This window comes from Aeromonas sp. QDB31 (assembly GCF_027707605.1).
GTDB lineage: Bacteria > Pseudomonadota > Gammaproteobacteria > Enterobacterales > Aeromonadaceae > Aeromonas > Aeromonas media.
Genome location: NZ_JAPCIX010000020.1, coordinates 1 through 57671, shown reverse-complemented (window position 1 = coordinate 57671; position 57671 = coordinate 1). Strand labels below are relative to the sequence as shown.

Below are 57671 nucleotides of genomic sequence, written 5' to 3'. Positions count from 1 at the left end.
CCGGCATCTTCGGCGAACTGCGGCCCGCGCACGGTACGCACGTTGTTGATGCGGTTGACGCCGCGTGAGCCCAGATCAGAGGAGAACTCCTGATCCCGGAACACCGTCAGCCCCTCTTTGAGACTGAGTTGGAACCAGTCGCGGCAGGTGACGCGGTTGCCGGTCCAGTTGTGGAAGTATTCGTGGGCGATCACCCGCTCGATGCCGTGGTAGTCGCTGTCGGTGGCGGTCGCCGGGTTGGCCAGCACGAACTTGGAGTTGAAGATGTTCAGCCCCTTGTTCTCCATGGCGCCCATGTTGAAGAAGTCCACCGCGACGATCATGTAGATGTCGAGGTCATACTCGAGGCCGAAACGCTGCTCGTCCCAGCGCATAGCGTTGATCAGGCTCTCCATGGCGAAACCGGCGCGATCTAGGTTCCCCTTGTCGACGAAGATCTCCAGAGCCACCTTGCGGCCACTACGGGTAGCGTAGCTACCCCGCTCCACGTCGAAATCACCGGCCACCAGGGCAAACAGGTAGCTGGGTTTGGGGAAGGGATCCTGCCACTGCACAAAGTGACGGCCGTCACCCAGATCGCCGCTGTCGACCTTGTTGCCGTTGGAGAGCAAGAAAGGGAACTGGGATTTGTCGGCGGTGATGCGGGTGCTGTAACGGGCCAGAATGTCGGGCCGGTCCAGGTAATAGGTGATACGCCGGAATCCTTCTGCCTCGCACTGGGTGCAGTAGGCGTCGCCGGACTTGTAGAGCCCTTCCAGCGCCGTGTTGGCGGCGGGATCCAGATCCGTGACTATGGTAAGCACACATTCGGCAGGCAGGTTGAACAGGGTCAGACTGCTCTCCCCCTGCTCGAACTGGGTGAAGGGGACACCGTCCACGCTGACGCTGTGCAAGACCAATCCTTCCCCATCCAGCACCAGCGGCTCGTTGTGCTCGCCGTTGCGGCGCAGGCGGGAGATGGCGGTGACCCGGGTCAGGGGCTCCTGCAGTTGAAAATCGAGATCGATGCTGTCGATCCAGTAGAGGGGCGCCCGGTAATCCTGGCGATACTTGGCCGTCATGGCCTGGGAGTGATCGGTCATTATTGTGTGCTTCCACGCTTTGTTATTGACGTGTCAGAGGCTGTCACAACGATTCGGCAGGGTCAAATAGTTTGCATTCCGCCAAAAGAGAGGGCGACCGAAGTCGCCCTTGTATTCATGCGATGCACCCTGGATTCTCAGCCCTTGCTGAGCCTTGCCAGATCCGCCGTGATGTTCGCGGCTTCAATCTGATACTCGTCAGGGGCCTCGAAATCGGTCGGCAGTTCATCCAGGCTCTTCACCGTCGGCTTGCCAAGACGGGTCAGTCGCTCGTTGGCTCGCGCCAGCGCCTTCTCGTCCTGCTTGGCCTGATCCGCCAGTCGCTCGGCTTCGTTCAGAGAGACCGACTTCTTGTCCTGATCCGCCTGATACTCCTTGATGTCCTGCAGCACGTAGGCAAATTCAGGATCCTTGGCGATCCGCGCATCGTGAGCCGACTTCAACCTGGGCAGCAGACTGGAGAAGTCCCCCAGCTTGTCGTAACTGGCCGAAGCTATCTTGTCCCAGGGCAAGGCGTTGAACTCCCGGCTCTCCCCGGTCTCGTCCGGCGAAACCGCGGTCGGGAAGCCGATGTCCGGTGCCACCCCCTTGTTCTGGGTGCTGCCACCATCGATCCGGTAGAACTTGGCGATGGTGTACTGCACGTGACCCAGCGGCTGCTCGTAGAAGTCGTAGACCTTGGCGAGGCTGCGATGCTGCTGCACCGTGCCCTTGCCGAACGAGTTCTCACCGAGGATCAGGGCGCGGCCGTAATCCTGCATGGCGGCGGCGAAGATCTCAGAGGCCGAGGCGCTGTAACGGTCGATCATCACCGACATGGGGCCGCCGTAGTAGACGTTGCCGTCGTCGTCACCATTGACCGTGATACGGCCCATATGATCACGAATTTGCACTACGGGACCGCTGGCGAAGAACAAACCACTCAGGGCCGAGGCTTCGGTCAGGGCACCGCCGCCGTTGCCACGCAGATCGACGATGAGACCATCGATCTTCTGCTTGTTGAGGCTGGAGAGCTCCTTGATGACGTCGTCATGGAGATTGACGTAGAAGCTCGGGACCTCGAGCACCCCTATCTTCTTGCCTTCGGCGGTGATCACCTTGGACTTGGCGGCCCTGTCTTCCAGACGCACCTTGTCACGGGTCAGCTCAACCAGCTCGGTCTTGGCGGTCGCGCCCTTGCCGCGCTGGATCTCCAGCTTCACCTTGCTGCCTTTCGGGCCCTTGATGAGTTCGACCACGTCATCGAGACGCCAGCCGATCACATCGACAATCTTGCCGTCGTCCTGCCCCACCCCGGTGATCTTGTCATCGGGCTTGAGGTGGTTGGACTTGGCTGCCGGGCCGCCGGGCACCAGGGAGCGGATGACGGTGAAGTCATCTTCCGCCTGCAGCACGGCCCCAATACCTTCCAGCGAGAGATTCATCTCGGTGTTGAAGCGATCGGCGCTGCGCGGCGAGAGGTAACTGGTGTGGGGCTCGATGGCACGGGCGAAGGAGTTCATGAAGAGCTGGAACACATCCTCGCTCTCGGTCTGGGACATCCGCTTGATGGCGTTGTTGTAACGCTTGCCAAGCAGCTCCTTGATCTCGGGCCACTCCTTGCCGCTGAGCTTGAGGCTCAGGGCATCGAACTTGACCCGTTGACGCCACAGCTCGTTGAGCTCGGCCTCGTCTTTGGGCCAGGGAGCCCCTTCCCGATCGAAGATGTAATTGTCAGGCTGGGTGAAATCCAGGGGAGTGTCGAGCAGTTTGAGGGCGTATTCGAACCGCTCGTAACGCCGCTGCTGACTCAGGTTGAACATCTCGTAGGCCGGAGCCAGACGCCCTCTCTCGAGGTCGGTGTCAAAACCGGTACGGTACTTTTCAAAACGGCTGATGTCAGAGGCCAGAAACAGGTTGCGGCTGTAGTCCAGATTCTCCAGATATTTGTCAAATATCACGGAGGAAAAGGCATCGTCCAACTTGAACTGTTTGTAGTGAGAGCGGGTAAACAGATTGGCAATTCGCTTGCTGGCCGTAGCATGTTGGCTCTCCTGAGCCAACACAGGCAAATCACTTTCCTTGAGCACCGGCTCGATGGCCTGTGCGAGCCCGGCGAGCGCCAGGCTACAGGCAACGAGGGAAAAACGAATCACGCCATGCTTCAACATTCGTCTCCTTAGAGAACCAGATGCTCGAACTTGACCCGCAACATCATGCCGGTCTGCAATTGAACCTGTACGTCATCCTTGGTCACTTCCTTGATGGTCGCAGGCACAGGAGACTTGCCCAGCACGACGCGCACGCCTTGATCCACTTTCAGGGTGGCGGCATCCACTTTGACCAGAGGAGCATCGGCTACAGGCGCGGCCTTGGGAGCGGACTTGGGCTTGTCGGAGCGAGGAGCATCGGCCTTGCGCGGCGCGTTGCGGCGCGGCTGCTTGGGCTTGTCTTCCTTCTCCTTGGTGTTGGTGCGGCGGCTGGCAAAGACACGCTCTTTGCTCTCCTTGAGGGCCTGTTTGGCATGTTCGATGTGCTCTTCGGTCAGCAGCTCACCGGGGTTGCCATCCAGATCGACACGGGCCTGGCCAGCCTTGAGGCCATGCAGGTAACGCCAGCTGGAGGTGTATTGACGCAGAGCAGAGCGCAGCATGGTCTTGGAGACTCTCTCGTCATCAGCAAGACGCGCGGCCAGATCCTGGAAGATGCCAATCTTGAGTGGCTTGGCCTCTCCTTCAGCGATGAAGCAGGCCGGGAATTTCTCGACCAGGTAGGCAACGATCTCTTTACTGTTCTTCAGCTTTTCAGTGTTTTCCATGTATAACCTTGGCTTTCATATAGACGCACGGGCATGCCCGAACACAACAAAGGCCCTATTATAGAGAGCTTGGGACCTTTTGCGAACCATCTAGCAATGACTTAGAGCATGCTTTCCAAAATTTGCACCGTTTCTTCGAGGCCAATCCGGTCCTCCTGGTCGAAACGGTTAAAAATCGGACTATCCACGTCCAGCACCCCGATGATCTCACCACCGCGACGCAGCGGAATCACGATTTCAGAATTGCTGGCGCCGTCGCAGGCGATGTGACCCGTGAACTGGTGTACGTCGTCCACCAGCTGGGTCTTGCCCTCGGCCACCGCCGTGCCGCAGACGCCGCGGCCCACCGGAATGCGCACGCAGGCCGGCTTGCCCTGGAAGGGGCCGAGCACCAGGGTTTCCCCTTGCAACAGATAAAAACCGACCCAGTTGATGTCAGCCAGCTCCTGATTGAGCAGGGCAGACAGGTTCGCCAGGTTGGCAATCAGGTCGGGTTCACCCTCCAGCAGTGCCTGGGCCTGCTGGTTGAGGGTGCGATAAAATGCTTGTTTTTCAATCATGATTAAATGAACTTCACTCCTTGATAATGAATGCAAGGTACCGACCTGCCTGAAAAATTCAAATCAAATTTCACTTCGCCCCCCTCCTGGGCCGCAAACAGCGGCCTCCTGTCAGTGAGAAACCCCCAGCGCCAGTTGCTGGCGCTGGCCATTGCTCCACTCGATATTGAGCAGCCACTCCATGGCCTCAGTGGTGCAGCTCCCAACCTGAGCGGCCCCCTGCCAGCCCCCCTCCTTCGCCTCGAGTTGCACCGGAATGAGCCCCATGAACATGGTCTTGCCCTCCAGCCAGGCCTTGATGGGGGTGATGGCGGGGGATCCCCCCTGAAGGCGCAACACAAAGTCATGTTCAGGGCGGATCGGCAAGCCGTCTATGCTGGCCGTCAGGGGCTTGCCACCGACGAGAAGGGGACAACTGCTGTGGGACAGATCACAAATCTGATCATTTGTTGCCGTCGCCTCCCCCCTCGGCGGGCCCGAAAACCAGGTCCGATAGGCCATCAAGGAGAGCAAAATGGCCAAAACGATCGTCAAGTGCACGATTTTGCGTGAAGTGAGTCTCTCTTTCATGAAAAAACAGCCCTGTAAGGTACTTTAAAAATGCGATTTTCGTGATCTTGCGCAAGGTAAAAACTGGCGGGCACCAGACCCGCTGGAGCCAAATATATCACTGTTTGTACTGTTATTTTACCGGTCAGTTCAGTATCATTCTCAATGAATTTTCATTTAACCACCTTTTGCTTTTCCTTTTATTAACAGATGTTAACGAGAGGATTTTGCAAATCAGGGGTGAAAATGGCCCCGATTACCGGGCGAAAAACAAACAACAGCATCGGAAGCGGAATACAACGATGAGCCATACAACAAACCACCCTGAGTACAACTACACCGTTGTGCGCCAGTTCACCGTCATGACGATTGTCTGGGGAATTGTCGGTATGTCGGTTGGTGTACTGATCGCAGCCCAGTTGATCTGGCCTGCCCTCAACTTTGATACCCCCTGGCTGACCTACAGTCGCCTGCGTCCCCTGCATACCAACGCGGTCATCTTTGCGTTTGGTTGCAGTGCCCTGATGGCCACCTCCTTCTACGTGGTACAGCGCACCTGCCAGGCAAGATTGTTTGGCGGCCCGCTCGCCTCCTTCGTGTTCTGGGGCTGGCAGGCGATCATCCTCGCCGCCGCCATCAGTCTGCCACTGGGATACACCACCTCCAAGGAGTATGCCGAGCTGGAATGGCCCATCGACATCGCCATCGCCGTGGTCTGGGTGAGCTATGCCATTGTCTTCTTCGGCACCCTGGTCAAGCGCACCACCTCCCACATCTATGTGGCGAACTGGTTCTTCGGTGCCTTCATCATCACCGTGGCCGTGCTGCACATCGTCAACAACATGGAAGTGCCACTCTCCGGCATGAAGTCCTACTCCATGTACTCCGGCGCCATGGATGCCATGGTGCAGTGGTGGTATGGCCACAACGCGGTCGGCTTCCTGCTCACCGCCGGCTTCCTGGGGATGATGTACTATTTCGTGCCCAAGCAGGCGGGGCGTCCGGTTTACTCCTACCGTCTCTCCATCGTGCACTTCTGGGCGCTGATCTCCCTCTATATCTGGGCCGGTCCGCACCATCTGCATTACACCGCGCTGCCCGACTGGGCGCAGTCCCTGGGCATGGTGATGTCCCTCATCCTGTTTGTCCCCTCCTGGGGCGGCATGATCAACGGCATCATGACCCTCTCCGGTGCCTGGCACAAGCTGCGCTATGACCCCATCCTGCGCTTCCTGATCGTGTCCCTGTCGTTCTACGGCATGTCCACTTTCGAAGGCCCCATGATGGCGATCAAGACGGTCAACGCCCTCTCCCACTACACAGACTGGACCATAGGTCACGTCCACTCCGGTGCCCTGGGCTGGGTTGCCATGGTATCCATCGGCGCCGTGTATCACTTGATCCCGAACCTGTTCGATCAGGGCCGCATGTACAGCATCCGCCTGATCAACGTCCACTTCTGGCTGGCGACCGTGGGCACCGTGCTCTACATCGTCTCCATGTGGATTTCCGGGGTGATGCAGGGTCTGATGTGGCGTGCGGTCAATGATGACGGCACCCTGACCTACAGCTTCGTGGAGGCGCTGCAAGCTTCCTATCCCTTCTACTTCGTGCGCTTCCTGGGTGGCTGCTTCTTCGTCACCGGCATGCTGCTGATGGCTTACAACGCCTATCGCACCGTCACTGCGCCCAAGGGTTCCCTGGAACCCGTCGCACAGCCAGCCTGATCTGAAGGGGTTTAAAGCATGAGCAACAATAACCGTCACGAAATTTTTGAAAAGAGCGTCCCCATGCTGGTGATAGGCATCATCTTTGCCATCAGCCTGGGGGGCCTGGTGGAGATCACGCCGCTCTTCTTCCAGAAGCAGACCAACGAGCCGGTGGAGGGCCTCAAGGCCTACACCGCCCTGCAGATGGAAGGACGCGACATCTACATCCGCGAGGGCTGCACCGTCTGCCACAGCCAGATGATCCGCCCGTTCCGTGCCGAGACCGAGCGCTATGGCCACTACTCGGTCGCCGGTGAGAGCGTGTGGGAGCACCCCTTCCTGTGGGGCTCCAAGCGTACCGGTCCGGATCTGGCCCGGGTCGGCGGCCGCTACTCCGACGACTGGCATCGCGCCCACCTCATCAACCCGCGGGACGTGGTACCGGAATCCAACATGCCCGCCTTCCCCTGGCTCGAGACCAACGTCCTGACCGGTGAGCTGACCGGCAAGAAGCTGGCGCTGTTCCGGGATCACTTCGGGGTGCCCTATACCGATGCCGACATCGAGGGTGCGTCTGAGGCAGTCAAGGGCAAGACCGAGCTGGATGCCCTGGTGGCCTATCTGCAATCACTGGGTCATGCCCTGAAATAAGGAGTCGGGATATGGATTACGGCACATTTCGCGGCCTGTACACCCTGCTGCTGATGATCATCATGATCGGCATCATCGTCTGGGCATACAGCAAACGCCGCAAGGCCTCCTTCGATGAGGCTGCCAACCTGGTTTTTGCCGATGACGAGCAACCCAGTGCTGATAACAAGAACGCAGGAGCGAAGCAATAATGAGCACTTTGTTTAGCATTTTTGTGACCGTCATAAGTCTGGGCACCATACTCGGCTGCTTCCTGCTGCTGATGTGGTGCATGAAGGACAAGATGGGGACCGAAGAGGGCAAGCCCATGGGGCACACCTTCGACGGCATAGAGGAGATCAACAACCCCCTGCCGAAGTGGTGGTCCTATATGTTCCTCTTCTTCATCGTCACCGGTCTCATCTACCTACTCGCCTTCCCGGGTCTGGGCAACTGGAAGGGTCTGCTGGGCTGGCAGAGCTCCAACCAGGACGTTCGCTCCCTGGCCGAATCCAAGGCAGCGGCTGCCTCTGCCAAGGACGAAGGGCGCGCGGTGGAGTACGATCGGGAACTGGCCAAGGCCGACGAGGTCTATGGCGCCAAGTTCCGTGAGCTGACCTACCAGGCCGACGGCAAGAACTACAAGGAAATCACCGAGATCGCCAAGGACCCGGAAGCCCTGAAAGTGGGTCAGCGTCTGTTCCTGCAGAACTGCTCCCAGTGCCACGGCTCCGATGCCCGCGGTGGTCGCGGTTTCCCGAACCTGACCGACAGCGAATGGCAGTGGGGCGGAGCGCCGGATCAGATCAAGACCACCATCATGGGCGGTCGTCAGGGGATCATGGCCGCCTGGGGCGAGATCCTGGGTCAGGACGGGGTCAAGGAAGTGGCCTCCTACGTGCTGAGCCTCTCCGGCCGCAAGGTGGATCTGGTGGAAGCCAAGAAGGGGGAAGCCCGTTTCGCCATGTGCGCCGCCTGTCACGGCCCGGATGCCAAGGGCGGCATCGCCTTCGGCGCGCCGGATCTCACCAACAACACCTGGTTGTATGGCGGCTCCCGTCAGGTGGTTGAGCAGACCATCACCCATGGGCGTCACGGCGTGATGCCAGCCTGGAAGGATATCCTGGGAGAAGACAAGGTCCACCTGCTGGCGTCCTATGTCTACAGTTTGTCCCACCAGGCGCAGTAAAATAAGCAGTAACATGTGATAACCACGTGATTACGCAGCAAAAAGCCTCGACTCTTCGAGGCTTTTTGTTATCTTGTGTTGGCTAGAATCCCTCCATTTCGTTAACCATTTGTTTCGGTAGCACCATGACTCAACCTTGGTATCGCCAATTCTGGCCCTGGTTCATCATCGCCCTCCCCTGCGCCGCCGTGGTAGGCAGCATCGCCACCGCCATCATCGCCAGCAAGGATGGGGTCAACCTGGTGGCGGAAGACTATTACAAGCAGGGCAAGGAGATTAATCAGGATCTCAGCAAGTTCGATCGCGCCGAGGCCCTCGGCATCCGCGTCGAGCTCTCGGTCAGCGACAAGGAGCTGACCCTGAAGCCCCTGTCGGGTGAGATCCCCGCCGGTCAGGCGCTGCACCTCTCCCTGTTCCACCCGACCCTGGCGGGTCTGGACAGCGATCATCTGCTCACTGCCGATGGCAAGGGAGTCTATCGCCTGATGCTGGACAAGCCACTCAACGGCAAGTGGCACATCCGGGTCGATGCCTTCAACCACGAGTGGCGCCTGCAAGAGACGGCGCAGTTGCCGACCAAGGCCCCGGTGGAACTCGATCCCAGGGGACGCTGAACCCTGGATGAGCGGCAGCGTTCATCCAGGCATGACGGCGTCCTCCCTTTTCTTGCCCACGCGGGCAGCTTCCAAGAGGGATAATGACCATGACCGGCTGTTTTCACTGTGGTGAACCGGTTCCCACTGGCAGTGACTTTACCCTGGAGATCAAGGGGATAGTGCAACCCATGTGCTGCCCTGGTTGCCAGGCCGTGGCACAGACCATTCTCGAATGCGGCCTTGCCAGTTACTACGAGCACCGCACCGCCCCCGGCATCAAGGGGGAATTGGTGCCGAGCGAGCTGGCGGCCCTCACCCACTACGATCTGGCCGAAGTGCAGCAGGAGTTTGTCACCGAAACAGGCACGCTGCGGGAGAGCCAGCTCAGCGTGGAAGGGCTGACCTGCGCCGCCTGCGCCTGGCTCATCGAGCGCCACCTAATGGGGTTGCCAGGCCTGCACTATGTCAACGTCAACACCACCACCCACCGCGCCCGCATCAAGTGGGATCCGGACAGGCTCTCGTTAAGCGACATCCTCAAGGGATTCGCCAAGATAGGCTACCGCGCCTACCCCTTCCAGACTCATCAGCAAGAAGCCCTCTACGCCCGCGAGGTGCGCAGCTACATGTTCCGCATGGCGCTGGCTGGTCTGGGCTCCATGCAGGTGATGATGTGCGCCGTGGCGCTCTACATGGATCTCTTCATCAGCGTGGAAGAGGAGTTCATGATCTACTTCAAGTGGATAAGCCTGCTGCTCTCCACCCCCATCATGATCTACTCGGCCCAGCCATTTTACGTGGGCGCCTGGCGCAGCCTGAAACAGGGCCACCTCTCCATGGATGTCTCGGTGTCGCTGGCCCTCATCGGTGCCTTCGTCGCCTCCATCTGGGCTACCGTCTTCAACACGGGTGAGGTCTATTACGACTCCATCACCATGTTCGTCTTCTTCCTGCTGCTGGGGCGCCTGCTCGAGCTGAGGGCGAGGCGCAAGGCGTCCGAGTCCAGCTCCAACCTGGCGCGTCTGGTGCCCATCATGGCCACCCGCATCGATGCAGATGGCGAACACGAGGTGCCCGCCAAGACGCTGCGGGTGGGGGACAGGGTCCGGGTGCTGGCGGGTGCCACCCTGCCAGCAGACGGCATCATCACCCTGGGGCAGGCCAGCCTCAACGAAGCCATGCTGACCGGCGAGCAACTGCCCCTGCTCAAGCAGGCGGGAGATCCCGTCTTCGCCGGCACCATCAGCACGGATGCGCCGCTGGAGATCCGGGTCAACCACCCCATCGAAGAGTCGCGCCTCGCCCAGATCATGCGGTTGCAGGACAGTGCGCTGGATGACAAACCCGCCATCGCCCAGCTGGCTGATGTGCTCTCCCGCCATTTCATCCTGGTGCTGCTGCTCATCGCCGCTGCGGTCTGGACCTTCTGGCACTTCCATGCCCCGGAGCGGGCCTTCTGGGTCACCCTGTCAGTGCTGGTGGCCACCTGCCCCTGCGCCCTGTCACTGGCGACCCCGACGGCGCTCACCTCGGCCACCGCCCACCTGACCCGCAGCGGCATCCTGCTGCGCCGCGGCCACGTGCTGGATGTGCTGACCCGGGCCAACCGGATCGTGATGGACAAGACAGGTACCCTGACCACCGGCAATATCAGCCTGGTGGGCGTCCAGCCCCTGGCGGAGCTTGGCGAAGACGAGTGCCTGGCCATCGCCCGCGCGCTGGAAGCCTACTCCGAACACCCCATAGCCCGCGCGTTTCGCAGCAAGGGGGCAGACGATGCCGTGCTGCTGGCCGCCAGCGAGGTGACGCCCGTCATCGGCCACGGCATCCAGGGCAGGATCGCAGGCAAGCATTACCGCATCGGCAGTGCCCGCTGGCTCGGGCTGAGTGACAAACAGAATGCCGCTCAGGGGCTGGCCATCTATCTGGCCGACGAGACCAGGCCGCTGGCCCGCTTCACCCTGGCCGATACCGTGCGTGCGGATGCAGGGGCCTTGATCCAGGCCTTCAAGGCGGCCGGCCTGCAAACCACCATTCTCACCGGCGACAGCTCCCCTCAGGCCGACACTGTTGCCCGTGAACTCGGGGTCGATGAGCTGGTGAAAGGGGTCACCCCAGATGGCAAGCTGGCCTACCTCAAGGCCCGGGAAGCGGCGGGAGACATCAGCATCATGGTGGGGGATGGCATCAACGACGCTCCCGTGCTGGCCGGTGCCCATGCCTCCTTCGCCATGGCAGGTGGCACGGATCTGGCGAAAAACAGCGCCGACGCCATCCTGCTGGCCGATGACCTCTCCCGCCTGCTGACGGCGCGCGCCCTGGCGCTGCGCACCCGCCGGATCATCCAGGAGAACTTTGCCTGGTCCATCGGTTACAACCTGCTGGTGCTGCCACTCGCGGCAAGCGGCTGGCTACCCCCCTATCTGGCGGCAGCAGGCATGTCCCTGAGCTCCCTCATAGTCGTCACCAACTCCATGCGTCTCAATCGATGAGCAAGCAGGGAAAACGCTGAACATGTGGCCTGCCTCCGATGCAGGCCACATTTCTCACTGATAGCGGCTGGCCCCCTGCCCGAACAGGGTTACCATGGGGGTCGATTGCCACGGATAAATGCCAAGGTAGTTTCCATGAACATCATTTTTGTCCTCATCCCCATCGCCATCCTGTTCGTCATCATCGCGGGGGCCGTCTTCTTCTGGGCCATTCGCTCGGAGCAGTTCGAGGATCTCGACCGCCAGGGCTCCAACATCCTGTTTGACGAGGAGCAACCCGCCACCAAGAGCAAGGATAAGCCGCGCGATGACCAGCAGCCTTGACCTGATGGGGGCCCTGCTGGTGGGGCTGGCAGGCTCAGGCCACTGCATCGCCATGTGCGGTGGCGTCTCCGCCGCCCTCTCCATGGCCATCCCCGCCGAGAAGCAGCATTTTTGGGGCAGGCTGGGTTACCTGCTCAACTACAACCTTGGCCGGATCCTGAGTTATGTGATTGCCGGTGCCCTGGTGGGGGGATTGCTCGCCACCACCAGTGAGCTAGGGGCCGGCAAGCATGCCATCGCCGGCTTGCGTCTCATTGCGGCCCTGCTGATGATAGCGCTCGGCCTCTATCTGGCGGGTTGGTGGCAGGGGATCCTGCTGCTGGAGCGGCTCGGCGCCAAGATGTGGCCCTTCATCAAGCCGCTGGCGAGCAAGTTCATTCCCTTTACGTCGGCCTGGCAAGCGCTCCCCTTTGGCATGGTGTGGGGCTGGCTGCCCTGCGGCCTGGTCTACTCCATGCTGACCTGGAGCGCGGCAGCGGGCTCCGCTGGCGGCGGGGCGCTCATCATGCTGAGTTTTGGTTTTGGGACCCTGCCGACCCTGTTTGCCCTGGGCGGGCTGGCAGACAGATTGCGTTACTGGCTGACCCTGCGCAGCCTGCGTCTGGGTGGAGCCTTGCTGCTCATTGCCTATGGGCTGCATACCCTCTGGATCGGGCTGGCGTCCTTTTGAAACCCTATCCAAAACGGATGAGTTGGTGGTAAACTTGTTTGATATAAATCAATTATTCATATGAGCCTATGATCCCGGACAAGAAACCTGGCAGACGTGTTCAGAGCGGTGGCTGTGCAATTCATTGCCAGGATTGCAGCATCAGCCAGCTCTGCATCCCCTTCACCCTGAACGACAGTGAGCTCGATCAGTTGGACAGCATCATCGAGCGCAAGAAGCCGATCCAGAAGGGTGAGGAACTGTTCAAGGCTGGCGATGAACTGAAATCGCTCTACGCCATCCGCTCCGGGACCATCAAGTCATACACCATCACCGAGCAGGGCGATGAGCAGATCACCGCCTTCCACCTTGCAGGGGATCTGGTCGGTTTCGATGCCATCCACAAGCAGGCGCACCCCTCCTTCGCCCAGGCGTTGGAAACCGCCATGGTGTGCGAGATCCCGTTCGATGTACTCGACGATCTCTCCGGCAAGATGCCCAAGCTTCGCCAGCAGATCATGCGACTGATGAGCAACGAGATCATGGGGGATCAGGAGATGATCTTGCTGCTCTCCAAGAAGAATGCGGAAGAGCGCCTCGCCGCCTTCCTGCACAACCTTTCGGTACGTTTCTCCGAGCGCGGTTTCTCCGCCAAGGAGTTCCGTCTCTCCATGACCCGTGGCGACATCGGCAACTATCTCGGCCTCACCGTCGAGACCATCAGCCGTCTGCTCGGTCGTTTCCAGAAGTCCGGCCTCATCAGTGTCAAGGGCAAATACATTACCGTGCTGGATCACGTGGCCCTCGGCGTCATGGCAGGCGCCACTCGCCCAGCCTGCGGCTGATCACCCCTTTCCCCTCTGTTGCCGGATCGGTTCACCCTGAAATTTGATCCGGCACACCTTCCCGTCTCCCCCCTTGGGCTAAGCTGTAATGGCTAAAGAGTTGCCATCATTGGCGTTTTTGCCAAGGAGGAGAACATGGTCAAGTACCGAAACATTCTGGTGGTGATCAACCCCGAAGAGGAGCGCCAGATCGCGCTCGAGCGCGCGGTCAAGGTCGCCGAGCTGGACGAGGGCGCCCAGCTGACCCTGCTCCTGACGATTTACGATTTCTCGTACGAGATGACAGCCATGCTGTCGGTGGATGAGCGGGAAGAGATGCGCCACGGCGTCATTGCCCAGCGTCGGGAGTGGCTGGACGAGATACTCCAACCCTATCGCGCCAGAGGCCTGGAGTGCGAGATCAACGTGTTGTGGCACAATCGTCCCTTCGAGTGTGTTATCCAGGAAGTGCTGGAGCATCGCCACGATCTGGTGGTCAAGGCGACCCACAAGCACTCCTTCCTGCAAACCTTCATCTTCACCCCGACCGACTGGCACCTGCTGCGCAAGTGCCCCTGTCCCGTCCTGCTGGTCAAAGAGGGTCACTGGCAGCGGGGCGGCAACATCATCGCAGCCATCAACTGCTCGAGCGATGACCTGGAGCAGAAAGTCCTCAATGAGCGCATCACCCGCGAAGGCGTCGCCATCGCCGATCTGCTCGGCTCCAACCTCTATCTGGTCAACACCTATCCCGGCACGCCGGTGAATGTGGCCATCGAGCTGCCCGAGTTCGATCCCAACGCTTACAACGATGCCATCCGCAAGCATCACGAAGATCTGCTGCGAGAACATGCCGATCACTTCGACATCAATCACATGTGGACCAAGGTGGCGGAAGGATTACCGGAGGAGGTGCTGCCTGACATGGCGGACGAGCTCAAGGCCACTTTGATGATCATGGGTTGCGTCGGCCGTACCGGCCTCTCCGCCGCCCTGCTCGGCAACACGGCAGAGCATGTGGTTGATCGGCTCAACTGCGACATCCTGATCCTCAAACCGGACGATTACAGCTGCCCGGTGGATGACAAGCGTCATCCTGCATAAGCGTTTCTTGCCCTCCCCCGGGACATGGCTATAATAAGCCGCTTATTTTTGTCCCGGGTTTGAGGCCATGCTAGAAGAGCTTAACGCCAAAGAGAAATACAGTTTCAACAAGCTGCAGAAACGCCTGCGGCGCAACGTGGGTCAGGCCATCGCCGACTTCAACATGATTGAAGAGGGTGACAAGATCATGGTGTGCCTGTCTGGCGGCAAAGACAGCTTCGCCATGCTCGACATCCTGATGAGCCTAAAGGCCAGCGCCCCCATCCATTTCGATCTCGTGGCCGTCAACCTGGATCAGAAGCAACCCGGCTTCCCCGAACACGTGCTGCCGGAATACCTGGCCACCCTCGGCGTCGACTTCAAGATCGTCGAGGAAGACACCTACTCCATCGTCAAAGACAAGGTGCCGGAAGGCAAGACCACCTGCGCCCTCTGCTCCCGCCTGCGCCGCGGCATTCTCTACCGCACCGCCCAGGAGCTGGGCTGCACCAAGATTGCCCTCGGCCACCACAGGGATGACATCCTCGAGACTCTGTTCCTCAACATGTTCTACGGCGGCAAGCTCAAGTCCATGCCCCCCAAGCTGGTGAGCGACGATGGCAAGAACGTGGTGATCCGCCCCCTGGCCTACTGCAAGGAGAAGGATCTGGTGCGCTATGCGGAGGTCAAGGCCTTCCCCATCATCCCGTGCAACCTGTGCGGCTCGCAGGAGAACCTGCAGCGCAAGGCCATCAAGCAGATGATGCAGGACTGGGATCGCCGATTCCCCGGCCGGATAGAGACCATGTTCACCGCCATTCAGGACGTGATCCCGAGCCACCTGCTCGATCACAAGCTGTTTGACTTCAAGAGCATCAACCGCGACTCCGGCATCATAGATGGCGGCGACAAGGCATTCGATCCCCCCGAGCTGCCGACCGCGCCCCTGCTCAACATCGACGAGATGGACGTGCTGGATGTGATCGAGGTGCGCTGAGCGCCCTGCCAGCCACCACGAAAAAGGAGCGCCATGCGCTCCTTTTCTTTATCTGTCTTTCACCCGGCGTCTTCAGCCCTTGTGCAACCAGGGGGTCAGTCTCAGTATCTCTCCCGCAAGCTGCAACCTGCCCGCCGCGAAATCGGCGAGTTGCTCGTTGCGAAGCAGCAGCTGGCCATCCTGCCAGGAGAGAGGCTGCTGACGGGCACCGTCGATGAGGTAGGCGGTGCCGCTCGGCTGCACCAGGGTCACCCGCACCCCCGCCATCTCCGGCAGGAAGTGCTTGCCCACCATGCCTGCCAGCTTGTCCAGCAGCGACTGCATCTCCTGCTGGCGTGTCACCACCTCGCTCACCCTGAACCCCTGGCTATCCGACGCTGGGGGCGCATCGGCCATCACCTGCACCGACATGTCACAGGTGGCATGTGGCTCGGTCAGCGTCACCACCACGGTCGCCTTGTCGAGATTGAGATCGTCGTCATAGGGCAGACGCAGCTCGCTGTCGATGGTCACCTCGGCGGCAACATCCCGATCCAGGGTCGAGACCCTTGCCGAGGCGAGCCCGCAGCGCTGGCCAGTTTGCGGATCGGTCAGATAAAACCCCAGCCTGGCATCACCAAACTCGCCCTTGGCAAAGGTCTTCATCTGGCTGTAGAAGGTGCTGTATTGCAGATCCAGCGAGGGCGCCGCCACGCACAGCGCCGGCACTATCAGCAGACTTGCCGCCATGCCATGTCGAACCAGCTTCATATGCCATCCTTTTGCATCACGCGTTGAAATGATCGGGCCCCTGCCCGGTGGTGGCATTGTCCGCCACTTCGGTCACCTCCACGGCAACCCCGCACAGATCCCGATAGAGGATCCCCTTGAGGTTGAAATAGAGGGGAGCCACCCAGATGAGGCCTATGCCCATGGGAATGAGAGCCAGGAAGAACAGTGCCAGCATGATGCCATGCAGCAGCACTATGCTGGGCCAGCCACGGGCGAACAACTTGAGGGAGACCAGGATGGCCTGGGCCGGCGACAGGCCGCGCTCCAGCACCAGGGGCACGGTGAACACCAGCCCCATGCCCACCAGGGCAGAAGGAACAAAGGCCAGCATTACCGGCAGCCCCAGCAGCTCGAACAGGGGACCAAACAGGCTGGTGATGAGGCTGCCGAGCAGGCTCAGGGAGCCCAGACGCAGAAAGTGACGGAAGAAGTCGAACACCTGGTTAGGGCGGGCCCGCACGCCCACCGACTGCTGCAGTCCCAGCATGTCGAGGGAAGAGGTCATGGGGGACATGATGACGGTGATGAGCAGGCTCAATATCAGGGCCATGTCCATGTCACCCCCTTCCTGGCTGACATAGGGGGCCAGCAGGGTGTTGCTCAGCAGGATCCAGATTGCCATGACCCCGGCGATGGCCAGCGCCAGACCGAAACCGGTGCGGCGAGTCTGTTGCCAGGCCTCTTTCAACACCCCTTGCAGGTCCAGACGGTATCCCTGGCTGAGGGACTGTTCGAGGGTTCCACCGATCCGCATTCTATTACTCAATTGACTATCCAACATTCAAATACGACTGTTCCAAGGTGGCACATTATAGCGGTTTGACCGGGCATGCGTAGTCGTTTTTCCTGTTATCTTCCGTTCAGAAAGCCATTGATTTCACTGACAAGGGCACTGTCGCCAGCCCGGTGTTCGTGCCCCGTGGTTGCCTGGCTTGGCCCTCGCCCGGCATGGGCGTAGGATGGATGACCAAGACTCGACAGACTCGCACTCTCGCGCAGTCCATCCCGGATAACCTACACAAGGAAAGCTGCAATGTCCGAACTGACGCTCTATCTCGCCCCCGGTACCTGTGCCATGGCGGTGCGCATCGCCCTGGTGGAAGCCGGTGCCCCGCACCGGATCAAGCGCCTCGATCTCGCCGCCGGGGAGCAACGCACCCCCGCCTATCTTGCCATCAACCCCAAGGGGCGGGTGCCGGCCCTGGTGACCGAGCGCGGCGTACTGACCGAAACCCCGGCCTTGCTGCTGTACGTGGCCCAGCGCTTCCCGGATGCCGGGTTGGCGCCCCTGGATGACCCCTTCCTGCTGGCCAGAATGCAGGAGGTGCATAGCTTCCTCGCTTCGACGGTGCACGTCGCCCATGCCCATGGCCGTCGCGGTAGCCGCTGGGCGGATGACGAACACGCCATCGCTGCCATGAAGGCCAGGATGCCGCAAAACATGCGCGACGGTTTCGCCGAGATAGAGCACCACTATCTGGCCGGCCCCTGGGTATTGGGGGAACGTTTCAGCCTGACCGATATCTACCTGTTCGTGGTGGCCAGCTGGCTCGCGAGCGACGGGGTCGCCATCGACGAGTTTCCCAAGGTGGCGGCCCATACCCGACGCATGCTGGCACGCCCCGCCGTGCAGGAGGCCCTGATTCTCTGATCCCCTCCTCTGGTTGTACGGGTGCTCTTCTGGCACCCGTTTTCCTGCGGTCAGCCACTTCATTGAGATCGTTTTCACATTTTCGTCATCTGTTCCTAGACCCGTTAACGGTTAGCGCCTATCTTTCACCTCAACGACGCAACCGGTTGCGTAACCGGTTGCCCAGATAAATATTGACGATGCGGTCACAGGCCGCCGAGGTGTTGTATGAAACGAGGCAAGCTGCTCAATGCTCCCCTGAGTGCTCTGGTGGCACGAATGGGTCACACCGACGAAATCACCGTCTGCGATGCAGGCCTGCCCATTGCGGCGGGGCCTGAGCGCATCGATCTGGCACTGATGGCGGGCACTCCCAGCCTGGACACCGTGCTGACCGCTCTGCTCACCGATCTGGTGGTGGAGAAGGTGATCATGGCGAGCGAAATAAAATTGATCAGCCCGGATGCCCATCAGGCGCTGGTCGCGCAGATCGAGGCTCACGCCCTGACCCAGGGCAAACCCATCGCCGTCGAATATTGCCTGCACGAGGCGTTCAAAGCCCGCTCCCACCAGAGCAAGGCCATCGTGCGCAGCGGCGAGGTCACCCCCTACGCCAATATTATTCTCTGCGCCGGTGTGGCGTTTTAAGCCTCTTCAAGGAAGCTGCAAATGAGCACAACCTCCCCCCTCTCACCCCTTGTTGGGCTCACCGGGAGCGTTAACACGCCCCCCTCGCCCATTCTTGAGCTCACCGGGATCGTCAAGACCTTCCCCGGGGTGCGCGCTCTCGACGAAGCGGGTCTGCGGGTCTACCCGGGTCAGGTGATGGCCTTGCTCGGCGAGAATGGCGCTGGCAAGTCCACCCTGATGAAGGTACTGACCGGCATCTACCAGGCCGATGCCGGCACCGTCAGCTATCGTGGCCAGCCGGTCCACTTCAAGGGACCGCGCGACTCCCAGGATCAGGGGATCAGCATCATCCACCAGGAGCTGAACCTGCTGCCGGAGCTCTCCATCGCCGCCAATATCTTCCTCGGCCGCGAGCCGCGCACCCGCTTTGGCAGCATTGACCACAAGCAACTGCGCGAGCGGGCCAGCACCCTCCTGGCCCGCCTCGGCGTCAAGCACGGGCCGGACACCCGGCTCGGGGATTTGTCGATTGGCGAGCAGCAGATGGTGGAGATCGCCAAGGCGCTGTCATTCGATGCCAGCGTCATCATCATGGACGAGCCCACCGACGCCCTGACCGACACCGAGACAGAGCAGCTGTTCGTGGTCATCCGCGAGCTGCGCGAGCAGGGTTGCGGCATCGTTTACATCTCCCACCGCCTCAAGGAGATCTTCCAGATCTGCGACAGGGTCACCGTGCTGCGCGATGGCAAGTGGATAGGCGAGCAGGCGGTGAGTGAGCTCGACGAAGACAGGATCATCGAGATGATGGTGGGTCGCCGGCTGGAGGAGCAATACCCGCGCCTCGCGCGCGAGCTCGGTCCCGTCAGCCTGCAAGTGAAGGATCTGGCCGGTCCCGGCGTGCGCGGGGTGAGTTTCTCCCTGCGCCAGGGGGAAATTCTCGGCTTCAGCGGCCTGATGGGGTCCGGGCGCACCGAGCTGATGAAGCTCATCTACGGCGCCAGCCCCATCAGCAGCGGCGCGGTCGAAGTCGATGGCAAGGTGCTGGTGCCACGCACCCCCGCCGACGGTCTGGCCGCCGGTATTGCCTACATCTCCGAGGATCGCAAGGGGGATGGCCTGGTGCTGGAGCTCTCGGTACGCGAAAACATGAGCCTGTGCGCCCTCGACGAGTTCATCACTCACGGCAAGATAGACGGCAAGGCCGAGCGCCAGGCGGTGGGTGACTATGTGCGCCTGTTCAACATCAAGACTCCGAGTCAGGATCAGCTGATCAAGCTCCTCTCCGGCGGCAACCAGCAGAAAGTAGCCATCGCCAAGGGGTTGCTGACAAGGCCCAAGGTACTGATCCTCGACGAGCCGACCCGCGGCGTCGACGTGGGGGCGAAGAAGGAAATTTATCAACTCATCAACCAGTTCAAGAAGGAGGGGATGAGCATCATCCTGGTCTCCTCCGAGATGCCGGAAGTGCTCGGCATGAGTGATCGCATCCTGGTGATGCACGAAGGGCGCATCAGCGCAGAGTTCAACACCCGCGAGGCCAATCAGGAGAAACTGATGGCGGCGGCAGTCGGCAAACAGTGGCAAGCAGAGCAAGAGGCAGCACAATGACAACCCAAACCCTTTCCCGCCGCGGCGTCATGAGCAAGGCCTGGTGGATCGAGAACAAATCCCTGGTAGCGCTGTTGGTGCTGATCGGCGTGGTCTCTTTCCTGAGCCCGAACTTCTTCACCGCCGACAACCTGCTCAACATACTGCGCCAGACCTCGGTCAACGCCATCATGGCAGTCGGCATGACGCTGGTCATCCTCACCGCCGGCATCGACCTGTCGGTCGGCTCTGTGCTGGCCCTGTGCGGCGCCTTGGCGGCCACCATGGTGGCCATGGAGCTGCCCATCTGGCTGGTAGTACCTCTCACCCTGGGGGCCGGTGCCCTGCTCGGCGGCGTCAGCGGCCTCATCATTGCCAAGGGCAAGGTACAGGCCTTCATCGCCACCCTGGTCACCATGACGGCCCTGCGCGGCGTGACCATGGTTTACACCGAGGGGCGTCCCATCTCCACCGGTTTCAGTGACGGCGCCGATCACTTCGCCTGGCTGGGTACCGGTTACCTGTTCGGCCTGCCGGTGCCCATCTGGCTGATGGCCATCGTCTTCCTGCTGGCCTGGTACCTGCTCAACCACACCCGCCTCGGTCGCTACATCTATGCCCTCGGCGGCAACGAATCGGCCACCCGCCTCTCCGGCATCAACGTGGCCAGGGTCAAGCTCGCGGTCTATGGTTTGTGCGGCATGTTGTCGGCGCTGGCGGGGCTCATCGTCACCTCCCGCCTCTCCTCGGCCCAGCCAACTGCCGGCATGGGTTACGAGCTGGATGCCATCGCCGCCGTGGTGCTGGGTGGCACCAGTCTGATGGGCGGCAAGGGTCGCATCATGGGTACCCTGATCGGTGCCTTGATCATCGGCTTCCTCAACAATGCCCTCAACCTGCTCGACGTATCCTCCTATTACCAGATGATCGCCAAGGCCAGCGTCATTTTGCTCGCCGTGATGATCGATAACAAAAGCAAGTAAGCACACACAAGGAATGAAATGATGAAAAAGCTCAATACCCTGCTCGCTGCCGCCATCATGTCCGTGCTGGGTACCGCCCAGGCCGCCGATCAGACGCTGGCCATGGTGGTCTCCACCCTCAACAACCCCTTCTTCGTCACCATGAAGGAGGGTGCCGAAGCCAAGGCCAAGGAGCTTGGTTACGAGCTGGTGGTGCTGGACTCCCAGAATGACCCGGCCAAGGAGCTCTCCAACGTGGAAGATCTCACCGTGCGCAAGGTCAACGCTATCCTGATCAACCCGACCGACTCAGAAGCGGTGGGCAACGCCATCCGCCTGGCAAACAAGGCCAACATCCCGGTGCTGACCCTGGACCGCGGCGCGGCCCAGGGGGAGGTCAAGGCCCACATCGCCTCCGACAACGTGGCCGGTGGCAAGCTGGCTGGTGACTTCATCACCGAGAAGCTGGGTGCCGGCACCAAGGTGATCCAGCTCGAAGGGATCGCCGGCACCTCTGCCGCCCGTGACCGTGGCGAGGGCTTCGCCTTGGCCGTGGCCGCCAACAAGTTGCAGGTGCTGGCATCCCAGCCCGCCGACTTCGATCGCACCAAGGGTCTGAACGTCATGGAGAACCTGCTGGCGGCCCACCCGACCGTACAGGCGGTGTTCGCCCAGAACGACGAGATGGCGCTGGGTGCCATCCGCGCCGTGCAAGCCGCCGGCAAAGAGGTGATGATCGTCGGCTTCGATGGCACCGACGATGGCAAGGCCGCCGTGGCCAAGGGTAAACTGGCCGCCACCGTGGCCCAGCAGCCGGCGTTGATCGGTGCCATCGGCGTGGAAACCGCCGACAAGGTGCTCAAGGGCCAGCCGGTGGAGCAGTCCATCCCGGTACCGCTGCAAATCGTCAGCAAGTAAGCATGACGGGGGAGGCTCGCCTCCCCCGCTCTCTTACCATGCCTCCCGGCCTGGGTGCTCCAACCCGAGCGTCCAAACCAAGATGCATCAGGAGTAGTCAACATGAATCGTCTCGTCGTTCTGGGCAGTGTCAATGCAGACCATGTGCTGCGCGTTCCCCACTTTCCTCACCCGGGTGAAACCCTGACCGGTCACAGCTATCAGGTGGTGCCCGGCGGCAAGGGGGCCAATCAGGCGGTGGCCGCCGCTCGCCTCGGTACTGCCGTCTCCTTTATCGCCCGCATCGGCGACGACGCCATCGGCCGCCAGATGAAGGCGGGCTTCGCCAACGATGGCATCGACGTGAGCGCAGTGGAGCAGGACGGGCACCTCCCTACCGGCATCGCCATCATCTATGTGAGCGACGAGGGGGAGAACAGCATCGGCATCTCCGCCGAGGCCAACGGCGCCCTCACTCCTGCCGTGGTGAAATGCCACGAAGCCTTGATTGCGGACGCCCACACCCTGCTGCTGCAACTGGAAGTACCGCTGGAGAGCGTCTTCGAGGCTGCCCGTCTGGCCCGCACCCACGGCACCCGGGTGGTGCTCAATCCGGCGCCCGCCCGGCCGCTATCGGCCGAGCTGTTGGCGCTGGTGGATCTCATCACCCCCAACCAGACTGAAGCCGAGCTGCTGACCGGGGTCAAGGTGAGTGACGAGGCGAGTGCGGCACTGGCGGCCGCCCGCTTCCACCAGATGGGCATTGGGGAGGTGATGATCACCCTGGGCTCTCAGGGCGTTTATTGCAGCAACGGCCGACAGCAGGCGCTCATTCCAGGCTTTCGAGTCGAGGCGGTGGACACCACGGCCGCTGGAGATACCTTCAACGGCGCCCTGCTGGCGGCCGAGCTGGCCGGCGCTGACTTCCATGAGGCGGTGCGCTTCGCCCACGGAGCGGCGGCGCTTTCCGTCACCCGGTTCGGCGCCCAAAGCTCCATTCCGAGCAAGCAGGAGGTCGACACCTTCCTGCAGGCACAAGCGGCGCAGGGGCACTGATGGCCAATATCAAGGAGGTGGCGGCGCGAGCGGGCGTCTCCACCACCACCGTCTCTCACGTCATCAACGAGACCCGTTTCGTGGCCGAGGAGACCCGGGAGCGGGTCTTCAGTGCCATGCGCGATCTCAACTACGCCCCCAGCCTGGTGGCCCGCAGCCTCAAGGTGAAGGAGACCAACAGCATCGGCATGCTGGTCACCACCTCCAGCAACCCCTTCTTCGCCGAGGTGGTGCGCGGGGTGGAGCGCTACTGCTTCGAGCAGGGCTACAACCTGATGCTGGGCAACACCGAGGGGCAGGCCGAGACGGCCCTCTCCTACCTGAAAATGATGTTGCGCAAACGGGTCGACGGTCTGCTCATCATGTGCAGCGAAGGACAGCAGGAGGTGTTCAACCAGCTCGACTGGCTCAAGAGCCTGCCGGTGGTGGTGATGGACTGGGGCATGGAGAGCAAGGAGGTGGATCTCATCGCCGACAACTCCCATCGCGGCGGCTATCTCGCCACCCGCCATCTCCTTTCACTCGGTCATATCGACATCGGCTGCATCACCGGGCCCCACCGCCGCGCCCCAGCCAATCAGCGCCTGGCTGGCTTCGAGCAGGCCATGCAGGAGGCCGGACGGGCCATCAATCCGGCCTGGATCCAGGAGGGGGATTTCGACTGCGCCAGCGGCTTTGCCGCCATGACCCGCCTGCTTGCCCTGCCTGCACGCCCCACTGCCCTCTTCGTCTGCAATGACATGATGGCGATGGGGGTCATCAGTGCCGCCCATCGAGCCGGGCTCGTCATACCGCGGGATCTCTCCCTCGTCGGCTATGACAACGTGGCACTGGCCGAGTTTATGTCCCCCCCGCTGACCACGGTCAATCAACCGAAAGAGGAGCTGGGTCGCCTCGCCGTCACCCGCTTGCTGGCGCGGATCAACGGTGAACGGATAGATAATCGCATGATCACCGTGGACCCAGATCTGGTGATCAGAGAATCCTGCGCCCCCTTCCCGCCCCCCGCGGCCCTCCACCCGCAGTGATTTGCTCAAAACGACAAGGGCGGCCTCGGGCCGCCCTTGTCGTTTTCCTTCATCGCCACCGAGTCAACAGGGCTCCCGCTGTTTCCTCATCTCCCCTTTTTGCTCTTCTGCCGGGCGACCCAGACGCAACAGCCCCAATTGCCGCGCCAGGGGCTGCAACAAGACATCGTGATCCGAGGGGTCGGGCAGCCAGTAGCGCACCGGCCAGCCCGCGCGCAACAGTGCGGGGGCGCGACTGCCCAGCTCACGCAATGCCAGTACGCAGCCGCGCTGGCTGACTTTTTCCAGCAGGGCGGCATCCTCCGTCAGGGTCGGCAGCGCCAGGATGAGCACTTTCTCTTCCAAGGGGGGCAGGTAGGCCAGGACATGAGCCAGCTGAGACTGCTGATGGAGCACCAGCAGCAACGGCTGCTGATGCTCGGCGTCCGCCAGCAACCTGGCCACCACTTGTCCCAGCACACCGCGCTCCTGCATCCAGTCCATGTCGCACCCCTGCTGTCCCACCCGCCAGCGCAGGCTGATGTTCAGCACCCGCTGCCCCCGCTCATCCTCCAGGGTCTGTGATATCGTCTCCAGCGGCGAGGGTGCCGTCCCCGCCAACCACTCCCGCAACTGATGCAGCTGACGCTGACTCATGCTCAGGGAGGCCTTCATCGCTGGCTGGAACCAGATCAGGGTCGCATTGTCCCGCTTGGCCTGATTCAGTGCCAGTATGGCCTGCTCCAGCAGCTGATCCGCGTCCTCCCCTTCCATAGCCCTGGCTACCCCGAAACGACAGGCAAGATCGAAGCTGCTCTCCCGGGTCACGAACTCGAACTGCAACAGGCTCACCATGGCGTCCATCTGGGATTCGAGGCCGGGCTGCTCGCCGGCCAGGACCACTGCAAATTCGTCCCCCCCCAGCCGGTAAGCCCGACCGGGATAGGCTTGCCGCAGCCGGGCGGAGACCGCCTGCAGCAGGCGATCGCCGACCTGGTAACCGAGCAGATCATTGACCTGTTTGAACCGTTTCAGATCCAGCACCACCAGGGCCTGGGCATGATTGCGCTGCAGGGATTGTCTGAGCTGTCCCTGCAAGGCGCGGCGATTGCCAAGCCGGGTCATGGGGTCGAGCAGGGAGAGGCGGCGATTCTGCAGATTGGTGCGGATCAGGGCAAACACCAGCACGCCCCCCATCACCAGCAGGATCAATTGCCAGATCTGGATCCAGAACAGGCTCTGGCGCAGTTGATTGAGCGAGGCTTCCCGCTCCTGCCCGGAGAGAATATGATCCCCTATCTGCTCCACCTGGCGGGTCAGTGCTGCAATCCGGGCCTGCGAACGGACAAGGGCCTCGCCCTCTTGCAGCTTACCGGCCTGCATCTGGGGTTCGAGTGCCTTGACCTCGTCAAACAACCTGGCCAGCACGCTTCCCAATCCATGACGAGTGCGCGCATCGGCAGTTTCGCTGCTGACCAGAAACACATCCAGCCGATTCCACAGCAGATCGTAATCCAGGCTCAGGGTCTCCATCTCGAGGGCTCCCGCCCGATAGAGGCGCAAATCGTAAAGGAAACGCTGGGATTCCAGCATGACCTGGCTGATGTTCCAGTGGGTGTTGCGATAGAACATATCGACCAGTTGCTCGTGCCGATTCTGCAGCAACAGCCCCCAGACGGAAGAAAAGAGAAACAGCAGAGAGATGGCCGCGAGCAGCAGATTGTGGCGCTGTCGACGAGTCACGGGATGACCTCGATGCGCACCAGTTGCCACACCATGTAGCTGTGGATGGAGGAGACATCGAGTTCAGGATATTCCGAGAAGGGCATCAGCAGCCAGACTGGCCCCTTGTTGCGACGGGTCAACGGCTTGTCATCCTGATAGCGCACCAGAGTCAGCGGCACCTGGGCAAACCGGGCAAGATTGAACTGTTGTTGATAGTCATTGAGGCCGGTCACCCGGACTTGAGTGACATCCTTGAGCCCCTGAGCCACCAGCATCGCCTTCAGGGTCGGGCCACGATAACGGTGAACCCCGACGGTCCAGGGGGTAGCCGTCTCGAACTCGGTCTGCGGCAAGGCGGCCAGTGTCGCCTCATCCAGAGGGATCTCCCGCTTGTCTGGCAGGATCAGCAGCAACAGAGGTGAGGAAGCGGCGGCCTGAGTGCTGAACGTTGTCAGCACCAGCAGAAGAAAAACGGTCCCACGCTTGAAAATGTCCATATACCTTGCGCCAGCTGCGTCCTCTATTTTACGGGTCAGTGTGGCGGCTTCATTGAGCCAATGCAACTATGTTGTGACTCAATAGGCTATGGTCCACGCATCTCCATCCAGTTATGACCGTCGATCTGTTTGGGCTGGTGTATGCCGCAGCTTTGCAACAAGTCGTCCACGAAAGCCGGCACCAGCAGGGAGGCAGGGCCATAGCGCTTCTCGTCAAACTGGCTGCCAACCTCGCTCGGCTCCAGGTTGAGCTCGACCGTATGAGCACCGTTGAGTCCCGCCTCATGCACAAACCCCGCTGCTGGATAGACGGCACCCGAGGTGCCGATGGAGATGAAGAGATCGCATTGCGCCAGCGCCGAGTAGATGCGATCCAGTCCGAGCGGCATCTCGCCAAACCAGACCACATGAGGCCGCAACGGCTGGGGCAACTGGCAGCAGGAGCAGAGCTCCTCCTGATGAAGCTCCCCGCGCCACTCGATCACCTGCCCGGAAACCGGGCAACGGGCCTTGAGCAGCTCCCCGTGCATGTGAATGAGGTTCTTGCTGCCGGCGCTCTCGTGCAGGTTGTCGATGTTCTGGGTGACCAGGGTCACGCGACCCGGCAGCAGGCGCTCGAGGCGTGCCAGGGCATAATGGGCGGGATTGGGGTGGATCTCGACTCGTTGCAACTGATGGCGCCGTGCGTTGTAAAAGCGTTGCACCAGCTCAGGATCCCGTGCGTAGCCCTCCGGGGTGGCCACGTCTTCCACCCTGTGCTCCTCCCACAGGCCGTCGCAGGCCCGAAAGGTCTTGATACCGGATTCGGCCGAGATGCCGGCGCCGGTGAGGATCACGATATGTTTGGCTGACTGCACCATGGTTGATTTCCTCCAACGGGTGACAGGCTGACCTTAGCACAGCAGCTCGGCCCGGCACATTCGCCCTTGGTCTTATGCATGTCGGGGCATCAGGGTATCAAGGACGCTCAAGTCTAGCCGGACAAACACCATCTCCCGGCCCGTCACCAGGGTGAGCGGGAGCCCCAACCCCTTCAGCAGGGCCAGCATGGGACGATTCTGTCCGAGCACCTCGGCGGTCCACTCGCGGATCCCCTCCCCGCGCGCCAGCAGGGCCAGCGCCAGCAAGAGGCGGCGCCCGGCGCCCCGATGCTGAAAATGATCCGCAACAATGCAGGAGAACTCCGCCCTGTCGGGATGCAGGCGCCGTCGGATGGACTGGGCCATGGCCAGCGGCCGCCCCTGTTCGTCGGTGAGCAGCAGCCCTATCTGGGGCGCTCTGGGATAATCGAGAAAGAAGGCGAGCTGCTCGGCGGTGACTGGCTGTTTGGCGCGCATGAAACGCAGGTAGACACTCTGTTCGCTCAGCGCCTCATAGGCCGCCTTCAAGCGTTCGGGATCGGACCCTGCCAGCTCCTGCAACCGGCAGGGGATGCCGCCCACGTCCATCATCAAGGGCAAGGATGCCCGTGAGCCGGGATGCACCCAACCCGCCAGTGCCCGGTGCAGGCGCGCCTCATCGGGAGGCCAGCAAAGATAGCGCGGCACGGGCTACCAGCGCCCCGCCATGCCGCGATCCTGCCACAGGGCGGCATCCTGCAGGTTGAAGGGATCGTCGAGATAGAGGGCCATGCCCAGTTCGCGGGCCCGCTGGATGAAACGGGCCAGCAGGGAGTCCGCGGCCATGGCCTCCAGCTCCGGCAACAGATGCTGCCCCAGCAGCAGGCTCTGGAGCGGCAATCGCTCCAGTTGATCGAAAGGCAGATGCTGGGCACTGTCGAGCAGCAGGGCGAGCCTGGCCCCCGCCAGACTCGCCTGCAACACCAGGGCGAAGCGATCCGCCTGGCTCAGCAGGTGATCCCGCCGGTGGATGACCAGGGTCAGCTCGCTCGCCTGCCGGCCATGCTGCTCCAGCCATGCCTTGAGGAGCTCCCAGTGCGGGGGCAGGCTGCTCACGGCCAGCCAGACCGGCAGAGGGCAAGAGGCCGCATCCGCCAGCAAACCAAGCTGACCCCGCGCCTCTCCCTGCCAGCTGCGAATGGTACGCTTCAAGCCACCCAGTCTGCGTTGACGCTGCGGCCCCAGATAAAGCGTCTTGAGCAGACGCAGCAGATCGTCGCTCTGCAGCGGTTTGGCCAGCGCGGCCAGCACGTTGAAGCCGGCGTCGTGCAGCAGGCGTCTGGCCCCGTCAATCAGGGTCTGATCGTGGGCGGACAGCAATATGATGGGCAAACGACGGTACTGGGGGTGGTTCATCAAGAGACTGATGGCATCTTGCTCCGCCAGACTGAGATCGCAGACCAGCAGTCCCACATCCCCCTCTTCCAGCACCTGCAGGCAACCCTCGCCGTCCTGCACCCAGTGGCAGGGCAGTCCCAGCGCCTGGATCTCCTGCTGGATGCAGGCTCCCTGGAAGGGATGATCCTCGAGCAGCAGGATCTGGAGCTGGGCGAGCCAATCCCGCCACCCCTGCTCCCGAGCCTCCACCCCCTCAAGCCAGGGATCCGACAGGCGATAGATCCCCACCCCTGGGGTCTGCAGCCGCGGCAGATAGTCGGTTCCCGCATGGGAGGCGGGATCGAACAGGGCGATGGCCCCGGCGGCGAACAACCCCTCCCACTGCCAGCTCGCGTCGGGTCGAGTACGGTGCAGGCTGGCATAGGCCGGCAAGCCCGCCTCCTTTGCCGCCCGGTGTGAGACAGCGTCCAGGGCATAGACGCTGACGGGGTGAAATACGGGTTCCTGGCTGACATCAGACTCCAGCAACGCCAATAACTCTTCATCTGTGATGATCATCTCATGCTCTCTCGCCCAGTTGCCGGCAGACTTCTTCCACGGCCTGCTTCAATTCTTCCACCAGGGGTTGCCCGGGGGCTCGCTGCCAGCGTTCGATCACCTGAACCAAGGCGGCGGCCCCCACCATTTTGGCGGCCCCCTTCATCTTGTGTAAAGCCGTATTGAGGGCGCCTTCATCCCCTGCCGTGACGCACCCCTCAATGTCGGCCAGATCCTGGCGAGCCGACACCAGGTAGAGATTGATGAGTGCCGGATTGAGCAGGGTCGTCATGGGCGTGGCATTGACGGCCGCCTCCTCCGCCAGAGGCACACTGCTGCGACCCGAGACGGTGCGCAGCAAGGTGGCCAGCTCCTTCAACAGGACGGGTTTGTCCAGATGGCCCTGGCAACCACAATCGGCCAGACGTTGCGCCGCCTGCTCGCTGAGATCGGCGGTGATCACATAGACGGGCAACTGCTGCCAGCGCGCCGAAGCCCGCAACTGCCGGCACAGCTCGGCACCGTCCATCACCGGCATCTGCAGGTCGGTCAGCACCAGATCCACCGATTCCGATTGCAGGATGTCCAGCGCCAGACGGCCATTGGCGGCGCTCAATACCCGGGCTCCCAGCTGACTCAGCTGCATGCTGATCAACACCCGGTTCACCTCGTGATCTTCCACCAAGAGGACACGCATACCGGCTCCCGGCAGATCCGCGACTTCCCCGCTCCCCTGAACCAACCTGGGTTGTAGCAGGCTCACCACAGAGCCCGGGATCCAGGGCTCTCCCTGCCAGGACCAGGCACTCAACCCCTGCTCATCCAGGGTGACGGCAAGAACGGGCGCCGTCGCCTCCTCGGTCACGCCAAACTCGGCGAGCCAGGCCCGCATGTATGCTAGCGCCTCGGGGGGGAGCTGCAGAGAAATCTGTTTGAACCTTGGCTGCCAGGGCGCCTTCTCCTGCACCTGCCTGAGTGGCCAGGCGCAAATGAAGCGGCTGCCGCCGGTGGCCACCGGCTCGAACCGGATGTTCCCTCCCATCTGCTCCATCAACTGACGACAGATGGCCAGCCCCAGACCGGTACCCTGGGCCCTGAGCTGTCCCAATTCCTCCCCCTGCTCGAAGGGCAGGAACAGCCGAGGCAACAACTCTGCACTGATGCCGGGCCCCTCGTCATCTACCCCGCACCAGATCCACTCCCCGTGCCGGCGGGCCCACAGCACCACCTCGCCCCGCTCGCTGAACTTGATGGCGTTGGAGAGCAGGTTGTGCAGCACCTGCTGCACCCGGTGAGGATCCAGCGCCATCAGGGCGGGCAGCGTCGGGTCCAGGTTGAGACGCAGTTGCAGGCGTTTGGAACGCGCCTTGGACCAGTGCACCGCCGCCACATGCTCGCACAGCTCCACCAGATCGGTCGGCTGCAGGGAGAGCCGCAGCTGGCGACTCTCGTTGCGGCTGAAGTCGAGCACGTCGTTGAGCAGCCCCAGCAATTCGTTGCCCGCCTGCCTGACGTGCGCCAGCACCGAGGCCTGCTCCGCAGAGAGCTCGGTCTGATCCAGCCATTCCAGCAGACCCAGGATGGCGTTCATGGGGGTGCGGATCTCGTGGCTCACGGCGGCGAGGAAGCGTCCCTTGGCGAGCACAGCCTGCTGGGCCTGCTCGTGGGAGAGTTGCAGGGAGTGCTCCTGCTCGACCCGGTTGGTCACATCCTGCACCACCCCAAAGACACGCCACCCCTCCCCCTGCCGGCGCCCTCTGCCGGAGAACTGCAGCCAGCGCGTGCCCTTGCCCGGATGCTGGTAGCGCAGCAGGTGGGAGAAAGGGCGCCCGGCCTGCAACATGGCCAGCATGGGAGCCCGCATCTCCCGCCTGTCCTGGTGCGAGATGCGGGTGAGCGCCTCGTTGGGATTGAGGCGGATCTGCTGACTGGCCAGCCCCAGCAGCTCATGGCTGCCGCGACTGACAAACTCCACCCGGGTGATGGCCCCTCCGAGCAGGGTGAACTGCAGCACCACTCCGGGCACCGTATTGGTAAGGGCCCGCAGGCGTCGCTCCGCCTGACGCAGCAAACGGGTGCGCTCGCGCAGGGCGCTGATGTCGGACAGGGCGATGAGGTCCCCGGCGGGCGCCTGGGGTCCCAGGCGCAGCGGGATCTGGGCATAGGAGTAAACCTGATCCCGCAAGGCGATCTCCCCTTCAGCCCCTTGCAACTGGGGAGACGGCAGGACGAGATCGGTGGCGTAGCGCGCCTCCATCCGTTTGGCCCGCTTGTTGCGCTTGATCACCTCCCCCTTGTCATTGCGCAAAAAAACGGGCACGGGCAACGCCTGGAACAGGGACTCCCTGAACTTGCTCTCCAGCGCCAACGCCTGCTCGGCCTTATGACGCTCGCGCGCCTCCTGGGCCAGCTGCTGGCGGGAGCGCCAGACTGACCAGATCACTGCCGCGCTGATCAAGAGCGCCAACAGGACAGAGCCAAGCCAGAAGCCGTAACTGACCCCTTCTTGCTGGTTCAGAACGAGGCGCCGCCAACGCTGTACCAGCTCGCTCACCTGCCTGTCGTTGATCGTCATCAGGCTCTGCTCCAGCACCCCGGCGAGCCTTGGCTGATCCCGCCTGATGGCAAAGCCGAGGCCAAACACCTCCGGCAGCTCCGTGATGCTCAGCTCGCTCAGCTGGTTGTTGCGCAGCGGATATTGCAGTTGATAGAGCTCGGCCAGCATGGCATCGGCCTCACCGCTCTGCACCACCGCCAACCCTTGCTGCAGGTTGTCGGCCACCTCCCAGTCGTGTTGTCCGAATCGGGCCAGCAGGCTGGTGTCGTAGAACATACGAGGCACGACCACCTTGCCCTTGACCTCGGCAAGGGCGTGATAAGCCCCCCGCTTGCGGCTGACCAGGGCATAGCGACTGGTTGCCACCGCACGGGTGAACTCGAACTCCTCGTGCAGGGTCGGAGACTCCAGCAGACCGGCCATCATGGCGGCCTCCCCGCTGCGCAACCTGGCCAGCGCCTCCTCCTTGCTTGTCACGGGGATGAGCTCGAAATTCAGCCCTGTCTGGCGGCTCACTTCCCGCAGCACATCGCCGCTCCAGCCGACGAGCTCACCCTGCTGATTGACGCCGCTATAGGGCATGAAGCCGGGATCCGCCACCAGCTTGATGGTGCGCGCGCTACCGACCAGCCAGGCCTGCTCCTTGTCGGTGAAGTGCAAGGGATTGATGTCCTGCTCGCTCTGGGGCAGATAGCGCCCCAGATCCCGGTAGAGGTTACCCGGTGGCAGGAAGCGGATCGCCGTGTCTATCAGCTCGTGCAATTGCGGCCTGTCGCCCATCATCAGCCGGTAGCTGATCACCAGATCGTCGCTGCGCAACCGCCGCAAGCGCAGCCCCTCATCCGGGAACTCTCGCATCAGATAGCGCAGTTGCAGATAGTCGCCGAGGTAGGCGCTGCCTCTGCCCGCCACCAGAGCCCCATACCAGTTCTCCGCATCCGTCAGGCGCAACTGGGAGGAGTGGGGATAGAGCCGCTGCAGGGTCTCCTCTGCCTGCCAGATGGGCGAGACCAGGAAGGTCGCCTGCTCGAGCTCCCCCCGATAAAGGATGGCGGACTCCGCCTCCAGCATGGCACGGCTCAAGGCCGTACCGGGCAGGGTCTCCCTGGCAGGTCCCACATGGGGGATGAGATCACACTGCCCGTGCTGCAAGCCCTGCAGAGTTGCCGTCCAGTTTGGCAATTTTTCGAAGCGCAGCGGCACCGGCAGTTGCAGGGCCAGTCGTTTCATCTGATCGATGAGCAACCCCCCCTGCTCCTCCAGATAGGGAGGACGCTGCAGGACCGGGTAACAAAAAGTCAGCTCGGTGAGCGTATCGACATACGCCTGGGTCTCGGCTGACAGGGGGAGCATGGCGGCACGCAGCGGCAGGGCCAGCAGCGCACCGAGCAGAAATAGGGTCTTTATCATAGAAACGCAAAAGCCAGGCATTTGCCTGGCTTTCTTTTACTCGTTGGGTTCAACATTTTCTACCCTGGCCTTGAGCTTCTGGCCAGGCCGGAAGGTCACCACACGACGGGCGCTGATGGGAATATCCTCACCCGTCTTTGGGTTACGTCCAGGACGCTGGTTCTTCTCACGAAGATCAAAGTTACCGAAGCCTGAAATTTTGACTTGTTCACCGCGCTCGAGCGCCTGTCTGATTTCCTCAAAGAAGGCTTCCACCATGTCTTTGGCTTCACGCTTGCTCATCCCGAGCTGGGTGAACAGGTGCTCTGCAATGTCGGCTTTGGTAAGCGCCATAGATCAATCCCTCAAGGATGCATTCAACTCTTCACCAAGGGCCCGCACGACATTGTCTACGGTCTCGGCAATCTCTTTCTCCTCCAAGGTGCGCTGGGTGTCTTGCAACACTAGACTGATGGCCAGGCTCTTCTTGTCCTCTGCCATACCAGCACCCTGGTATACGTCGAACAAGTTTATTCCAACTAACTGATTTCCGCCAACTTTTTTAATTACTGCCAGTACGTCGCCTGCCAGAACTTGACGATCTACCACCACGGCGATATCACGACGGTTGGCCGGGAAGCGGGATACTTCGGCTGCAGCCGGCACCTTGGCAGGGGTCAGCTTGTCCAGCTCCAGCTCGAACATCACGGCGCGGCTCTTGAGTCCCAGCTTCTTCTCGAGGCTCGGGTGGATCACGCCGATGTGGCCGATGACGGCGCCATTGCGCAGTATGGCGGCACTCTGACCAGGATGCAGGGCGCTGTGCTCGGTGCGCTCGAAGCTGAAAGTAGCCCCTTCGGCGGTGAGATCCAGCACAGCTTCCAGATCCCCTTTCAAATCAAAGAAGTCGCTGCCACGGCTCTTGACGTCCCAGTGCTCGTCGCTCTGGTTGCCGGTGATGATGCCGGCCAGCATGGGCTCCTGACGGATGCCGTTCTCGGCGCTCGCGTCCTTGATGAAACGCAGGCCCTGCTCGAACAGACGCACACGGCCCTGCTGGCGGTTCTGGTTGTAGACCACAGCCTGCACCAGACCCGGGAACAGGGAGACCCGCATGGCGGACATCTCGACCGAGATGGGGTTCGGCAGCACTATGGCATCGCTCTGGGGGAACAGGGTCTGCTGGGTCTTGGGATCGACGAAGCTATAGGTGATCGCTTCCTGGAAGCCTCTGTCGACCAGCAGGTCACGCACCCGTTTGAGGGTCACCTGGCCTTCGGCCTGCTCCACCATGGCCAGGGAGGCGGCGGGTTTGAGGTTCGGGATCTTGTTGTAGCCGTAGATGCGGGCCACTTCCTCGATGAGGTCTTCCTCGATGGCGATGTCGAAACGCCAGGAGGGGGCCAGTGCGGTCCAGCCGTCGGCGTCAACCGTCACCTGCATGCCGAGGCGGGTCAGGATCTCGAGCACCTGGGCGTCGGCCACGCTGATGCCGATCACCTTGTCGAGCTTGGTGCGGCGCAGCTTGATGGGGGCAGCCTTGGGCAGATGGGCATCGGATTTGACTTCGATGACGGGGCCCGCTTCACCGCCGCAGATATCCAGCAGCAGGCGGGTGGCACGGTCCATCACCTTGGCTTGCAGCTTGGGATCGACCCCGCGCTCGAAGCGGTGGGAAGAGTCGGTGTGCAGACCGTAGGCACGGGCACGACCGGTGATGGAGAGCGGCGCGAAGAAGGCGCACTCCAGCAGGATGTCGGTGGTGGTCTCGGACACACCGGTGCGATCGCCGCCGAAGATGCCGGCCATGCAGGCAGGGCCTTGTGTATCGGCAATCACCAGGGTGGTCTCTTTGAGCTTCACTTCGTTGCCATCGAGCAGGGTCATGGGCTCATCGCTATTGGCGCGGCGCACCACCAGTTCCCCTTCCAGCTTGGCCAGATCGAAGGCATGCATCGGCTGACCATATTCCAGCAGCAGGAAGTTGGTGATGTCGACGATGGCGTCGATGGAGCGAATGCCGCCACGGCGCAGCTTCTCTTGCATCCAGAGCGGGCTCTGCGCTTGCAAGTTCAGCCCCTTGATGACGCGGCCGAGGTAGCGCGGGCAGTCCGCAGACGCCTCAACCCGGATCGGGAAGCTGGCGTCGATAGTGGCAACAGCTGGCGCCCAGGTCGGCTCGACCACGTCCACGCTGTTGAGCACGCCAATCTCGCGGGCCAGACCTGCGATGCCGAGGCAATCGGCACGGTTCGGAGTCAGATCCACATCGATGGCGACGTCGTTCAGATTGAGGTAGTCGCGAATGTCGGTGCCGATGGGGGCATCAAGTGGCAGCTCTATGATACCGTCCGCTTCCACCTCGATACCCAGCTCGCTGAAGGAGCAGAGCATGCCGTGAGACGGCTGGCCACGCAGCTTGGCCTTCTTGATGGTGAAATCACCCGGCAGGGTCGCCCCGACCTTGGCCACGCAGACCTTCAGGCCGGTGCGGCAGTTCGGCGCGCCGCAGACTATGTCCAGCAGCTCGGCCTCGCCCACGTTGACCTTGGTCACCCGCAGCTTGTCGGCGTCCGGATGCTGGGCACACTCGACCACTTCACCCACCACCACATTGTTGAACTGGCCGGCCACCGCTTCCACGGCGTCCACTTCCAGGCCGGCCATGGTGATCTGTTCGGCCAGTGCGTTGTCACTCAACTCGGTGCGGACCCACTCCATCACCCAGGATTTACTGAATTTCATGTTCTCTCGCCCTTACTTGAACTGCTTGAGGAAGCGCAGATCGTTTTCGAAGAAGGCACGCAGGTCATTGACCCCGTAGCGCAGCATGGTCAGGCGCTCAACGCCCATGCCGAAAGCAAAACCGGAGTATTTTTCCGGATCTATGCCGACCGAACGCAGCACGTTCGGGTGCACCATGCCGCAGCCCAGCACTTCCAGCCACTTTCCGTTCTTGCCCATGACATCCACTTCGGCGCTCGGCTCGGTGAACGGGAAGTAGGAAGGACGGAAGCGAATGGTCAAGTCTTCCTCGAAGTAGTTGCGCAGGAAGTCGTGCAGTATGCCCTTCAGCTCGGTAAAGCTGGCATGCTCGTCCACCAGCAGACCTTCGACCTGATGGAACATCGGGGTGTGGGTCATGTCGTAGTCGTTACGATAGACGCGGCCCGGCGCAATGATGCGAATTGGCGGCTGTTGCTGCTGCATGGTGCGGATCTGCACACCTGAGGTGTGGGTACGCAGCATCAGATCGGGATTGAAGTAGAAGGTATCGTGATCGGTACGCGCCGGGTGATGAGCCGGAATGTTCAGCGCATCGAAGTTGTGGAAGCCATCTTCAATCTCGGGACCGCGCTCTACCTTGAAACCCATCTCGCCAAACAGGCGCTCGATGCGTTCAATGGTGCGGGTCACCGGGTGCAGGCCACCGTTCTCGATGCGGCGACCCGGCAGGCTGATGTCGATGGTCTCGGCGGCCAGCTTCTGGTTCAGCACGGCAACTTCGAGGGCTTCACGACGCGCGTTCAGGGCATCCTGAACCAGCTGCTTGGCCTGGTTGATCACGGCGCCTGCGGCGGGACGCTCCTCAGGCGAAAGGGCGCCGAGGCCCTTCATCTGCTCGGTAAAAAAGCCCTTTTTACCCAGATATTTGACCCGGATTTCGTCGAGGGCGGCGATGTCGCTTACGCCCTCAATTTCGGCCTTGGCCTGGCCGACTACTTCTTCAAGCTGTTGCATGTCTTCCTCGTCACCACTCCCGATACAGGAGCCTTTAGGCTAAATAAGGTCAAGAGGGGAATAATACAAAAAAAGCCCCTTGGCTGACCATAGTTATGGCGGGCTTTTCTCCCTATAAATCATTTTGTTATATCAAGCGAGTCTCAAGCTCTCCCCCGCCCGCTTCAATTTCTGATGTTCGAACTTGGTTTGTTGGCATATCAGACATTTTCGCATCAGCCACCAAGACGGATGACGCTATACGGCGCAACACTCTGAAAACAAAAAACAGGCAACAAAAAAGGAGGCCTGAGCCTCCTTTTATCTTTCATAACAGAACCGGATTAAACCAGAGCTGCTTTGGCCTTTTCAACCAGGGCGGTGAAAGCCAGCTTGTCGTGAACGGCGATATCGGACAGGATCTTGCGATCGATCTCGATAGAAGCCTTCTTCAGACCGTCGATCAGACGGCTGTAGGACAGACCGTTCTGACGGGCTGCAGCGTTGATACGCGCAATCCACAGCTGACGGAACTGACGCTTCTTCTGGCGACGGTCACGGTAGGCATACTGACCAGCTTTGGTTACCGCTTGTACCGCTACGCGGTAGACACGGGAACGGGCGCCGTAGTAACCCTTGGCGGCTTTCATTACTTTCTTGTGACGAGCGCGAGCAGTCACACCACGTTTAACTCTTGGCATTTTTCACATCCCCCTTATGCGTACGGCAGACAAGCGACAACACGTTTGTGGTCGGCAGCAGAAACCATGAACTTCGGCCCCAGCTTACGCTTACGCTTACTGCTCTTCTTGGTCAGGATGTGACGCAGGTGGTTGTGCTTGCACTTGAAGCGACCTGAGCCAGTCTTCTTGAAGCGCTTTGCAGCACCTCGGTTGGTTTTCATCTTCGGCATTTCATACTCCGCATTGTGAGTGACAACAAAATCGCAAGGCGAACCGACTCATGGGGCGAACCCATGAGTCAATTTCTTGTGGGCCTTAAGATTTCTTCTTGGGTGCGAGGACCATCACAGCTTGACGGCCTTCGACTTTCGGGAACGACTCGACTACGGCCAACTCTTCCAGATCGTTCTTGACTCGCTCCAGAACCTTGATACCAAGATCCTGGTGGGCCATTTCACGACCACGGAAGCGCAGGGTGACCTTCGCCTTGTCCCCGTCTTCCAGAAAGCGAACCAGGTTGCGTAGTTTTACCTGATAGTCGCCTTCGTCAGTGCCAGGACGGAATTTGATTTCCTTCACCTGGACGACTTTCTGCTTTTTCTTCTGTTCTTTGGTGGTCTTGCTCTTTTCGTAGAGGAATTTGCCGTAATCCATGATTCGGCAAACGGGCGGCTCAGCGTTAGGACTGATCTCGACCAGATCCACTCCGGCTTCAAGGGCCAAGTTCAGGGCATCCTGGATGGTGGTGATGCCAATGGCCTCACCGTCCAAACCAGTCAGACGAACTTCTTTCAGACGGATCTCTTCATTGATCCGGTGAGCGCGGGCTTGCGGTTGCTTGCCCAGTTTTTTTCCGCCTTTTATAGCTTATTCCTCCACTTTCTTTTGTCCGCGGGTCTGAACTTCCTGGGTTAACAGAGCTATCAGCTCTTCAACAGGATAAGAACCCAGGTCAGCCCCTTTACGAGTCCGTACTGCAATCTTGCCGGCTTCTACTTCTTTATCGCCGCAGACCAGCATGAAAGGCACTCGCTTCAAAGTATGCTCGCGGATTTTAAAGCCAATCTTCTCATTTCTCAAGTCCGCTTTTGCGCGAAGGCCCGCATCATTCAATGCCTTGGCAACTTTCACCGCATAATCGGCCTGATTATCCGTGATATTCATGACCACGGCCTGAGTCGGTGCCAGCCAGGTCGGGAACAGTCCAGCGTATTCTTCGGTCAGGATACCGATGAAACGCTCAAGAGACCCGAGGATGGCCCGGTGGATCATCACGGGTACGTGACGTTCGTTGTCTTCGCCCACATAAGTGGCGCCAAGACGGCCCGGCAAGGCAAAATCGAGCTGCACGGTACCACACTGCCAGGCACGATCAAGACAATCGTGCAGGGTGAATTCGATCTTGGGACCGTAGAAAGCCCCCTCCCCCGGCTGCAGATCGTACTTCAGGCCGTTGAGCACCAGGGCTTCCGCCAGGGCGGCTTCCGCGCGATCCCAGGCTTCATCGGAACCGATGCGCTGTTCGGGACGAGTGGAGAGCTTGACCACGATGTTTTCGAAGCCAAAGGTGCCGTAGACGTCATAGACCATGCGAATGCAGGCCGACACCTCTTCCATGATCTGATCTTCGGTACAGAAGATGTGCGCGTCATCCTGGGTAAAGCCACGCACCCGCATCAGACCGTGCAGGGAGCCTGAGGGCTCGTTGCGGTGGCAGGAGCCGAACTCGGCCATGCGCAGGGGCAGGTCCCGGTAGGACTTCAGGCCCTGGTTGAAGATCTGCACGTGACCCGGGCAGTTCATCGGCTTGATGGCGTACTCGCGATTCTCGGACTGGGTGGTGAACATGGCCTGGGCATATTTTTCCCAGTGACCGGAACGCTCCCACAACACGCGATCCATCATGAAGGGGCCTTTCACCTCCTGATAATCGTACTCCTTGAGCTTGCCGCGGATGAAAGTTTCCAGCTCGCGGAAGATGGTCCAGCCATCGTTGTGCCAGAACACCATGCCGGGGGCTTCTTCCTGCATGTGGTACAGGTCGAGCTGCTTGCCAATCTTGCGGTGGTCGCGCTTGGCGGCCTCCTCGAGACGCTGCAGGTAGGCCTTGAGCTGCTTCTTGTCGGCCCAGGCGGTACCGTAGATGCGCTGCAGCATCTTGTTGTTGGAGTCACCGCGCCAGTAAGCACCGGACATCTTCTGCAGCTTGAAGTGGTGGCAGTGACGCATGTTCGGCACGTGAGGGCCGCGGCACATGTCGACGTACTCTTCGTGATGATACAGACCGGGCTGGTCATCACGGGCGATGTTCTGATCCAGGATCTCGACCTTGTAGGTCTCGCCGCGGGCCTCGAACACATCGCGCGCCTCCTGCCAGGAGACCTTCTTCTTGACGACGTCGTAATCCTTGGCGGCCAGCGCCAGCATGCGCTCTTCCAGAGCAGCCAGATCTTCATCGGTCAGGGTGCGGTCGAGATCAACGTCGTAGTAGAAACCGTTGTCGATGACAGGACCGATGGCCATCTTGGTCTGGGGCCAGAGTTGCTTGATGGCATGACCCAACAGGTGAGCACAGGAGTGGCGCAGGATGTCCAGACCATCTTCGTCTTTGGCGGTGATGATGGCCAGGGAGGCATCGGCTTCGATCAGCTCGCAAGCATCCACCAGTTCACCGTTCACACGGCCGGCAATGCACGCCTTGGCGAGGCCCGGACCTATGTCAGCGGCGACGTCCATGACGGAAACGGCGTGGGGAAATTGACGTTGGCTGCCGTCAGGCAGAGTAATGATTGGCATTCGGTGTTTCCTTATACAGTGGTGCCCCCTACCAAAGGGCACATGCAGGTTGGAGAAAACCTTTCATTTCAAGCAGTTCACTCCCGAGTTTCACCGTTCACAATACGGTTGGTACGCAGAAGTGGTACACACCCTCTTGGGTGTGCAAGGCCATCAATGGACAGGTACAGCGGAGGATTGTATCAGACGTCACGACTCAGACAAGTTGCCTTGCCGATTTTGTATACCATGGAAAGTGGAAGCGAGGAAAGGCGTCAACAGAGGCACCGGAACGATGCACATGCGATGTGGGTCCCACCTCGCCCCCTGTGTGCTAGGGTTCCAGTGAGGCGTCTGCCTGAACAAGGAGAACATGATGTACACCTATGACATTTCGTTTCCGGAGCATGCGGAGAAGATTATCCACCCGGATCACCTGTTGACGACACACTGCCCCGTCCATCTCGGGGAGCTGGTGATCCTGAGCGATGGCAGCAAGCGCGAGGTATGCAGCATAGTGCACAGCGCCGATCGCAGTACCCTCTATGTCACCGACGTGACACCGGGCAAGATCACCGCCAGCCGCTGAGGGGCTAACCCTCCCCCAGCAGTGACTGGCCATTGAAATCGAAGGCGCTGCGACCCTCCTCGGCCAGCGCCAGCTCCTGCAATACCGTCAACGCCAGCTTGTTGCCCTTTTGCGAGGCCTGATAGAGCCACTGCTTGGCCTCGGCCATGTCGACCCGACCGTTGGCCCCCATCAGATGGAGCACCCCCACCTTGAGCATGGCGGGCACGTCCCCGTTGCGGGCCGCCCGCTCCATCCAGTGAAAGGCGATACGCAGATCCCGTGGCACCCCTACCCCGCGCAGATAGAGCTCCGCCAGCCGGTACTGGCCAAACGCATCCCCCGCCTCGGCGGACTGGCGATAGAGGCGGATGGCCTGCACCAGATCCTGTTCGCTCCCCTGCCCCAGCTCATGGCTCCATCCCATCAGGGCCTGCGCCCTGGGCTGGCCCTGCTCGGCCAGCGGCTGCCAGATACCGGTCGCCTGCTCGAAGTGACCCACCCGCCAGGCGCGGTTGGCCGCCGCCAGCTCCTGCTCGGTGGAGAGCGGGAGCTGACGCCAGGCGACCAGGGCAATGACGGCGATAAACAGCCAGCGGTAAGTGGTGGGGCTCATGATGATTTCCGTGATCCAGTTCGCATTTTGTCTATGTAAACGAAATGTAGCGACAGATCAAGCAGGAGATCCCGTTCTTTGACCGAGTGAAATAAGGGAAGAGTGGCCGGACTTGATGTTTGGCACTATCCCGAGCAAAATAACTGTATGTATAAACAGTATCCGGTGTGACGAGATGGCAGGACGAGGCAGCACCCACAATATCGAGCACCGTTTCAGCGGCCCGCAGATCGATGTCGTCGACGATGGCTGGCAGGCCGTGGAATGGGAGGCGGCATTTCGTGCGTCCCAACCCCGAACCGAGGTGCGGGAGATCCAGGCCAAGAGCATCATCAGCCACAATCTCTCACCGGACGTCCCCTTCGGCCGCTCCATCAACCCCTATCAAGGGTGCGAACATGGCTGCATCTACTGCTACGCCAGACCCAGCCACGCCTATCTGGAGCTCTCCCCCGGCCTGGATTTCGAGACCCGGCTGTTTGCCAAGGTGAACGCCGCCGCGCTGCTGCGCCGGGAGTTTGCCAAACCAACCTATCAGCCGCAGACCATAGTGCTCGGGGCCAATACCGATCCCTACCAACCCATAGAGCACCACTATCGCCTCACCCGCGAGCTGCTGGAGGTGATGCTGGCTCATCGCCATCCGGTGGGGATCATCACCAAGAGCGCCATGATATTGCGCGATCTCGATCTGCTGGCCGAGCTGGCCCGGGAGGGGCTCTGCCAGGTGATGGTGTCGGTCACCACCCTGAACGAGACACTGAGGCGACAGCTGGAACCCCGCGCCAGCACGGGAGCGGGTCGGCTCAAGGTCATCGAGAAGCTGGCACAGGCCGGGATACCTGTGGGAGTGCTGGCGGCCCCCATGATCCCGCGGCTCAACGAGCCCGAGCTGGAGCAGATCATCAAGGGCGCCGTGGAGGCAGGCGCCGGCTGCGCCGACTATATCCTGCTGAGACTGCCCCACGAGCTGACCACCCTATTTTGCGACTGGCTGGAAGAGCACTACCCCGGCCAGAAGGAGGCCATCCTGAACCAGTTGCGGGCAAGCAGAGGGGGGGCGCTCAACAGCCCCGCCTTCGGGACTCGTATGCGCGGAGAGGGGCAATTCGCCGACTTGCTCGCCCAGCGCTTTCGGCTCATCAGCAAGCGGCTACAACTGGGCAAGCACCATATCGCGCTCAACACCTCTGCCTTCATTCGCCCCAACGAGCAGCTGCGCCTGTTCTGATGACTGCGGTTATCGCAGCTCAGCCCCTGGGCCTTGGCGGATGAGGGCGCACCGGCTTGCCCTGTGCGATCAGCTCCGCCGGCAGGCGCGAGGGCTCATAAGCCACCTCCTCCTGCTCGTCATGTGACATTGCCCTGGTATCCTCTCCCCACATCCGGCTCCACCAGATTTCCCACATGATCCAACTGGTCATACCCTGCTCCTTCTGGATGATATTGCCAACGCCGGGCTCGGACATGATCGTGCCCTTGTCCCACCTGAACAGCCGCAGTCTGTCCCCCCGGGATGACAACCAGATGACGTCGGGATGAAGGATTGGATGAGCAAGAGAGCCCGTATCGGGAAAATCCGGCGCTAGCACAGGAGATGAACGTCGGCAGTATCGGGTAGTCCAGCGCGGAGGGACGACATCAAGGCAGGAAAAACAAAAAGAGCGACCCGGGGGCCGCTCTTTTTTATCAAGGCAGGTAACGATTATTCGTCGTCAGCCACACCCTCTTCGCTGGAGCCTGCGTCGTCGGCAGCACCGGCGTCGATGGCGATGCCCTCGGTGACCAGGGCGTCGTTCTCTTCCTCGTCGCTCTCGGCGATGCGCTGCAGGCCGACGACTGTCTCGTCTTCACCGGTACGGATCAGACGGACACCGCCGGTGTTACGGCCAATGACGCTCACCTCGGCAACACGGGTTCGCACCAGGGTGCCGCCGTTGGTGATCAGCATGATCTGGTCGGTATCCTCGACCTGGATCGCATCGATCACCTTGCCGTTGCGCTCGTCCACCTTGATGGAGCGAACGCCCTGGGTACCACGGCTCTTGGTCGGGTACTCGTCCAGTGCGGTACGCTTGCCGTAACCGTTCTCGGTGGCGGTGAGGATGGCACCGACCCCGCGCGGCACGATGAGGGAGACCACCTTGTCACCGGCACCCAGCTTGATGCCGCGCACACCGGCGGCGGTACGACCCATGGGACGCACGCCCTTGAAGGTACCCTTGCTCTCGGTGCCTTCAGTGCTTTCGCCGTTGTCGCTGCCATCCTCGTCGTTGCCGGCGTCGTCGTCGGTCTCGACGTCATCGCTGGCATCCACATCGGCTGCATCGGCGCGGCCGCTACCTTCATTGAAGCGAACCACCTTGCCCGCATCGGAGAAGAGCATGATCTCGTTGCTGCCGTCGGTGATGTCCACCCCGATCAGCTCATCACCCTCTTTGAGGTTGATGGCACGAATACCGGAGGAGAGCGGACGGCTGAAGTCGGACAGGCTGGTCTTCTTCACGGTACCGTTGGCGGTAGCGAAGAAGACGTACTTCTCGGCATCATATTCCTTCACCGGCAGGATGGCGGTGATGCGCTCACCCTCTTCCAGCGGCAGCAGGTTGATGATGGGACGACCACGGGCGCCACGGGACGCTTCCGGCAGCTGATAGACCTTGAGCCAGTAGACCTTGCCACGGGTGGAGAAGCACAGAATGGTGTCGTGGGTGTTGGCCACCAGCAGACGCTCCACAAAGTCCTCTTCCTTGATCCGGGTGGCCGACTTGCCACGACCACCGCGGCGCTGGGCCTCGTAGTCGGAGAGCGGCTGATACTTCACATAGCCCTGGTGAGACAGGGTGACTACCACGTCTTCCGGGGTGATCAGATCTTCGATGTTGATCTCGGCACTGGACATGCTGATCTCGGTGCGACGCTCGTCGCCATACTGCTCGCGCACGGCCAGCAGTTCATCGCGGATCACTTCCATCAGCCGTTCCGGGCTTGCCAGGATGAACAGCAGCTCGGCAATGAGATCCAGAAGAGACTGGTACTCTTCCAGGATCTTCTCGTGCTCGAGGCCGGTCAGCTTGTGCAGACGCAGGTCAAGGATGGCCTGGGCCTGGATCTCGGTCAGGAAGTACTGCCCTTCACGGATCCCGAACTCCGGCTCCAGCCACTCCGGCCGTGCCGCGTCGTCGCCCGCTTTTTCCAGCATGGCGGCCACGTTGCCGAGTTCCCAGCCCTTGGCAACCAGGCCAGCTTTCGCATCCGCCGGGGTCGCACTGTGGCGAATGAGCTCGATGATGGGGTCTATGTTGGCCAGGGCCACCGCCAGACCTTCCAGGATGTGCGCCCGATCCCGCGCCTTGCGTAGCTCGAACACAGTCCTGCGGGTCACCACCTCACGGCGGTGCAGCAGGAAGGCATCCAGGATCTCTTTGAGGTTCATCACCTTGGGCTGGTTGTTATCGAGCGCCACCATGTTGATGCCGAACGTGGTCTGCATCTGGGTGTGCTTGTAGAGATTGTTCAGCACAATCTCGCCGGACTCGCCGCGCTTGATCTCGATAACGATGCGCATGCCGTCTTTATCAGACTCATCGCGCAGGGCACTGATGCCCTCGACCTTCTTCTCTTTGACCAGCTCGGCGATCTTCTCGATAAGCCGTGCCTTGTTCACCTGATAGGGGATCTCGTGAACGATGATGGTCTCGCGACTCGTCTTCTCGTCCACTTCCACCTCGGCCTTGGCCCGCACATAGACGGAGCCGCGACCGGTCCGGTAGGCCTGCACGATGCCGGAGCGCCCATTGATGATGCCGCCGGTGGGGAAATCCGGGCCGGTGACATAGGTCATCAGCTCGTCAATGGTGAGGGCGCCATTCTCGATCAACGCCAGACAGCCGTTGACTATCTCGGTGAGGTTGTGAGGAGGAATGTTGGTCGCCATGCCCACCGCGATACCGGAGGAGCCGTTGATCAACAGGGTGGGTACCTTGGTGGGCATGACAGCCGGGATCATCTCGGTGCCGTCGTAGTTCGGCACCCAGTCCACGGTCTCTTTGTCCAGATCGGCCAGCAACTCGTGGGAGATGCGCGCCATCCGCACTTCGGTGTAACGCATGGCCGCGGCGTTGTCGCCATCGACCGAACCGAAGTTGCCCTGACCATCGACCAGCATGTAACGCATGGAGAAATCCTGCGCCATCCGGACAATGGTGTCATACACGGCGATGTCGCCATGCGGGTGATATTTACCGATTACGTCACCGACCACACGGGCCGATTTCTTGTAGGGCTTGTTCCAGTCGTTCCCCAACTCGTTCATAGCAAACAGAACGCGGCGGTGAACCGGTTTCAAGCCATCACGCACATCCGGCAGAGCTCGTCCTACGATCACGCTCATGGCGTAATCCAGATAGGAACTCTTGAGCTCTTCTTCGATGTTGACCGGCGTGATCTCTCTGGCCAGATCGCTCATAGAAAGCCTTAATCCCTAATTAGTTGTTCTTTGGCTTAAACAGCGCGACATGGTAACACACTGAGCCAAATACCTTAAGCCACAAATCCGGGTAACACGTCGGGCTGGTGTGACCAAGTCCGTCCGTTATAATGCCCGCCAGGACAATAGATTGCGCGCGCCCTGCCCGCTGCGCGCCCTGCCACAGGATCATCGAAAAATGAATAGTGATGCCAATGTCGATCTGACAGAAATCGCCAAATTTGAAGCCATCGCCTCCCGCTGGTGGGACATGGAGGGCGAGTTCAAACCCCTGCATCAGATAAACCCGGTGCGCCTTGACTGGATCACCGACAAGAGCGGCGGCCTGTTTGGCAAACGCGTGCTCGACATCGGCTGCGGCGGCGGCATCCTCTCCGAGAGCATGGCCCGCCGGGGGGCTTGCGTGACCGGCATCGACATGGGCAAAGAGCCCCTAGGGGTTGCCCGCCTTCATGCCCTGGAGCAGGGTGTGGAGCTCGAATATCGCCAGATGACCGCCGAAGCTCATGCCGCCGAGGCCCCGGGCCAGTATGACGTGGTCACCTGCATGGAGATGCTGGAACACGTGCCGGATCCCGCCTCGGTACTGCGCGCCATCGCCACCCTGGTGCGACCGGGGGGCAAGGTGTTCGTATCTACCATCAATCGCAACCCGAAAGCCTACCTGATGATGATCCTGGGGGCCGAGTACCTGCTCAAAATGGTGCCCAAGGGTACCCACGACCACAAAAAGTTCATCACCCCTGCCGAGCTGTGTCGCATGGGGGAAGCCGCAGGCCTGCTGGTACGGGACATGAGCGGCGTTCACTACGCGCCGCTCTCCAACAGCTTCAAACTCGGCAAGAACGTCGACGTCAACTACATGGTGGCGTTCGCGCGCCCGGAGCAAGGCTGATGAGCAACGACAAGGCCCCCCTGCGCTGCGTGTTGTTCGATCTGGATGGCACCCTGCTCGACACGGCCCCTGATCTCGGCGCCGCCGTCAACCATGTGCTGGTGAGCGAAGGCTTTGCCCCCCTGCCCGAAGCCATCATCCGCCAGACCACCTCCCACGGGGCGCTCGGGTTGCTCAAGGCGGGCCTGGGGGAGGATCTGCTGGAAGAGTTGGGCGCCACGCGCCTGCGCACCGCCCTGCTCGACCATTACGCGGCCAACCTCTGTGTCGGCACCCGCCCCTATGAGGGGATGCTGGATCTCATCGAATGGCTCGATGAGAAGCAACTGCCCTGGGGCATCGTCACCAACAAGCCGGGCTTTCTCACGAAGCCGCTGCTGGCCGCCCTGCCCGAGCTTGCCAGCTGCGGCGTCACCGTCAGTGCCGATACCCTGCCGGTGCGCAAGCCAGACCCTGCCCCCATGTACTTTGCCTGCGAGCAACTGGGCGTCGACGCCACCCATTGCCTCTACGTGGGGGATCATGTGCGTGACATCGAGGCGGGACGCAACGCCGGCATGCGCACTGCGGTTGCGGGCTGGGGCTATCTGAGCGATGACGAGGATCCCGCCGACTGGGGCGCAGATCTGCAGTTTGACACCGTGCAGGCGTTGCACCACTGGCTGCGCTACGAGCTGACCTGAACACGGCACGGCATAGGTGGATCATCGGGGCAACTTTAACGCCATGGGGTGGCCAGATGAGCACGACGCTCACTCCTGGAGCCACGCTATGGTCATGACAGAGGGCGCTGATGTGCCCCCTTTTTCGAGGTGGTGACAACCGTGTGCCAACGGGGATCGGACAGCTTTTGACCCAGGCTGCACAAGGGATAACCAGGCTGAATTTGCTAGTAAAAACCCCCTCCTTTCGCAAGCAAAAAAAGTTATTTAAATTTTCCATGTTCGATCATCAGACTTGCATTTGCCGGATCGGACGGATGAAAACCCACTCACTGTGAGCAGTCACTAACTCGGGCCCGAACACCCACAATTTATCCACAGCTAATGCGTTATCCACAGATTGCAATACGGTGTCGACCTCACTATCTTGTAGTTCGAATTTAAAATAACACTATATCTTGTGATTCATGGCGCACTTCGCCCCCAGGCCACCATCGAGAATGGCGCCCTGGATGCGTGGCGCCATGGTTTTTCGGGAATCAACTAAAGGTCATCAGCCAATGAACTTGTTTGTGACGAAGCGTAACGGCCACAAAGAACCCATCGATCTGGATAAAATTCACCGTGTGCTCGACTGGGCCGCCGAGAAGCTCGACAACGTGTCGGTCTCCCAGGTGGAGCTCAAGTCCCACATCCAGTTCTATGACGGTATCCGTACCGCCGACATCCACGAAACCGTCATCAAGGCCGCTGCTGACCTGATCTCCGAACAGAGCCCGGATTACCAGTACATGGCCGCCCGTCTGGCCATCTTCCACCTGCGCAAGAAGGCGTACGGCCAGTTCGAGCCGCCCCACCTCTACCAGCACGTCGCCCGTCTGGTCGACATGGGCAAGTACGACAAGCACCTGCTGACCGACTATACCCAGGCCGAATTCGAGGAGCTTAACGGCTACCTGGATCACTGGCGTGACATGGACTTCTCCTACGCAGCGGTCAAGCAGCTGGAAGGCAAGTACCTGGTGCAGAACCGGGTCACCGGCGAAATTTACGAGAGCCCGCAGTTCCTCTACATCCTGGTGGCGGCCTGCCTCTTCTCCAAGTATCCGAAAGATACCCGTCTGGACTACATCAAGCGCTTCTACGATGCGGTCTCGACCTTCAAGATCTCGCTGCCTACCCCCATCATGAGCGGCGTGCGCACCCCGACCCGTCAGTTCAGCTCCTGCGTGCTGATCGAGTGCGATGACAGCCTGGACTCCATCAATGCCACCGCCAGCGCCATCGTCCGTTACGTCTCCCAGCGTGCCGGCATCGGCATCAACGCCGGTCGCATCCGGGGTCTCGGCAGCCCCATCCGTGGCGGCGAAGCCTTCCACACCGGCTGCATCCCCTTCTACAAATACTTCCAGACTGCCGTGAAGTGCTGCTCACAGGGCGGCGTGCGCGGCGGTGCCGCCACCCTGTTCTACCCGCTGTGGCACACCGAGGTGGAAAGCCTGCTGGTACTGAAGAACAACCGCGGCGTGGAAGAGAACCGGGTCCGTCACATGGACTACGGCGTGCAGATCAACAAGCTGATGTACCAGCGCCTCATCAAGGGCGGCGACATCACACTGTTCTCCCCGTCCGATGCCCCGGGTCTGTACGACGCCTTCTTCGCGGATCAGGACAAGTTCGAGCAGCTCTACGTCAAATACGAGCAGAATCCGAGCATTCGCAAGAAGACCCTCAAGGCGGTGGATCTCTTCTCCCTGATGATGCAAGAGCGCGCCGGCACCGGTCGCATCTACATCCAGAACGTGGATCACTGCAACACCCACAGCCCGTTCGATCCGAGCGTGGCGCCGGTGCGTCAGTCCAACCTCTGCCTCGAGATTGCGCTGCCCACCAAGCCGCTCAACAACGTGGATGACGAAGAGGGCGAGATCGCCCTGTGCACCCTGTCTGCCTTCAACCTCGGCGCCATCGAGAAGCTGGAAGACCTGGAAGAGATGGCGGATCTCGCCGTGCGCGCCCTGGATGCCCTGCTCGACTATCAGGACTACCCGCTCAAGGCTGCGATGAAGGGCAGCATGAACCGCCGCACCCTGGGGATCGGCGTCATCAACTACGCCTACTACCTGGCCAAGAACGGTGCCCGCTACTCCGACGGTTCCGGTCTGGCGCTGACGCACCGTACCTTCGAGGCGATCCAGTACTATCTGCTGAAGGCCTCCGTGCAGCTGGCCCGCGAGTTCGGCCCCTGCCCGGCCTTCAACGAGACCACCTACGCCCAGGGGATACTGCCCATCGATACCTATAAAAAGGATCTCGATGTGCTGTGCAACGAGCCGCTGCATCTGGACTGGGAAAGCCTGCGTGAAGAGATAAAGACCGTGGGTCTGCGCAACTCCACCCTGACCGCCCTGATGCCGAGCGAGACCTCCAGCCAGATCTCCAACGCTACCAACGGCATCGAGCCGCCGCGCGGCCTGGTGTCGGTCAAGGCTTCCAAGGACGGCATCCTCAAGCAGGTGGTGCCCGAGTATCACCGCCTGAAGGATCAGTACGAACTGCTGTGGAAACAGCCGAGCGTCGATGGCTACCTGCAGCTGGTCGGCATCATGCAGAAGTTTGTGGATCAGGCGATCTCCGCCAACACCAACTACGATCCGGCCCGTTTCGAAGGTAACAAGGTCCCGATGAAGCAGCTGCTCAAGGACTTGCTGACCGCCTACAAATACGGCCTCAAGACCCTCTACTATCACAACACCCGTGATGGTGCGGACGATGCCCAGACCGATCTGCAAGACGACGGTTGCGCTGGCGGGGCTTGTAAAATATAAGTCGCTGCACGATCTGATGAACCGGGCGGGAGCATGAAGCTCCCGCCCTCCTGTCTCCTCTCATTCAAGACATTCAAATCACCATGGCTTATTCAACGTTCTGCCAGACCCAAAACGACCAGCTCAAGGAGCCGATGTTCTTCGGCCAGTCGGTCAACGTGGCCCGTTATGATCAGCAAAAGCACGACATCTTCGAGCGGCTGATCGAGAAGCAACTCTCCTTCTTCTGGCGTCCGGAAGAGGTGGATGTGTCCCACGATCGCATCGACTATCAGGCCCTGCCACCCCACGAGCAGCACATCTTCATCTCCAACCTGAAGTACCAGACCCTGCTGGATTCCATCCAGGGTCGCAGCCCGAACGTGGCGCTGCTGCCACTGGTCTCCATCCCGGAGCTGGAGACCTGGATCGAGACCTGGGCCTTCTCCGAGACCATCCACTCTCGCTCCTACACCCACATCATCCGCAACATCGTCAACAACCCGGGCCAGGTGTTCGACGACATCGTGACCAACGAGCAGATCCTCAAGCGTGCCGGCTCCATCAGCCACTTCTACGACGATCTGATCGAGGCGACCGCGCTCTACCACCTGCACGGTGAAGGTACCCACCGCGTGGCGGGCCGCGAGGTCTCCATCAGCCTGCGCGAGCTGAAGAAGAAACTCTATCTGTGCCTGATGAGCGTCAATGCCCTGGAGGCGATCCGCTTCTACGTCAGCTTCGCCTGTTCGTTTGCCTTCGCCGAGCGCGAACTGATGGAAGGCAACGCCAAGATCATCAAGATGATCGCCCGCGATGAAGCCCTTCACCTGACCGGCACCCAGCACATGCTGAACCTGATGCGCAATGGCCTGGACGATCCCGAGATGGCCGAGATTGCCGCCGAGTGCGAGCAAGCCTGCTTCGACATCTTCAAGGAAGCAGCCGAGCAGGAGAAAGAGTGGGCCGAGTACCTGTTCCAGGATGGCTCCATGATCGGCCTGAACAAGGACATCCTCTGCCAGTACGTGGAGTACATCACCAACCTGCGCATGAGCGCGGTCGGCCTGCAACCCGCCTTCATTGGTGCCAAGCAAAACCCTATTCCCTGGATCAACACCTGGCTGTCCTCCGACAACGTGCAGGTGGCGCCCCAGGAAGTGGAGGTGAGCTCCTATCTGGTCGGCCAGATCGACAGCGAAGTGCACGCAGACGACCTGGGTGACTTCGAGCTGTGAGTGACGCCACCGGCACGCTGACCCCTGCCCCGCACGCGGTCCCCGCGCAGAGCGAAGCAGGCTCGCCACGGGTGCATACCCAGGATGGCGTGCTGCACGCCCATCCCGGCGAGAGCGTGCTGGAGACTCTGGAGCGCCACGGTCATCACGTGGAGTTCCAGTGCCGCAGCGGCTATTGCGGCGCTTGCCGCACGCCCTTGCTGGCAGGCTCGGTGCACTACGCCGCCGTGCCGCTGGCGTTTGTCTCCCAGGGGGAATGCCTGCCCTGCTGCTGCCAGCCGGTGGGTGCCATCCGGCTGGACATCCAGAAGGGTTGACGCCACTACGGGCTGGCAAATCACAGCCAATAAAAAGCCGCCGGAGCAAATCCGGCGGCTTTTTTGCTTCTTGAACTTCTCTTAAGGGCGCCCTGTGCAGACGCCCGAACCATCAAAGGATCACAGCCAGGGGGCGGCGGTCGGCCCGTGGTGCAGGCCCAGCTTCCAGACCCGGCCAAAGTGCTTGTAGTGACCCGCGGCCACACCGGCCTTCTCCCCCATGCCGTGGTAGAGATCCAGGTGTCCTCTCTTCACCGCGCCGCCCACATCCAATGCGATCAAGAGCCGCAACTGGTGTTTGCCGGTCCAGTTGCCGGCTTTGTCCAGCAGCGGCACCTCCGCCAGGATGGGAGTGCCCATCGGCAGCAATGTCTTGTCGGCCGCCACCGCCGCCAGCGGCAGCAACGGAATGCCAGCGGCGCCAATCACGTCATTGGTGGGGCGACGCTCGAAGAAGACATAAGACGGGTTCTGCTCTACCAACTCCTTGACACTTTCCTCCGGCTTGCTGTTGGCCCACTCCTTGATGGCCTTCATGGACATCTGCTCCTTGGGCACCTCTCCCCGGTCGATCAGCACCCGGCCGATACTCACGTAGCCGTGGCCGTTCTTGCCGCTGTAACCCAGGTATTGCAGCCGGTCGTCATCCCCGTAGTGCACGAAGCCTGAACCCTGCACGTCCATCAGGAAGTTGTCGATAAGAGACTTGCTGTAACCCAGCTCCAGCCCCCGGTTGGCCAGCGCTCCCTGGTGGATCTCGGCACGGCTCGGGCAACGGCCACCGCACTTGGGCATGGCATAGATGGGGTACTTGTACTTGGCATCCGGGCGGTGGCGCACTTCCAGCACCGGCGAGTAGTAGCCGGTAAAGAGCACGTTGCCCATGCGATCGGCGCCGCCGAGCTGGGCCAGGCTGATACCGTACTGGGTGATGTAGGCAGGATCACCGCCATTGGCCACCCAGCGGGAAAGCTGGCGATAGAGCTCACCATAACGACGGGTCATCTTGCCGGAGCGCTCCAGCACCAGCCGACTCTGGGGGCCGAACTTGCTGTAGTCGGCACGCTGGCGACTGTTGACGCGCTCCACCCGCACCAGATCCCCTGGCAGGGCACCATCCAGATACTGCTTGCCCAGATTCTCCGGCACCTCGCAGTTCAGAAAACATCCGGATCCCGCCTTCTTCTGGGGCACCTTGACCGGTTCAGGGTTGCCCGCACAACCGGCCAACCCGACCACGGCGGCGGCCAGCCAGTACGCATGTTTATTCATATGTCCTCATATAACACCGAGCGTCTTGCACGGCGGGGAAGATGCCAAATTTGCCGGGGGAAAGCAAACGCCATCCACCCCCGGACGCCCTATTTCTCCAAAGGGGATCTTCTGGGTTATAACAAGGTGACAAGATGTGAGAGGGCGTGGATGGAACAGCTCGAAATCTTCCCCCTGACGAGCCCCTGCGTCGGGATCTGCGAAGTGAACAACAAGGGATATTGCAAGGGGTGCCTGCGCAGTCGGGAAGAGCGCTTCAACTGGCTCACCATGACCCCGGCCCAGCAGCAGGAGGTGATGCGCCTGTGCCGCAACCGCAAGGCACGGGTCGAGGCCGCCCGCCGCAAAGCGCAAGAGTCAGCCCAGACCAATCTGCCGGGACAGACGGAGCTGGACCTTAATGTCTATCAGGATGAACAAGGCGCCGTTATTTAACCATGCTTGGTGTTTCCTTGTTTGAGGGTTACTGCAGCATGGATGACAAACAAGATCTCGGCGTTGGTGGGGATGGGCTCATGACCACCAGCTGGGTCGACACTGGAGATGAAAGCCTGCACTGGCATGTCCAAGTACTGAATCCTACCCTCGATTCAGATGTTTGCAGCAAAGGGGGAGTTGACAGTTCGAGCATGGCCATTCATGGAGATGGGTCTAGATGATCGTGGTGGAAAAGCTGTGCTCAGCTTCAGAAGCTATCGTCACACCAGCTTTACCCGTAATAGCAGTCTCTACGCAAAGCATTGTGCAATAACCGTTATTGCTCATGTCAGTCATGGCGATTGATCCTTCCTGCCAAGGCGTCCATACAACCACGCTGTCGTTATTGCTGTTTACTACCCGGGTGATGCGTGTGCCATCCCTGACTGTGACCATTGCCTCGGGTTGGTGATAAATACGATTTATGGCTTCACATAGCCTCAGTTCCCCCGGTTGTCGGGCCTCCTGGGGAACCAAAATGCCGGTGTAAAACTCACCCAAGCCGGTCACACTGACATTTTCTGGTGCACTAATACGCAAATAGGAATGTAAAGCCGCATTATAGATGATCGGTGTATCACTCGTATTTCGTGTGGTCAGTACTAGTGAAAGCACCTTACCAACCATCACTTCTAACTCCAGCTTGAAAGAATGAGGCCAGAGGGCGTGGGTGGCTCCACTATCACACATCGAAAGCTGTATAAAAGTGCCATCATCACAATCGCAAACACCATCCAGTGTCCACAGGGTGGTTCGGGCGAAGCCGTGAGGGGGCTTGTCACTACCTACTCGGACAGGAGGTTGGCCAAACCAGGGCCAGCAAACTGGAATTCCCCCCCGGATAGGCTTTGTTCCATCCAGCACGGCTTTATCACTCAACCAGATGGATGCTGGTTCATCATGACGCTGGTAGCTCAATAAATGGGCGCCGAACAAGCTGACCTTGGCTTTGGCAAAGGTATTATCAATAGTGAGTAGAGGTAATCCATTCACCTCGTGGCTGAGAGAACAGTGGCTGGTTAGAGAGCGCATAACTTGCATGAAAACTCCTGTGTAAAGCTATTAAAAGACATTGCATAACGAACAAGGTGAGACCAGAAACTGAATGACCACTACATAGCGGCTTATTCAAATTCAAGGTGTGGCGCCCAATTCAGCATTGGGCACCATTGCCCCCTCTCATCGATTGACGAGTCAGCTCAAGAATCACACTTGTGCTTACCACCACACTTCAGCCTGCGCCCCCACAGTCCAGGTATCGTCTTGCGGCTCGCCGTCGGCGTCGGATCTGAACGCATCGTCCTGCTGCAGATAACTCACGAAGACCCGGATCTCGGGGCGGGCAAACCAGTCTTGCTTGGGTGCCCAGGCCTGAGCCAGGGTGAACTTGGTGCCATCTTCCTCTTCCTTGCCGTGACCCCGCTCGGTCCAACTGTCCTTGAAGTAGCCCACCTCCAGATAAGTCTTCATATGCTGATCCCAGTTGTAGGAGGGGCGCAGCACGGTCGAGAATACCTCGCGGGAGTCGTAGTCGGTGGTGAGCCGGCTGGCGTTGTCAAAGTCGCTGAAGTCGTTGGACTGGGCATAGGCGACCTGGTGACCCAGCTCGAAATCCCCACCCAGCTTGATGGCACCGTGGTTGATAAATCGGAAGCCATTGCCACCACCGGAGCTCAGATCCAGACCGCTACCGCTGCCGCTGCCATAGCTGGTCGCCTGCCCGGTCAGGCCATCCCCGAAGAACTGGATGGCCGTCTTGTTCACCCCTCCCATCACATTCCAGACGATCTGCGCCGTCAGCATCTGGCCATCGGCCGCATCCTGCAGATCATTTTTTTGCTCATCGGATGGATTGACATGAGCAAAGTTGTACCCCAGCTCCAACGCAGCATCCTGCCACAGGGGAATGCCCGCATAGCGGATATCAAAGGTGTTGACATTGACATGCTCCTCCCCGGATCCATCGCCATTGCTGTCCAGCTCATCCCAGGGATCGTTGCGGATGATGGCTAGCGACAGCTTGCCCACGCCGGCGTCTATCTGCTCGACGCCAACTCCAGCGCCGGAGATGTCCCAGTAGGCGAAGTCGGTCAGGTGTACATCGTGGATCTGGTAGTAACGTTTACCGGCCCAGAACGTCTCGTTTCGCCCAAACAGGTTCGTGGCCTTGACGTTCGCCTGGCGCAGCGCGAATTCAGCGTCCTCTTCACTCACCGCCTCCCAGTCTCGCTCCTGACCCGAAGACATAGTCAGCATGGTGTCAAAGGAGAAAGTTTTGCCATCCTGGTTGTAGACCTCATCGCCAAGGCTCATTTCTGCGTAGGTATCGGCCTCGTTACCGAGCCGACCGACCCGCTGCTTGTTCATGATCTGCATGTCACCGTTATCAGAGGTGCCGAGACCGGAACGTAGATAACCGTGGAAATTGAGCGCATAAACGGAGGATGAGCTCAGGCAGGTCGCAATAATGGCGGCAAGTTTCATATTTATTATTTTCATCGGGTACTCCAGAGGTAATAACAAGGGTAAGAACAGCACTAATAAAAAATTAAAAATCCGAAAAACATTCAACACATCTGCCGACGATGACTCACGGCATAATAAAAAAGATATAAATAACTCAATAAGGGGATGGTGAAACCATATATCAGCCCTGCAGCATCGGAAACCATGGCCTGCACGAAGGGGATTACCGCGCCCCCCAACCCGGCCATGATCAAGATCGCCGAGGCCATGGGTATCAGTTGTTTGTCGATATTATTTATCACCATCGAATAAACCACTGGATAAATGATGGAGTTGGTGAGCCCGATCAGCAGGAATAAATAAGCGCTGGTCTGATTGCCAAATAACATGGCCAGCGCGATCAGTACCATAGGACTGGAGGTACAGATCATCAGCAGCCGGCTGATATTCAGCCGATGCGACCAGAGTCCATAAACAAGGCGACCCAGCATGGCGCCGGCCCAATAGAGCGCGATAAGCGACGCCGCTTCCTTGAGGGAGAGCTGGCCCAACGCGGGATCCGACATATAGACCACCGCATTGACGCCGATGGCGACTTCAGCCCCGACATAGCAGAAGATGGCCAACACGCTGAACACGAAGAAGGGATCCCTGGCGAGCTTGCGGCCCTCAGCGTGAAGACTCGGTGCCCGGGTTTCGACATCCCTGACATCAGGCATCTTCACCAGACTGGCCATCAGGAACAGACCCGTGATAAAAAGCAGCAGTATCAGGTAGAGCAGGCTCAACCCCCCGCCCTGCTCCTGGGTGGATTGCTGATAGAAACCGCCGAGCAACAGGGCCGCCGACAGGGGTGCCACTACTGTACCCAGAGAGTTGATGGAGGAGGCCAAACTCAGCCTACCCGGCACCGACTCGGCACTTCCGAGGCTCGCGAGATAAGGGTTGGCCACCACCTGCATGGCAGACACGGCCAGCGCGATGCAGAGCACTCCGGCACACAAAATGGCGAAACTGTATATATTGACCGCCATGATGATAACCGCAGAGCCTAACATGGCCAGCCCGTAAGCATATTTTAATGCTTTCTTGTAGCCATGGCTTATCATTATAAGCCCCATCGGTAGGGAGGCAATGAAGGGTGCCATGAAAAATATAAGTGTGATGAGTCCGGAGCCCGTATTGCTTAATTCATAATATGATTTTACATAGGGCACAGAGACGGAAGTCAGTGCCGTCATCACTCCCCATATAAAAAAGGTGCCATTGAGCACATAGGCAGACGAGGAGGTACTCTGGTTCTTGTTCATTTAAATAGATATTCTCATGTTACATATTCAGGGCAAACGAAACGAAGGTAATGCCATTCGCCGCCCTTTTATTGCGTTATGTCGGTGTCGTCTCGCCGGTATATTCAGGGCGCAGCCTGTCACTCATCTTTATTAACCGATGAGAGTGGATCTTTATTTTTAGAGCCACCCACCCGGGTGGCTCATGGACAATAATGATTAATCAGGCATGACCACCATCCATATCCGGCACTGGCTTGACTAGCCGAGGATATAACTCACCAGCTGACCGGCCGATAGTTTGTCCGGCCGTGCCTCTGCCAGCTCATGACCCAGCAGGTTGGCCATGGCCTTGTAACTGTTCACCCAGATGGCATTGACAGGAAAAAGTGAGACGATCATCCCTTGATCCACTGTTGCCCCTTGCCTGA

At 60.4% G+C, this 57671-nt stretch carries 53 protein-coding genes (1 of these 53 running past the window's edge); 26 read left to right on the top strand and 27 right to left on the bottom strand.

Annotated elements, in window-relative coordinates; genetic code table 11:
• The 5 genes from pepN to PG898_RS17065 all read right to left on the bottom strand — a co-directional run.
• A protein-coding gene (gene pepN, locus PG898_RS17085) for an aminopeptidase N (protein ID WP_043131824.1) crosses the window boundary here: on the bottom strand, window positions 1-1082 show its beginning. 1543 nt of this gene lie to the left of the window's left edge; 1082 of the gene's 2625 nt are visible here — the first part of the coding sequence; the start codon lies at window positions 1080-1082; its stop codon lies beyond the left edge, outside the window.
• Window positions 1083-1219: 137 nt separating this feature from the next.
• On the bottom strand, window positions 1220-3232 hold the full coding sequence (prc, locus tag PG898_RS17080) for a carboxy terminal-processing peptidase (RefSeq protein WP_043131821.1): 2013 nt from the start codon (window positions 3230-3232) through the stop codon (window positions 1220-1222).
• Window positions 3233-3240: 8 nt separating this feature from the next.
• Window positions 3241-3879, bottom strand: a complete 639-nt coding sequence (gene proQ / locus PG898_RS17075; RefSeq protein ID WP_025327008.1) for an RNA chaperone ProQ — start codon at window positions 3877-3879, stop codon at window positions 3241-3243.
• Window positions 3880-3980: 101 nt separating this feature from the next.
• Window positions 3981-4439, bottom strand: coding sequence for a GAF domain-containing protein (locus PG898_RS17070; protein ID WP_005329612.1), 459 nt, complete (start codon window positions 4437-4439; stop codon window positions 3981-3983).
• Between the two features lie 111 nt (window positions 4440-4550).
• A complete protein-coding gene (locus tag PG898_RS17065; protein ID WP_270824641.1) occupies window positions 4551-5009 on the bottom strand; it encodes a hypothetical protein in 459 nt (152 codons plus the stop codon).
• A 281-nt stretch (window positions 5010-5290) separates the two neighbouring features.
• Between PG898_RS17065 and ccoN the strand changes: the two genes are divergently transcribed.
• The 11 genes from ccoN (at window position 5291) to ttcA (ending at window position 15481) form a co-directional block, all read left to right on the top strand.
• A complete protein-coding gene (ccoN, locus tag PG898_RS17060) occupies window positions 5291-6715 on the top strand; it encodes a cytochrome-c oxidase, cbb3-type subunit I (protein ID WP_005329626.1) in 1425 nt (474 codons plus the stop codon).
• A gap of 18 nt (window positions 6716-6733) precedes the next feature.
• Entirely contained in the window at window positions 6734-7348 is a 615-nt protein-coding gene (ccoO, locus tag PG898_RS17055) for a cytochrome-c oxidase, cbb3-type subunit II (RefSeq protein ID WP_005329630.1), read from the top strand.
• Between the two features lie 11 nt (window positions 7349-7359).
• Window positions 7360-7539, top strand: coding sequence for a cbb3-type cytochrome oxidase subunit 3 (locus PG898_RS17050; RefSeq protein WP_005329633.1), 180 nt, complete (start codon window positions 7360-7362; stop codon window positions 7537-7539).
• Complete coding sequence (gene ccoP, locus PG898_RS17045) at window positions 7539-8516, top strand: cytochrome-c oxidase, cbb3-type subunit III (protein WP_218408558.1); 978 nt, start codon at window positions 7539-7541, stop codon at window positions 8514-8516. Before PG898_RS17050 ends, ccoP begins: the two co-directional genes overlap by 1 nt.
• 125 nt (window positions 8517-8641) lie before the next feature.
• The gene (locus PG898_RS17040) at window positions 8642-9130 is read left to right on the top strand and encodes a FixH family protein (RefSeq protein WP_270824640.1); all 489 of its coding nucleotides are present in this window, start codon (window positions 8642-8644) and stop codon (window positions 9128-9130) included.
• A gap of 89 nt (window positions 9131-9219) precedes the next feature.
• Window positions 9220-11604 (top strand): heavy metal translocating P-type ATPase, encoded by a 2385-nt coding sequence (locus tag PG898_RS17035; protein ID WP_270824639.1) that lies wholly within the window; start codon window positions 9220-9222, stop codon window positions 11602-11604.
• 135 nt (window positions 11605-11739) lie between these two features.
• Window positions 11740-11928 carry a cbb3-type cytochrome oxidase assembly protein CcoS gene (gene ccoS / locus PG898_RS17030; RefSeq protein ID WP_005329639.1) on the top strand — a complete coding sequence of 63 codons (189 nt, stop codon included), beginning with the start codon at window positions 11740-11742 and terminating at the stop codon, window positions 11926-11928.
• The gene (locus PG898_RS17025) at window positions 11912-12598 is read left to right on the top strand and encodes a sulfite exporter TauE/SafE family protein (protein ID WP_270824638.1); all 687 of its coding nucleotides are present in this window, start codon (window positions 11912-11914) and stop codon (window positions 12596-12598) included. The genes ccoS and PG898_RS17025 overlap by 17 nt, the downstream gene beginning before the upstream one ends.
• Before the next feature lie 68 nt (window positions 12599-12666).
• The gene (locus PG898_RS17020) at window positions 12667-13422 is read left to right on the top strand and encodes an FNR family transcription factor (protein WP_270824637.1); all 756 of its coding nucleotides are present in this window, start codon (window positions 12667-12669) and stop codon (window positions 13420-13422) included.
• Window positions 13423-13557: 135 nt separating this feature from the next.
• Window positions 13558-14505 carry a universal stress protein UspE gene (uspE, locus tag PG898_RS17015; protein ID WP_270824636.1) on the top strand — a complete coding sequence of 316 codons (948 nt, stop codon included), beginning with the start codon at window positions 13558-13560 and terminating at the stop codon, window positions 14503-14505.
• 67 nt (window positions 14506-14572) lie between these two features.
• Entirely contained in the window at window positions 14573-15481 is a 909-nt protein-coding gene (gene ttcA, locus PG898_RS17010; protein WP_042648240.1) for a tRNA 2-thiocytidine(32) synthetase TtcA, read from the top strand.
• Between the two features lie 72 nt (window positions 15482-15553).
• Here ttcA and PG898_RS17005 read toward each other — a convergent pair whose 3' ends face one another.
• Both PG898_RS17005 and PG898_RS17000 read right to left on the bottom strand, forming a co-directional pair.
• Window positions 15554-16231: a DUF2987 domain-containing protein gene (locus tag PG898_RS17005; protein WP_270824635.1), complete on the bottom strand. Its 678-nt coding sequence runs from the start codon at window positions 16229-16231 to the stop codon at window positions 15554-15556.
• A 16-nt stretch (window positions 16232-16247) separates the two neighbouring features.
• Complete coding sequence (locus PG898_RS17000) at window positions 16248-17006, bottom strand: hypothetical protein (protein ID WP_270824634.1); 759 nt, start codon at window positions 17004-17006, stop codon at window positions 16248-16250.
• A gap of 279 nt (window positions 17007-17285) precedes the next feature.
• On the opposite strand from PG898_RS17000, the gene PG898_RS16995 reads away from it, so the two are divergent.
• The 7 genes from PG898_RS16995 to PG898_RS16965 all read left to right on the top strand — a co-directional run bounded on the left by PG898_RS16995 (window position 17286) and on the right by PG898_RS16965 (window position 24045).
• Window positions 17286-17903: a glutathione S-transferase family protein gene (locus PG898_RS16995; protein ID WP_270824633.1), complete on the top strand. Its 618-nt coding sequence runs from the start codon at window positions 17286-17288 to the stop codon at window positions 17901-17903.
• Between the two features lie 207 nt (window positions 17904-18110).
• Window positions 18111-18530 carry a D-ribose pyranase gene (gene rbsD, locus PG898_RS16990; RefSeq protein WP_226172903.1) on the top strand — a complete coding sequence of 140 codons (420 nt, stop codon included), beginning with the start codon at window positions 18111-18113 and terminating at the stop codon, window positions 18528-18530.
• 21 nt (window positions 18531-18551) lie between these two features.
• Window positions 18552-20123, top strand: coding sequence for a ribose ABC transporter ATP-binding protein RbsA (rbsA, locus tag PG898_RS16985; RefSeq protein ID WP_161507192.1), 1572 nt, complete (start codon window positions 18552-18554; stop codon window positions 20121-20123).
• Window positions 20120-21085: a ribose ABC transporter permease gene (rbsC, locus tag PG898_RS16980; RefSeq protein WP_041205806.1), complete on the top strand. Its 966-nt coding sequence runs from the start codon at window positions 20120-20122 to the stop codon at window positions 21083-21085. Before rbsA ends, rbsC begins: the two co-directional genes overlap by 4 nt.
• A gap of 21 nt (window positions 21086-21106) precedes the next feature.
• A complete protein-coding gene (rbsB, locus tag PG898_RS16975) occupies window positions 21107-21982 on the top strand; it encodes a ribose ABC transporter substrate-binding protein RbsB (RefSeq protein WP_041205808.1) in 876 nt (291 codons plus the stop codon).
• Window positions 21983-22084: 102 nt separating this feature from the next.
• Entirely contained in the window at window positions 22085-23017 is a 933-nt protein-coding gene (gene rbsK / locus PG898_RS16970; RefSeq protein WP_270824632.1) for a ribokinase, read from the top strand.
• Entirely contained in the window at window positions 23017-24045 is a 1029-nt protein-coding gene (locus PG898_RS16965; protein ID WP_270824631.1) for a substrate-binding domain-containing protein, read from the top strand. Before rbsK ends, PG898_RS16965 begins: the two co-directional genes overlap by 1 nt.
• A 63-nt stretch (window positions 24046-24108) precedes the next feature.
• Here the strand turns inward: PG898_RS16965 and PG898_RS16960 are convergent, their stop codons facing one another.
• From PG898_RS16960 to thrS, 13 genes are all read right to left on the bottom strand, one after another.
• Window positions 24109-25767 carry a GGDEF domain-containing protein gene (locus tag PG898_RS16960; RefSeq protein WP_270824630.1) on the bottom strand — a complete coding sequence of 553 codons (1659 nt, stop codon included), beginning with the start codon at window positions 25765-25767 and terminating at the stop codon, window positions 24109-24111.
• Window positions 25764-26246, bottom strand: a complete 483-nt coding sequence (locus PG898_RS16955) for a hypothetical protein (RefSeq protein WP_005329679.1) — start codon at window positions 26244-26246, stop codon at window positions 25764-25766. The genes PG898_RS16960 and PG898_RS16955 overlap by 4 nt, the downstream gene beginning before the upstream one ends.
• Window positions 26247-26332: 86 nt before the next feature.
• Window positions 26333-27106: a Sir2 family NAD+-dependent deacetylase gene (cobB, locus tag PG898_RS16950; protein WP_270824629.1), complete on the bottom strand. Its 774-nt coding sequence runs from the start codon at window positions 27104-27106 to the stop codon at window positions 26333-26335.
• A gap of 72 nt (window positions 27107-27178) precedes the next feature.
• A complete protein-coding gene (locus tag PG898_RS16945) occupies window positions 27179-27793 on the bottom strand; it encodes a GNAT family N-acetyltransferase (protein WP_041205810.1) in 615 nt (204 codons plus the stop codon).
• Window positions 27794-27796: 3 nt separating this feature from the next.
• The gene (locus PG898_RS16940; protein WP_270824628.1) at window positions 27797-29041 is read right to left on the bottom strand and encodes a response regulator; all 1245 of its coding nucleotides are present in this window, start codon (window positions 29039-29041) and stop codon (window positions 27797-27799) included.
• 1 nt (window position 29042) lies between these two features.
• Window positions 29043-32969 (bottom strand): response regulator, encoded by a 3927-nt coding sequence (locus PG898_RS16935; RefSeq protein WP_270824648.1) that lies wholly within the window; start codon window positions 32967-32969, stop codon window positions 29043-29045.
• A gap of 54 nt (window positions 32970-33023) precedes the next feature.
• On the bottom strand, window positions 33024-33320 hold the full coding sequence (ihfA, locus tag PG898_RS16930) for an integration host factor subunit alpha (RefSeq protein ID WP_005300715.1): 297 nt from the start codon (window positions 33318-33320) through the stop codon (window positions 33024-33026).
• 3 nt (window positions 33321-33323) lie between these two features.
• Window positions 33324-35711, bottom strand: coding sequence for a phenylalanine--tRNA ligase subunit beta (gene pheT, locus PG898_RS16925; protein WP_270824627.1), 2388 nt, complete (start codon window positions 35709-35711; stop codon window positions 33324-33326).
• 12 nt (window positions 35712-35723) lie between these two features.
• Window positions 35724-36707 (bottom strand): phenylalanine--tRNA ligase subunit alpha, encoded by a 984-nt coding sequence (gene pheS, locus PG898_RS16920; protein ID WP_106886730.1) that lies wholly within the window; start codon window positions 36705-36707, stop codon window positions 35724-35726.
• 323 nt (window positions 36708-37030) lie between these two features.
• A complete protein-coding gene (gene rplT, locus PG898_RS16915; RefSeq protein WP_010674800.1) occupies window positions 37031-37387 on the bottom strand; it encodes a 50S ribosomal protein L20 in 357 nt (118 codons plus the stop codon).
• A gap of 14 nt (window positions 37388-37401) precedes the next feature.
• Complete coding sequence (gene rpmI / locus PG898_RS16910) at window positions 37402-37599, bottom strand: 50S ribosomal protein L35 (RefSeq protein ID WP_005315535.1); 198 nt, start codon at window positions 37597-37599, stop codon at window positions 37402-37404.
• A gap of 85 nt (window positions 37600-37684) precedes the next feature.
• Window positions 37685-38215, bottom strand: a complete 531-nt coding sequence (gene infC / locus PG898_RS16905) for a translation initiation factor IF-3 (RefSeq protein WP_205597183.1) — start codon at window positions 38213-38215, stop codon at window positions 37685-37687.
• A gap of 21 nt (window positions 38216-38236) precedes the next feature.
• A complete protein-coding gene (gene thrS, locus PG898_RS16900; RefSeq protein ID WP_043131783.1) occupies window positions 38237-40165 on the bottom strand; it encodes a threonine--tRNA ligase in 1929 nt (642 codons plus the stop codon).
• Window positions 40166-40520: 355 nt separating this feature from the next.
• On the opposite strand from thrS, the gene PG898_RS16895 reads away from it, so the two are divergent.
• A complete protein-coding gene (locus tag PG898_RS16895) occupies window positions 40521-40733 on the top strand; it encodes a hypothetical protein (RefSeq protein ID WP_041205815.1) in 213 nt (70 codons plus the stop codon).
• A 4-nt stretch (window positions 40734-40737) separates the two neighbouring features.
• Here PG898_RS16895 and PG898_RS16890 read toward each other — a convergent pair whose 3' ends face one another.
• A complete protein-coding gene (locus tag PG898_RS16890; protein ID WP_042648224.1) occupies window positions 40738-41328 on the bottom strand; it encodes a tetratricopeptide repeat protein in 591 nt (196 codons plus the stop codon).
• Between the two features lie 175 nt (window positions 41329-41503).
• Here PG898_RS16890 and PG898_RS16885 point away from each other — a divergent pair, with 175 nt between their 5' ends.
• Complete coding sequence (locus PG898_RS16885; protein ID WP_270824626.1) at window positions 41504-42559, top strand: PA0069 family radical SAM protein; 1056 nt, start codon at window positions 41504-41506, stop codon at window positions 42557-42559.
• A 19-nt stretch (window positions 42560-42578) separates the two neighbouring features.
• On the opposite strand, the gene PG898_RS16880 is transcribed toward PG898_RS16885, so the two are convergent.
• On the bottom strand, window positions 42579-42752 hold the full coding sequence (locus PG898_RS16880; protein WP_270824625.1) for a hypothetical protein: 174 nt from the start codon (window positions 42750-42752) through the stop codon (window positions 42579-42581).
• Window positions 42753-43033: 281 nt separating this feature from the next.
• Window positions 43034-45796, bottom strand: coding sequence for a DNA topoisomerase (ATP-hydrolyzing) subunit A (gyrA, locus tag PG898_RS16875; protein WP_270824624.1), 2763 nt, complete (start codon window positions 45794-45796; stop codon window positions 43034-43036).
• Between the two features lie 199 nt (window positions 45797-45995).
• Between gyrA and ubiG the strand changes: the two genes are divergently transcribed.
• From ubiG to yfaE, 5 genes are all read left to right on the top strand, one after another.
• The gene (gene ubiG / locus PG898_RS16870) at window positions 45996-46712 is read left to right on the top strand and encodes a bifunctional 2-polyprenyl-6-hydroxyphenol methylase/3-demethylubiquinol 3-O-methyltransferase UbiG (protein ID WP_270824623.1); all 717 of its coding nucleotides are present in this window, start codon (window positions 45996-45998) and stop codon (window positions 46710-46712) included.
• A complete protein-coding gene (locus PG898_RS16865) occupies window positions 46712-47395 on the top strand; it encodes an HAD family hydrolase (protein WP_270824622.1) in 684 nt (227 codons plus the stop codon). The genes ubiG and PG898_RS16865 overlap by 1 nt, the downstream gene beginning before the upstream one ends.
• A 539-nt stretch (window positions 47396-47934) precedes the next feature.
• Complete coding sequence (gene nrdA / locus PG898_RS16860) at window positions 47935-50202, top strand: class 1a ribonucleoside-diphosphate reductase subunit alpha (protein ID WP_270824621.1); 2268 nt, start codon at window positions 47935-47937, stop codon at window positions 50200-50202.
• An 83-nt stretch (window positions 50203-50285) separates the two neighbouring features.
• Window positions 50286-51419: a class Ia ribonucleoside-diphosphate reductase subunit beta gene (gene nrdB / locus PG898_RS16855; protein ID WP_042650156.1), complete on the top strand. Its 1134-nt coding sequence runs from the start codon at window positions 50286-50288 to the stop codon at window positions 51417-51419.
• Window positions 51416-51736, top strand: coding sequence for a class I ribonucleotide reductase maintenance protein YfaE (gene yfaE, locus PG898_RS16850; protein ID WP_041205821.1), 321 nt, complete (start codon window positions 51416-51418; stop codon window positions 51734-51736). The genes nrdB and yfaE overlap by 4 nt, the downstream gene beginning before the upstream one ends.
• A gap of 120 nt (window positions 51737-51856) precedes the next feature.
• Here yfaE and mltA read toward each other — a convergent pair whose 3' ends face one another.
• The gene (mltA, locus tag PG898_RS16845; protein WP_043131764.1) at window positions 51857-53008 is read right to left on the bottom strand and encodes a murein transglycosylase A; all 1152 of its coding nucleotides are present in this window, start codon (window positions 53006-53008) and stop codon (window positions 51857-51859) included.
• A gap of 150 nt (window positions 53009-53158) precedes the next feature.
• Here mltA and PG898_RS16840 point away from each other — a divergent pair, with 150 nt between their 5' ends.
• The gene (locus PG898_RS16840) at window positions 53159-53443 is read left to right on the top strand and encodes a DUF1289 domain-containing protein (RefSeq protein ID WP_270824620.1); all 285 of its coding nucleotides are present in this window, start codon (window positions 53159-53161) and stop codon (window positions 53441-53443) included.
• Window positions 53444-53659: 216 nt separating this feature from the next.
• Here the strand turns inward: PG898_RS16840 and PG898_RS16835 are convergent, their stop codons facing one another.
• The 3 genes from PG898_RS16835 to PG898_RS16825 form a co-directional block, all read right to left on the bottom strand.
• On the bottom strand, window positions 53660-54526 hold the full coding sequence (locus PG898_RS16835; protein ID WP_270824619.1) for a D-hexose-6-phosphate mutarotase: 867 nt from the start codon (window positions 54524-54526) through the stop codon (window positions 53660-53662).
• A 177-nt stretch (window positions 54527-54703) separates the two neighbouring features.
• Window positions 54704-55984 (bottom strand): maltoporin LamB, encoded by a 1281-nt coding sequence (lamB, locus tag PG898_RS16830; RefSeq protein WP_270824618.1) that lies wholly within the window; start codon window positions 55982-55984, stop codon window positions 54704-54706.
• Between the two features lie 68 nt (window positions 55985-56052).
• Window positions 56053-57261 (bottom strand): MFS transporter, encoded by a 1209-nt coding sequence (locus PG898_RS16825; protein ID WP_270824617.1) that lies wholly within the window; start codon window positions 57259-57261, stop codon window positions 56053-56055.
• Window positions 57262-57671 lie beyond the last annotated feature (410 nt).

Coding starts and splice junctions, on each gene's coding strand:
- PG898_RS16880 (WP_270824625.1), bottom strand. CDS start 42,752: ATGACCAGTTGGATCATGTGGGAAATCTGGTGGAGCCGGATGTGGGGA.
- ccoS (WP_005329639.1), top strand. CDS start 11,740: ATGAACATCATTTTTGTCCTCATCCCCATCGCCATCCTGTTCGTCATC.
- rpmI (WP_005315535.1), bottom strand. CDS start 37,599: ATGCCGAAGATGAAAACCAACCGAGGTGCTGCAAAGCGCTTCAAGAAG.
- pheS (WP_106886730.1), bottom strand. CDS start 36,707: ATGCAACAGCTTGAAGAAGTAGTCGGCCAGGCCAAGGCCGAAATTGAG.
- thrS (WP_043131783.1), bottom strand. CDS start 40,165: ATGCCAATCATTACTCTGCCTGACGGCAGCCAACGTCAATTTCCCCAC.
- PG898_RS17070 (WP_005329612.1), bottom strand. CDS start 4,439: ATGATTGAAAAACAAGCATTTTATCGCACCCTCAACCAGCAGGCCCAG.
- proQ (WP_025327008.1), bottom strand. CDS start 3,879: ATGGAAAACACTGAAAAGCTGAAGAACAGTAAAGAGATCGTTGCCTAC.
- PG898_RS17065 (WP_270824641.1), bottom strand. CDS start 5,009: ATGAAAGAGAGACTCACTTCACGCAAAATCGTGCACTTGACGATCGTT.
- PG898_RS17005 (WP_270824635.1), bottom strand. CDS start 16,231: ATGAAGCTGGTTCGACATGGCATGGCGGCAAGTCTGCTGATAGTGCCG.
- uspE (WP_270824636.1), top strand. CDS start 13,558: ATGGTCAAGTACCGAAACATTCTGGTGGTGATCAACCCCGAAGAGGAG.
- PG898_RS17035 (WP_270824639.1), top strand. CDS start 9,220: ATGACCGGCTGTTTTCACTGTGGTGAACCGGTTCCCACTGGCAGTGAC.
- PG898_RS17000 (WP_270824634.1), bottom strand. CDS start 17,006: ATGCGGATCGGTGGAACCCTCGAACAGTCCCTCAGCCAGGGATACCGT.
- nrdA (WP_270824621.1), top strand. CDS start 47,935: ATGAACTTGTTTGTGACGAAGCGTAACGGCCACAAAGAACCCATCGAT.
- PG898_RS17040 (WP_270824640.1), top strand. CDS start 8,642: ATGACTCAACCTTGGTATCGCCAATTCTGGCCCTGGTTCATCATCGCC.
- PG898_RS16835 (WP_270824619.1), bottom strand. CDS start 54,526: ATGCAAGTTATGCGCTCTCTAACCAGCCACTGTTCTCTCAGCCACGAG.
- lamB (WP_270824618.1), bottom strand. CDS start 55,984: ATGAAAATAATAAATATGAAACTTGCCGCCATTATTGCGACCTGCCTG.
- pheT (WP_270824627.1), bottom strand. CDS start 35,711: ATGAAATTCAGTAAATCCTGGGTGATGGAGTGGGTCCGCACCGAGTTG.
- rbsD (WP_226172903.1), top strand. CDS start 18,111: ATGAAACGAGGCAAGCTGCTCAATGCTCCCCTGAGTGCTCTGGTGGCA.
- PG898_RS17050 (WP_005329633.1), top strand. CDS start 7,360: ATGGATTACGGCACATTTCGCGGCCTGTACACCCTGCTGCTGATGATC.
- PG898_RS16995 (WP_270824633.1), top strand. CDS start 17,286: ATGTCCGAACTGACGCTCTATCTCGCCCCCGGTACCTGTGCCATGGCG.
- ccoP (WP_218408558.1), top strand. CDS start 7,539: ATGAGCACTTTGTTTAGCATTTTTGTGACCGTCATAAGTCTGGGCACC.
- ccoO (WP_005329630.1), top strand. CDS start 6,734: ATGAGCAACAATAACCGTCACGAAATTTTTGAAAAGAGCGTCCCCATG.
- cobB (WP_270824629.1), bottom strand. CDS start 27,106: ATGGTGCAGTCAGCCAAACATATCGTGATCCTCACCGGCGCCGGCATC.
- PG898_RS16840 (WP_270824620.1), top strand. CDS start 53,159: ATGGAACAGCTCGAAATCTTCCCCCTGACGAGCCCCTGCGTCGGGATC.
- mltA (WP_043131764.1), bottom strand. CDS start 53,008: ATGAATAAACATGCGTACTGGCTGGCCGCCGCCGTGGTCGGGTTGGCC.
- rbsA (WP_161507192.1), top strand. CDS start 18,552: ATGAGCACAACCTCCCCCCTCTCACCCCTTGTTGGGCTCACCGGGAGC.
- nrdB (WP_042650156.1), top strand. CDS start 50,286: ATGGCTTATTCAACGTTCTGCCAGACCCAAAACGACCAGCTCAAGGAG.
- gyrA (WP_270824624.1), bottom strand. CDS start 45,796: ATGAGCGATCTGGCCAGAGAGATCACGCCGGTCAACATCGAAGAAGAG.
- rplT (WP_010674800.1), bottom strand. CDS start 37,387: ATGCCAAGAGTTAAACGTGGTGTGACTGCTCGCGCTCGTCACAAGAAA.
- PG898_RS16965 (WP_270824631.1), top strand. CDS start 23,017: ATGGCCAATATCAAGGAGGTGGCGGCGCGAGCGGGCGTCTCCACCACC.
- PG898_RS16865 (WP_270824622.1), top strand. CDS start 46,712: ATGAGCAACGACAAGGCCCCCCTGCGCTGCGTGTTGTTCGATCTGGAT.
- rbsB (WP_041205808.1), top strand. CDS start 21,107: ATGAAAAAGCTCAATACCCTGCTCGCTGCCGCCATCATGTCCGTGCTG.
- ttcA (WP_042648240.1), top strand. CDS start 14,573: ATGCTAGAAGAGCTTAACGCCAAAGAGAAATACAGTTTCAACAAGCTG.
- PG898_RS17020 (WP_270824637.1), top strand. CDS start 12,667: ATGATCCCGGACAAGAAACCTGGCAGACGTGTTCAGAGCGGTGGCTGT.
- PG898_RS16885 (WP_270824626.1), top strand. CDS start 41,504: ATGGCAGGACGAGGCAGCACCCACAATATCGAGCACCGTTTCAGCGGC.
- ubiG (WP_270824623.1), top strand. CDS start 45,996: ATGAATAGTGATGCCAATGTCGATCTGACAGAAATCGCCAAATTTGAA.
- PG898_RS16895 (WP_041205815.1), top strand. CDS start 40,521: ATGTACACCTATGACATTTCGTTTCCGGAGCATGCGGAGAAGATTATC.
- rbsC (WP_041205806.1), top strand. CDS start 20,120: ATGACAACCCAAACCCTTTCCCGCCGCGGCGTCATGAGCAAGGCCTGG.
- ccoN (WP_005329626.1), top strand. CDS start 5,291: ATGAGCCATACAACAAACCACCCTGAGTACAACTACACCGTTGTGCGC.
- PG898_RS16955 (WP_005329679.1), bottom strand. CDS start 26,246: ATGGACATTTTCAAGCGTGGGACCGTTTTTCTTCTGCTGGTGCTGACA.
- PG898_RS16940 (WP_270824628.1), bottom strand. CDS start 29,041: ATGATCATCACAGATGAAGAGTTATTGGCGTTGCTGGAGTCTGATGTC.
- PG898_RS17025 (WP_270824638.1), top strand. CDS start 11,912: ATGACCAGCAGCCTTGACCTGATGGGGGCCCTGCTGGTGGGGCTGGCA.
- PG898_RS16890 (WP_042648224.1), bottom strand. CDS start 41,328: ATGAGCCCCACCACTTACCGCTGGCTGTTTATCGCCGTCATTGCCCTG.
- ihfA (WP_005300715.1), bottom strand. CDS start 33,320: ATGGCGCTTACCAAAGCCGACATTGCAGAGCACCTGTTCACCCAGCTC.
- rbsK (WP_270824632.1), top strand. CDS start 22,085: ATGAATCGTCTCGTCGTTCTGGGCAGTGTCAATGCAGACCATGTGCTG.
- prc (WP_043131821.1), bottom strand. CDS start 3,232: ATGTTGAAGCATGGCGTGATTCGTTTTTCCCTCGTTGCCTGTAGCCTG.
- PG898_RS16825 (WP_270824617.1), bottom strand. CDS start 57,261: ATGAACAAGAACCAGAGTACCTCCTCGTCTGCCTATGTGCTCAATGGC.